General features: G+C 64.9%; 55 protein-coding genes, 1 tRNA gene and 1 pseudogene (1 of these 57 running past the window's edge). 11 read left to right on the forward strand and 46 right to left on the reverse strand.

The annotated features are described in order from the left end of the window. Positions 1-506, reverse strand: partial view of an NAD(P)/FAD-dependent oxidoreductase gene (locus tag V3328_RS24730; protein WP_340332407.1) — the start only. Its footprint begins 622 nt before the window's first position; the window shows 506 of its 1,128 coding nt (coding positions 1-506); the start codon lies at positions 504-506; its stop codon lies beyond the left edge, outside the window. 92 nt (positions 507-598) lie between these two features. Beyond that, positions 599-685 (reverse strand) — tRNA-Leu (locus V3328_RS24735). Between the two features lie 228 nt (positions 686-913). On the opposite strand from V3328_RS24735, the gene lipB reads away from it, so the two are divergent. After that, positions 914-1,636, forward strand: a complete 723-nt coding sequence (lipB, locus tag V3328_RS24740; RefSeq protein ID WP_340332408.1) for a lipoyl(octanoyl) transferase LipB — start codon at positions 914-916, stop codon at positions 1,634-1,636. Here the strand turns inward: lipB and V3328_RS24745 are convergent. Beyond that, entirely contained in the window at positions 1,614-1,895 is a 282-nt protein-coding gene (locus V3328_RS24745; protein ID WP_340332409.1) for an acylphosphatase, read from the reverse strand. The two genes, lipB and V3328_RS24745, sit on opposite strands and share 23 nt — an antisense overlap. A 143-nt stretch (positions 1,896-2,038) precedes the next feature. Between V3328_RS24745 and V3328_RS24750 the strand changes: the two genes are divergently transcribed. Further along, the gene (locus V3328_RS24750) at positions 2,039-2,446 is read left to right on the forward strand and encodes a GFA family protein (protein ID WP_340332410.1); all 408 of its coding nucleotides are present in this window, start codon (positions 2,039-2,041) and stop codon (positions 2,444-2,446) included. A 24-nt stretch (positions 2,447-2,470) separates the two neighbouring features. On the opposite strand, the gene V3328_RS24755 is transcribed toward V3328_RS24750, so the two are convergent. The 3 genes from V3328_RS24755 to V3328_RS24765 all read right to left on the reverse strand — a co-directional run bounded on the left by V3328_RS24755 (position 2,471) and on the right by V3328_RS24765 (position 7,225). Next, on the reverse strand, positions 2,471-3,787 hold the full coding sequence (locus V3328_RS24755) for a class I SAM-dependent methyltransferase (protein ID WP_340332411.1): 1,317 nt from the start codon (positions 3,785-3,787) through the stop codon (positions 2,471-2,473). Positions 3,788-3,847: 60 nt separating this feature from the next. Next, the gene (locus V3328_RS24760) at positions 3,848-5,860 is read right to left on the reverse strand and encodes an acetyl-CoA carboxylase biotin carboxylase subunit (RefSeq protein ID WP_340332412.1); all 2,013 of its coding nucleotides are present in this window, start codon (positions 5,858-5,860) and stop codon (positions 3,848-3,850) included. Between the two features lie 84 nt (positions 5,861-5,944). Next, positions 5,945-7,225, reverse strand: coding sequence for an MgtC/SapB family protein (locus V3328_RS24765; RefSeq protein ID WP_340332413.1), 1,281 nt, complete (start codon positions 7,223-7,225; stop codon positions 5,945-5,947). A 235-nt stretch (positions 7,226-7,460) separates the two neighbouring features. Between V3328_RS24765 and V3328_RS24770 the strand changes: the two genes are divergently transcribed. From V3328_RS24770 to fghA, 6 genes are all read left to right on the forward strand, one after another. Next, positions 7,461-9,410, forward strand: coding sequence for a GSCFA domain-containing protein (locus tag V3328_RS24770; RefSeq protein WP_340332414.1), 1,950 nt, complete (start codon positions 7,461-7,463; stop codon positions 9,408-9,410). Between the two features lie 220 nt (positions 9,411-9,630). Then, complete coding sequence (locus V3328_RS24775; RefSeq protein ID WP_340332415.1) at positions 9,631-10,557, forward strand: ring-cleaving dioxygenase; 927 nt, start codon at positions 9,631-9,633, stop codon at positions 10,555-10,557. Between the two features lie 4 nt (positions 10,558-10,561). Beyond that, a complete protein-coding gene (locus V3328_RS24780) occupies positions 10,562-11,185 on the forward strand; it encodes an alpha/beta hydrolase (RefSeq protein WP_340332416.1) in 624 nt (207 codons plus the stop codon). Between the two features lie 33 nt (positions 11,186-11,218). Then, entirely contained in the window at positions 11,219-12,535 is a 1,317-nt protein-coding gene (rimO, locus tag V3328_RS24785; protein ID WP_340332417.1) for a 30S ribosomal protein S12 methylthiotransferase RimO, read from the forward strand. Between the two features lie 40 nt (positions 12,536-12,575). After that, entirely contained in the window at positions 12,576-13,454 is an 879-nt protein-coding gene (locus tag V3328_RS24790; RefSeq protein WP_340332418.1) for an arginase family protein, read from the forward strand. Between the two features lie 52 nt (positions 13,455-13,506). Further along, positions 13,507-14,340 carry an S-formylglutathione hydrolase gene (gene fghA, locus V3328_RS24795; protein WP_340332419.1) on the forward strand — a complete coding sequence of 278 codons (834 nt, stop codon included), beginning with the start codon at positions 13,507-13,509 and terminating at the stop codon, positions 14,338-14,340. Positions 14,341-14,396: 56 nt separating this feature from the next. Here fghA and V3328_RS24800 read toward each other — a convergent pair whose 3' ends face one another. From V3328_RS24800 to V3328_RS24810, 3 genes are all read right to left on the reverse strand, one after another. Beyond that, positions 14,397-15,719, reverse strand: coding sequence for an esterase-like activity of phytase family protein (locus V3328_RS24800; RefSeq protein ID WP_340332420.1), 1,323 nt, complete (start codon positions 15,717-15,719; stop codon positions 14,397-14,399). Between the two features lie 160 nt (positions 15,720-15,879). Beyond that, the gene (locus tag V3328_RS24805; RefSeq protein WP_340332421.1) at positions 15,880-16,251 is read right to left on the reverse strand and encodes a putative quinol monooxygenase; all 372 of its coding nucleotides are present in this window, start codon (positions 16,249-16,251) and stop codon (positions 15,880-15,882) included. Between the two features lie 75 nt (positions 16,252-16,326). Next, positions 16,327-17,859, reverse strand: a complete 1,533-nt coding sequence (locus tag V3328_RS24810; RefSeq protein ID WP_340332422.1) for an acyl-CoA carboxylase subunit beta — start codon at positions 17,857-17,859, stop codon at positions 16,327-16,329. 184 nt (positions 17,860-18,043) lie between these two features. On the opposite strand from V3328_RS24810, the gene V3328_RS24815 reads away from it, so the two are divergent. Further along, positions 18,044-18,454, forward strand: coding sequence for a DUF302 domain-containing protein (locus V3328_RS24815; RefSeq protein WP_340332423.1), 411 nt, complete (start codon positions 18,044-18,046; stop codon positions 18,452-18,454). Here V3328_RS24815 and V3328_RS24820 read toward each other — a convergent pair. The 7 genes from V3328_RS24820 to V3328_RS24850 all read right to left on the reverse strand — a co-directional run bounded on the left by V3328_RS24820 (position 18,451) and on the right by V3328_RS24850 (position 25,430). Further along, the gene (locus tag V3328_RS24820; protein WP_340332424.1) at positions 18,451-19,197 is read right to left on the reverse strand and encodes an ATP12 family chaperone protein; all 747 of its coding nucleotides are present in this window, start codon (positions 19,195-19,197) and stop codon (positions 18,451-18,453) included. The two genes, V3328_RS24815 and V3328_RS24820, sit on opposite strands and share 4 nt — an antisense overlap. After that, entirely contained in the window at positions 19,194-19,880 is a 687-nt protein-coding gene (locus V3328_RS24825; protein WP_340332425.1) for an HAD-IA family hydrolase, read from the reverse strand. Before V3328_RS24825 ends, V3328_RS24820 begins: the two co-directional genes overlap by 4 nt. Positions 19,881-20,126: 246 nt before the next feature. Beyond that, a complete protein-coding gene (locus V3328_RS24830) occupies positions 20,127-21,062 on the reverse strand; it encodes a DMT family transporter (RefSeq protein ID WP_340332426.1) in 936 nt (311 codons plus the stop codon). A 3-nt stretch (positions 21,063-21,065) separates the two neighbouring features. Next, positions 21,066-22,049 carry an RluA family pseudouridine synthase gene (locus V3328_RS24835; RefSeq protein ID WP_340332427.1) on the reverse strand — a complete coding sequence of 328 codons (984 nt, stop codon included), beginning with the start codon at positions 22,047-22,049 and terminating at the stop codon, positions 21,066-21,068. Then, positions 22,046-22,432 (reverse strand): fluoride efflux transporter CrcB, encoded by a 387-nt coding sequence (crcB, locus tag V3328_RS24840; protein WP_340332458.1) that lies wholly within the window; start codon positions 22,430-22,432, stop codon positions 22,046-22,048. The genes V3328_RS24835 and crcB overlap by 4 nt, the downstream gene beginning before the upstream one ends. A 151-nt stretch (positions 22,433-22,583) precedes the next feature. Then, positions 22,584-23,915 (reverse strand): replication-associated recombination protein A, encoded by a 1,332-nt coding sequence (locus V3328_RS24845; RefSeq protein WP_340332428.1) that lies wholly within the window; start codon positions 23,913-23,915, stop codon positions 22,584-22,586. 93 nt (positions 23,916-24,008) lie between these two features. Further along, the gene (locus V3328_RS24850) at positions 24,009-25,430 is read right to left on the reverse strand and encodes a Do family serine endopeptidase (protein WP_340332429.1); all 1,422 of its coding nucleotides are present in this window, start codon (positions 25,428-25,430) and stop codon (positions 24,009-24,011) included. Between the two features lie 236 nt (positions 25,431-25,666). On the opposite strand from V3328_RS24850, the gene V3328_RS24855 reads away from it, so the two are divergent. Together V3328_RS24855 and csgH are read left to right on the forward strand one after the other, a co-directional pair. Further along, on the forward strand, positions 25,667-26,101 hold the full coding sequence (locus V3328_RS24855) for a curlin (RefSeq protein WP_340332430.1): 435 nt from the start codon (positions 25,667-25,669) through the stop codon (positions 26,099-26,101). Between the two features lie 92 nt (positions 26,102-26,193). Next, positions 26,194-26,604: a curli-like amyloid fiber formation chaperone CsgH gene (gene csgH, locus V3328_RS24860; RefSeq protein WP_340332431.1), complete on the forward strand. Its 411-nt coding sequence runs from the start codon at positions 26,194-26,196 to the stop codon at positions 26,602-26,604. Positions 26,605-26,677: 73 nt separating this feature from the next. Here the strand turns inward: csgH and recQ are convergent, their stop codons facing one another. The 30 genes and pseudogenes from recQ to V3328_RS25010 all read right to left on the reverse strand — a co-directional run. After that, positions 26,678-28,486, reverse strand: a complete 1,809-nt coding sequence (gene recQ, locus V3328_RS24865) for a DNA helicase RecQ (protein WP_340332432.1) — start codon at positions 28,484-28,486, stop codon at positions 26,678-26,680. Positions 28,487-28,535: 49 nt separating this feature from the next. Further along, a complete protein-coding gene (locus tag V3328_RS24870; RefSeq protein ID WP_340332433.1) occupies positions 28,536-29,624 on the reverse strand; it encodes a glycoside hydrolase family 5 protein in 1,089 nt (362 codons plus the stop codon). A gap of 175 nt (positions 29,625-29,799) precedes the next feature. Continuing rightward, positions 29,800-30,228: a 50S ribosomal protein L17 gene (gene rplQ, locus V3328_RS24875; protein ID WP_340332434.1), complete on the reverse strand. Its 429-nt coding sequence runs from the start codon at positions 30,226-30,228 to the stop codon at positions 29,800-29,802. Between the two features lie 35 nt (positions 30,229-30,263). Then, positions 30,264-31,298, reverse strand: coding sequence for a DNA-directed RNA polymerase subunit alpha (locus V3328_RS24880; RefSeq protein ID WP_340332459.1), 1,035 nt, complete (start codon positions 31,296-31,298; stop codon positions 30,264-30,266). An 81-nt stretch (positions 31,299-31,379) separates the two neighbouring features. Further along, complete coding sequence (gene rpsK / locus V3328_RS24885) at positions 31,380-31,769, reverse strand: 30S ribosomal protein S11 (protein ID WP_340332435.1); 390 nt, start codon at positions 31,767-31,769, stop codon at positions 31,380-31,382. 39 nt (positions 31,770-31,808) lie between these two features. Beyond that, positions 31,809-32,177 carry a 30S ribosomal protein S13 gene (rpsM, locus tag V3328_RS24890; RefSeq protein WP_340332460.1) on the reverse strand — a complete coding sequence of 123 codons (369 nt, stop codon included), beginning with the start codon at positions 32,175-32,177 and terminating at the stop codon, positions 31,809-31,811. Between the two features lie 222 nt (positions 32,178-32,399). Continuing rightward, the gene (locus V3328_RS24895) at positions 32,400-32,975 is read right to left on the reverse strand and encodes an adenylate kinase (RefSeq protein WP_340332436.1); all 576 of its coding nucleotides are present in this window, start codon (positions 32,973-32,975) and stop codon (positions 32,400-32,402) included. After that, positions 32,972-34,309, reverse strand: coding sequence for a preprotein translocase subunit SecY (gene secY / locus V3328_RS24900; RefSeq protein WP_340332437.1), 1,338 nt, complete (start codon positions 34,307-34,309; stop codon positions 32,972-32,974). Before secY ends, V3328_RS24895 begins: the two co-directional genes overlap by 4 nt. 230 nt (positions 34,310-34,539) lie before the next feature. Continuing rightward, positions 34,540-35,001 (reverse strand): annotated as a pseudogene (gene rplO / locus V3328_RS24905) (50S ribosomal protein L15); the annotation flags it as partial. A 22-nt stretch (positions 35,002-35,023) separates the two neighbouring features. Next, complete coding sequence (rpmD, locus tag V3328_RS24910) at positions 35,024-35,221, reverse strand: 50S ribosomal protein L30 (protein ID WP_340332438.1); 198 nt, start codon at positions 35,219-35,221, stop codon at positions 35,024-35,026. A gap of 30 nt (positions 35,222-35,251) precedes the next feature. After that, positions 35,252-35,794, reverse strand: coding sequence for a 30S ribosomal protein S5 (gene rpsE / locus V3328_RS24915; RefSeq protein ID WP_340332439.1), 543 nt, complete (start codon positions 35,792-35,794; stop codon positions 35,252-35,254). Positions 35,795-35,840: 46 nt separating this feature from the next. Beyond that, positions 35,841-36,203, reverse strand: a complete 363-nt coding sequence (rplR, locus tag V3328_RS24920; RefSeq protein ID WP_340332440.1) for a 50S ribosomal protein L18 — start codon at positions 36,201-36,203, stop codon at positions 35,841-35,843. Between the two features lie 11 nt (positions 36,204-36,214). Continuing rightward, positions 36,215-36,748, reverse strand: coding sequence for a 50S ribosomal protein L6 (rplF, locus tag V3328_RS24925; protein ID WP_340332441.1), 534 nt, complete (start codon positions 36,746-36,748; stop codon positions 36,215-36,217). 34 nt (positions 36,749-36,782) lie between these two features. Continuing rightward, the gene (gene rpsH / locus V3328_RS24930; RefSeq protein ID WP_340332442.1) at positions 36,783-37,181 is read right to left on the reverse strand and encodes a 30S ribosomal protein S8; all 399 of its coding nucleotides are present in this window, start codon (positions 37,179-37,181) and stop codon (positions 36,783-36,785) included. Positions 37,182-37,192: 11 nt separating this feature from the next. Continuing rightward, the gene (gene rpsN, locus V3328_RS24935; protein ID WP_340332443.1) at positions 37,193-37,498 is read right to left on the reverse strand and encodes a 30S ribosomal protein S14; all 306 of its coding nucleotides are present in this window, start codon (positions 37,496-37,498) and stop codon (positions 37,193-37,195) included. Positions 37,499-37,530: 32 nt separating this feature from the next. Beyond that, positions 37,531-38,088 (reverse strand): 50S ribosomal protein L5, encoded by a 558-nt coding sequence (gene rplE, locus V3328_RS24940; RefSeq protein WP_340332444.1) that lies wholly within the window; start codon positions 38,086-38,088, stop codon positions 37,531-37,533. Further along, positions 38,081-38,395, reverse strand: coding sequence for a 50S ribosomal protein L24 (gene rplX / locus V3328_RS24945; protein ID WP_340332461.1), 315 nt, complete (start codon positions 38,393-38,395; stop codon positions 38,081-38,083). Before rplX ends, rplE begins: the two co-directional genes overlap by 8 nt. 5 nt (positions 38,396-38,400) lie before the next feature. Further along, a complete protein-coding gene (gene rplN / locus V3328_RS24950) occupies positions 38,401-38,769 on the reverse strand; it encodes a 50S ribosomal protein L14 (RefSeq protein WP_340332445.1) in 369 nt (122 codons plus the stop codon). A gap of 85 nt (positions 38,770-38,854) precedes the next feature. Next, entirely contained in the window at positions 38,855-39,085 is a 231-nt protein-coding gene (gene rpsQ / locus V3328_RS24955; protein WP_340332446.1) for a 30S ribosomal protein S17, read from the reverse strand. Between the two features lie 10 nt (positions 39,086-39,095). Then, positions 39,096-39,296 carry a 50S ribosomal protein L29 gene (gene rpmC, locus V3328_RS24960; RefSeq protein ID WP_340332462.1) on the reverse strand — a complete coding sequence of 67 codons (201 nt, stop codon included), beginning with the start codon at positions 39,294-39,296 and terminating at the stop codon, positions 39,096-39,098. A gap of 15 nt (positions 39,297-39,311) precedes the next feature. Further along, positions 39,312-39,725, reverse strand: coding sequence for a 50S ribosomal protein L16 (rplP, locus tag V3328_RS24965; RefSeq protein ID WP_340332447.1), 414 nt, complete (start codon positions 39,723-39,725; stop codon positions 39,312-39,314). A 28-nt stretch (positions 39,726-39,753) separates the two neighbouring features. Beyond that, positions 39,754-40,464: a 30S ribosomal protein S3 gene (gene rpsC, locus V3328_RS24970; RefSeq protein WP_340332448.1), complete on the reverse strand. Its 711-nt coding sequence runs from the start codon at positions 40,462-40,464 to the stop codon at positions 39,754-39,756. Then, complete coding sequence (gene rplV / locus V3328_RS24975) at positions 40,464-40,844, reverse strand: 50S ribosomal protein L22 (RefSeq protein WP_340332449.1); 381 nt, start codon at positions 40,842-40,844, stop codon at positions 40,464-40,466. The genes rpsC and rplV overlap by 1 nt, the downstream gene beginning before the upstream one ends. Before the next feature lie 3 nt (positions 40,845-40,847). Next, on the reverse strand, positions 40,848-41,126 hold the full coding sequence (gene rpsS, locus V3328_RS24980; protein WP_340332450.1) for a 30S ribosomal protein S19: 279 nt from the start codon (positions 41,124-41,126) through the stop codon (positions 40,848-40,850). A 10-nt stretch (positions 41,127-41,136) separates the two neighbouring features. Continuing rightward, positions 41,137-41,970 carry a 50S ribosomal protein L2 gene (gene rplB, locus V3328_RS24985; RefSeq protein ID WP_340332451.1) on the reverse strand — a complete coding sequence of 278 codons (834 nt, stop codon included), beginning with the start codon at positions 41,968-41,970 and terminating at the stop codon, positions 41,137-41,139. Positions 41,971-41,995: 25 nt separating this feature from the next. Next, positions 41,996-42,289 (reverse strand): 50S ribosomal protein L23, encoded by a 294-nt coding sequence (locus V3328_RS24990; RefSeq protein WP_340332452.1) that lies wholly within the window; start codon positions 42,287-42,289, stop codon positions 41,996-41,998. Then, positions 42,286-42,906 carry a 50S ribosomal protein L4 gene (rplD, locus tag V3328_RS24995; protein WP_340332453.1) on the reverse strand — a complete coding sequence of 207 codons (621 nt, stop codon included), beginning with the start codon at positions 42,904-42,906 and terminating at the stop codon, positions 42,286-42,288. The genes V3328_RS24990 and rplD overlap by 4 nt, the downstream gene beginning before the upstream one ends. A gap of 3 nt (positions 42,907-42,909) precedes the next feature. Beyond that, positions 42,910-43,689, reverse strand: a complete 780-nt coding sequence (rplC, locus tag V3328_RS25000; protein ID WP_340332454.1) for a 50S ribosomal protein L3 — start codon at positions 43,687-43,689, stop codon at positions 42,910-42,912. A gap of 24 nt (positions 43,690-43,713) precedes the next feature. Further along, the gene (gene rpsJ, locus V3328_RS25005; RefSeq protein ID WP_261618100.1) at positions 43,714-44,022 is read right to left on the reverse strand and encodes a 30S ribosomal protein S10; all 309 of its coding nucleotides are present in this window, start codon (positions 44,020-44,022) and stop codon (positions 43,714-43,716) included. A 57-nt stretch (positions 44,023-44,079) separates the two neighbouring features. After that, positions 44,080-44,388, reverse strand: a 309-nt coding sequence (locus tag V3328_RS25010) for an EF-Tu C-terminal domain-related protein (protein WP_479691313.1), incomplete at its 5' end; no start/stop codon positions are given.

Below are 44,388 nucleotides of genomic sequence, written 5' to 3' on the forward strand. Positions count from 1 at the left end.
GCTCCGCCGGCATCCTCCAGATCGCCCTGCAGCGCCAGCATGTAGGCATGACTGTCGATCGTGCCCGTCGACGGCGACAGAAGCGCCTCCTCCACCTTGAGAGCCGGTTCCAGACGCAGCGCCGCCGATCTTCCCAACAGTTCCAGATCGCCGACACCGTTGGCCTCGGCGCGGGCCTTGAGTTCACCCAGACGCGGCACCTGATCCTTGTCTGACGCGACGATCAGCTTGCCCAGACGCTTGTGGGGAATGCCGTTCGCGGCGCAATAGTCGTAGAGGGCGAGCTTTCCCGCGACGCAGAGTTCGGCCTTCAGGCTGCCCGGCGGATAGTAGATGCCGGCATGGATGACCTCGCTGTTGCGGCTGGACGTCGCCGTGCCGATCGCCGACTGGCCTTCGAGGACAATCACCTCGCGACCCGAGAGGGCCAGCGCGCGGGCCACCGCAAGACCGACGACACCTGCACCGACCACGACGCAATCGACGCGTTCCGTCTCCGCCTGCATCAGGCCGCGACCGACCCTGGCGGCAAGCTATCGGGAGTGATTTGCCTCGAGCGCCCGCCGTCCTTCCGGACGGGGCATTCGAGGATCTTGGATGGTGCGGTCGAGAAGACTCGAACTTCCACGGGTTTTACCCCACAGCGACCTCAACGCTGCGCGTCTACCAATTCCGCCACGACCGCAGTATCCGCGCCGGCGCGACGGCCGACGTGTTGCGCGGTGATGTAGCAAACGCCGTGGGCGCTCACAAGGGGCGAAGGCGTCATGTACTTTTGACGAACCGATTGCCCTTGGAAACGAAGGCATCATATCAGGGGATCACAGCGACCCGCGCCGGGAGTGGACATGCGGCGCCCTGCGTTCTCCTATCTGCTCCGGTGCCGGCTCGTGCCGGCAATCGCGGTGGGCAAATGACTGGTATCGAGGTTCAGGTTCCCGAGATCTCCGCGGCATCCCGTGCCGAGGAGGTCGCCCCTGTCGAGTGGCGTATCAGCGACGGACTGGTGAGCTACGTCGACGCGGTCGCCGCAATGGAGGCGCGGGTCGCCGCGATTGCAGCCGGCGAGGCCTCCGAACTCGTCTGGCTCGTCGAGCACCCTCCCCTCTACACGGCCGGCACCAGCGCCGACGATGCGGAACTGCTGCAAGCCGCCCGCTTCCCGGTTCACAGGACCGGCCGGGGCGGCCGCTGGACCTATCACGGCCCCGGCCAGCGCGTCGTCTACGTGATGCTCGATCTCACCCGCCGCGGCCGGGATGTCCGCCGCTTCGTCGAAGACCTGGAGGCATGGGTGATTCGAACGTTGGCGGAGTTCAACGTCGACGGCGAGATCCGCGACGGCCGGATCGGCGTGTGGGTGCGACGGCCGGACAAGGGGCCGGCTATCGAAGACAAGATCGCGGCGATCGGCATCCGGGTGCGACGGTGGGTGTCTTTCCACGGCATTGCCATCAACGTGGAGCCGGATCTGGAGCATTTTGGCGGCATCGTTCCGTGCGGCATCGCCGGTTACGGCGTCACCAGCCTTGCCGACCTTGGCCGCGTCGTGACGATGCCGGAGGTCGACATGGCGCTGAAGTCGACGTTTGAAGACGTATTCGCGCGGACTGTCAGAGCGTCGGCCGAACGCTGAAGCCATCCGGCGCGGCGCCTCCCTCGGAAACAATCCGCACCGAAGTCACCACTGCGTCGCGCGGTCCGTCTTCACAAAGGCCGAGCATGGTCGCGACGGCCTCCTGGTCGCCGGAAAACACCGCCTCGACATCGCCGTCACGGCGGTTCTGGACCCAGCCGTTCAAGTTGAGCCTGCGGGCGTTCTCGACTGTCCAGGCGCGAAAATAGACACCCTGCACCCGCCCCTCTATGCGCACGTGCACAGTTTGCTGTTTCATCGGATCCTGCCGATCCTCAATATGCCGCGCGGAGACAATAGGAAACGCGGTTCGTGATTGGAACCGGCCTACGCAGACCGGATGCCGCACAGGTCACACGACCTCGACGGCAGCCGCGACGGGACGATGAGGGAGATCACTGCATGACCGCACGCTATAGCGGCTCCTGCCTGTGCGGAGCCGTGAGCTTCGAATTCGACGGAGAGTTCGAGCGATTCTTTCTCTGCCACTGCCAACGCTGCCGCAAGGGTTCGGGCACGGCACACGCCGCCAACCTGTTCCTGTCGCCGGAGCGGTTCGAATGGTTGGCGGGTGCGGACGAGGTGAAAGCCTACCGGGTTCCGGAAAGCCGCCGCGTTTCGTGTTTCTGTTCCATATGCGGGTCGCCGGTGCCGACCCTGAACGAAGAACATGGAATCGTGAAGGTCCCGGCGGGCTGCCTCGACAGTCCGGTGCCGAAGCGCCCGGATGCCCACATCTTCATGGCGAGCAAGGCGGATTGGGATTTCGACCTCGCCGACGTCCCGATGTTGGACGAACTTCCAGACTAAGTCTCGGTGCGCCAGGCGCGTTCCCTACTCCGCTTTCTTGCGTGCGCGGGGGCTTTTCGGCGCGGTCCTGGTGGCAGTTTTCGGCTTCACCTTCGGTTGCCGTTTCGCCGCCGACTTCGGAGCGGGCGTCAGCATTGCCCGCTCGTCGTCCACGATGAAGTCCCTGATGATCGGCACGGCGTCGCGCTCGCGCGACAAGAGGAGCTGGAACACCATGTTCGAGCCGTGCAGGAAGCCGAGTTCCACCGCCGAGAGATAGAACTCCCACATCCTGCAGAAGCGCTCGTCGTAGAGCTCGATCGCCTTGTCCCGGTTGGCGGCGAAGCGCTCCCGCCAGTGCCTGATCGTATAGTAGTAGTGCAGCCGCAGGATCTCGTTGTCGGCCGCCCACAGCCCGACGCGCTCCAGCGATGCGAAAACCTCCGACAGCGCCGGCACGTAGCCGCCTGGAAAGATGTACTTGCGGATGAACGGCCCGGTCGTGCCCGGCGGCGTCATGCGGCCGATGGCGTGGATCATCGCGAAGCCGTCGTCGGTCAGAAGATCCCGGACCTTGCCGAAATATTCGTCGAAATGTCGGACACCGACGTGCTCCATCATTCCGACGGAGACGACCCGGTCAAACTTGCCGTCGAGCTCCCGGTAGTCGCGCTCGAAGAACGTCACCCTGTCGGCGACACCGGCCTCCTCCACACGCTGACGGGAGATCTTCAACTGCTCAGGCGAAACATTGATGGCCGTTACCTGCGCGCCGCACCGCGCCAGCTGGATCGCCAGCGAGCCCCAGCCCGAGCCGATCTCGGCGACCGTCATGCCCGGTTCCAGACGCAGCTTGGCGGCGATGTGCACGAGCTTGGCGACCTGGGCCTCCTCCAGCGTGTCCTTCTCCGGGTCGCGGAAGTAGGCGCAGGAATAGTTCAGCCCCTCGTCGAGAAACAGCCGGTAGAGGTCGGTCGACAGGTCGTAGTGATGGCGGACGTTCTTCGCCGCGACGCCCAGCGGGTTCGCCTGCTGCCACCGCTTCAGGCCGCGCCAGGCCCGGCGCAGCAGCTTCTGCGAGCCGGCCGAAGCGAGGCCGGACCGATTGACGGAGAACAGCGTCAGGAAATCGTGGACGCTGGAGCCATCCTCGAAGGTCAGCGTGCCGTCCATGTAGGCTTCGGCGGCCACCAGTTCCGGATTGAGCGCAAGTTTCCTGTGCAGGGCGGCGTCGTGCAGCCGCACCGTGACTGTGGGGCCGTTCTCGCCGGAGCCGAATTCGTGCAGGGTCCCGCCGGCGTCGTAGAGGCGCATGCGGCCGTTGCGGACGAATTTTTTCAACAGCCCAGACAACATGCGCATATCAGTTTCCTTCCCCCCGGATCCGGGGAGTCGACGTGGTGAGACCCGGCGCGATCGGCCCTACTCGAATTCCATGATCACGGCATCGACCGCGAGGCTCGCGCCAGGCTGAGCGTGGATCCTGGAGACGACACCGTCGCGCTCGGCGCGCAGCACGTTTTCCATCTTCATTGCCTCGACAACGGCAAGCGTCTCGCCGGCCTTCACCTCCTGGCCCTCCTCGACCGCGATCGAGACGACCAGCCCGGGCATCGGGCAAAGCAGCATCCTGGAGGTGTCCGGCGGAGTCTTCTCGGGCATCAGTGCGGCGAGTTCCGCCTCGCGCTCCGTAAACACGTCTGCCTTGAGCGCAACCCCGCGGTGAGCGAGCGAATATCCGGTCAGCGTTGGCCGCACCTGGACCGACACCTGCTCGCCATCGATCGTCCCGGCCCACACCGCCATACCCGGCACCCAGTGCGAGTGCACGCGGACGGCGGACCCGTCCTCATCGGCCGCAAACGCGACCGAAAAGTCGGGGAACTCGCCGGAGACCGACAGCATCACCTCGCGGCCGTCGAGGCGCACGACGCGCCGGCTCGGGAACCGGTAGCCGCCGACCGTCATCTGGCCGGTGATCGAACGGCGGCGCGAGTTCTGAAGGTGGTCGACGCATGCCGCCACCGCGCAGATCACACGTTCGGCCTGGCGGTCCGGATCGCGCGGATGGAACCCGTCGGGGTACTCTTCCGAGATGAAGCCGGTCGACAGGTTGCCGGCGATCCAGCGCGGGTGGTCCATCAGCGCCGACAGGAACGGAATGTTCTGCTGGATGCCATCGATGTAATAGCTGTCGAGCGCCTTGCTCATGTGACGGATCGCCGACTCCCTGTCCGGGCCGTGCGTCACGAGCTTGGCGATCATCGGATCGTAGAACATCGAGATCTCGCCACCCTCCTGCACGCCGGTATCGACGCGCACCGTCAGGCCCTCATCGTCGGTCCCCTCCTGAGGCGCCTGCAACCGCACCAGCCGGCCGATGGAAGGGAGGAAGTTGCGATAGGGATCTTCTGCATAGACGCGGGATTCGATTGCCCAGCCATCGAGCACGATATCGTCCTGCGCAAACGGCAGCGGCTCGCCCGCCGCCACCCGGATCATCTGCTCGACGAGGTCGATCCCGGTAACCAGTTCGGTGACCGGATGCTCGACCTGGAGGCGAGTGTTCATTTCCAGGAAGTAGAACGACTTGTCCTGTCCCGCGACGAACTCGACCGTGCCGGCGGAGAAATACCCGACCGCCTTGGCGAGCGCCACGGACTGCTCCCCCATGGCCTTGCGCGTTGCGGGATCGAGCAGCGGCGACGGCGCCTCCTCGACGACCTTCTGGTTGCGGCGCTGGATCGAGCATTCCCGTTCGCCGAGATAGACGACGTTGCCGTGCTTGTCGCCGAGCACCTGGATCTCGACGTGTCTCGGGTTCTCGATGAACTTCTCCACGAACACCCGATCATCGCCGAACGAGGACCTGGCTTCCGACTTCGACCGGGTGAACCCCTCCGTCACCTCCTTCGCATCGTAGGCGACGCGCATTCCCTTGCCGCCGCCGCCGGCGGACGCCTTGATCATGACGGGATAGCCGATGTCCTCGGCGATCCTCACTGCCTGTTCGGAGTCCTCGATCACACCGAGATATCCCGGCACCGTCGAGACGCCGGCGGCGTCGGCTACCTTCTTGGATTCGATCTTGTCGCCCATCGCCTCGATGGCGTTGGTCGGCGGCCCGATGAATGCGATGCCGGCAGCATCCAGCGCTTCGGCGAACTTCGCGTTCTCCGACAGGAAGCCATATCCCGGGTGGACCGCCTCGGCACTGGTCTCCCGGCAAGCCTCGATGATCCGATCGATCAGCAGATAGGATTCAGCAACCGGCGGGGGGCCGATACGCACGGCCTCGTCGGCCATCTCCACGTGCAGCGCATCCTTGTCGGCATCCGAGTAGACTGCAACCGTGGCAATGCCCATCTTCCTCGCCGTCCTGATGACGCGGCAGGCGATTTCGCCACGATTGGCGATCAGTATTTTGGAGAACATCGGCGCGGGACGTCCTTGTTGTTCTGGGATCGGCCTGGACAGGCATGGTCTTTTAGTCGTGCCGGCCCCGCCCGTAAATGCTTCCTAAGGCAATTCCACGCCGGGATCGATCGGCAGGAGCCAGACCAACGCCGCCGCGACCATTACTGCGGCGACCATGACCGCGCCGAACCTGACCGCGAAAGCGAAACTGCCGGCAATCCCGCCGATTGCGGCCTTCGACAGCGAGTTCGACATAGCCACCACCACGATCGCCGTCACCGCCGTCGACGAAGGCACGTCGCCACCTGCGAGCCGGGCCATCGACAGCGTGACAGCGTCGACGTCGGCCAGCCCCGCGGCGGCCGCCAGCCAGACCGCGCTTTCCGGTCCGAACCAGGCCCGCAGCATGGACGCCGCCAGCATGACGGCCCCCAGCAGCGCCGCGAAGCGGAACACGACCACAAGATCGAACGGATTGCCGAGGTGCGGTGCTCCTCTATCGGATTGCTTGTCCCTGCCCGCCATGGCGAGAGCCAGTCCGAGTCCGCCCGAAGTCACGGCTGCCCCGCCGAGCGGAACCGACAGGGCGCCGAACAGATCCGGATCGACGACGGTCGCCACCGCCAGAACGCGCAGGAACATCACGCCGCCTGCCACTGCCGCACCGCCGGCGAGAACGCCGGCGTGACCGCCAGCCGCCGATCGGCGGGCCAGGTCGAGCGTCGCGGCGGTGGACGCGACGAGGCCGCCCGCGGCGCCCGCGATCAAGACACCGAGCCGCTCGCCGGCGACGCGGATGAAGACGTAACCGGCGAAGGACACCCCCGCGATCAGCACCGCCATCAGCCAGATCTCGTAGGGATTGATCGCCGAGTAGGGACCGTATCCCTTGTCCGGCAGGATCGGCAGCGCAACGAAGGTCATCGCAGCGAGTACGATCGCCGACCTGATCTCCGGCCAGGTCAGCCTGCGAAGCCAGGCGTGGAGAACGGACTTGAACGCAAGCAGGGCCACCGCCGTGACGCCTGCCGCCGCGGCGACGCGCATCTCGCCGAGCACCGAGTAGGCGCCGAGCATGAAGACCACCATCGCGGCCACAATGGCGGTGACGCTGTAGTCGTTGTCGTGTCTGGCCTCGCGCCACTTGAAGGCCGTGAAGATGGACGAGAACGCTAGAAAGGCTGCGCCGAATGCCAAGCCGCCCACCGCCTGACCGACAAGACCGGAAATGCCGCCGAGCAGCCCGGTCAAGGCGAACGTGCGCAGCCCCGCCGTTCGGGCCCCCTCCGCCTCGCCCCGCTCCCGCCAGCCGCGCTCGACACCGACCAGGAAGCCGATGGCAAGCGCCAGGCCGAGCCGCTGAAAGAGCTCCAGAACATCCATCGCGGTGAACTGCCGGACAACAGGAACGCACAGCGCACATACTATCGACTTGCGATCGGAAGGCGATGCGCTCGATCATGCTCCCGCAACTTTCCGATCGACGATATTCAGGCGGATCGATTGCTGGTATTGGGGGCCTTTCCCGGCGGAATTTCGATGCAGCGTCGACTGGTCGGCCGAGACGCTGGAGGTTCCACGCGGCGCGGTATCCGGGAAGCCTCAGGGAGGGACGTCGGTGACGATACTGCTGGTGGGCCACTGTCAGGCCCGGCCGATGCAGGAGTGCCTATCCGCCATGACCGGTCTCGATGTCGAGCCGGTCAACCTGCAGCAATCACGGTGGCCGGGGGTGGATCAGAACGAATGGTTCGCCGATCTCGCATCGAGGGCCGCTGCCGCCGATCAGATCTATGTCCTGAACGTTATCTGGAACCTCGTCAGTCGTTTCCTGCCGATCGAGAAGGTGACGCTGATTCCCACGATTCGCTGCGACGCATACCACCCGGACGCGACCTTCGTGACCGTCGGCAAGACCCGCATCCCAAGCGTGGCGAATCTGGACCATTCGAAGCTTGCCGTCTTCGCATGGTGCCAGGGGCTCAGTGCAGGGGATACGGTGCGGCTGTTCACGCCGGACACGTTCAGGCGGATCGGCTACACGGACGCCTGGCGCCATACGTCGGCATACGCGAAGTCGCAGGAGGAACGCACCGGCTGGCCGATGGTCAGACAGTACGAGGCCTGGCGGCGCGGCCCGGCGTTCATGCTGAACCGGATGCATCCGAAGTTGTTCGCTCATGCCCAGATGTGCCGCATGCTGGCGGCGCGGCTGGGCCTGAGGACCGTCTTCGATACACCCGAGAACTATCTCGCTGACCCGCACGGTCCGCTCGTCGGCTGGCCGGTCTATCCGGGAGTCGCCGAAACGTTCGGTCTCGAGGGCAACTTCCAGTTCTTCGTGCCGGAAACCTTCAGGGCCGACCTCGGCCTGACCGTTCCGGCCCTGGATCTGGAGGGCTATATCGAACGCTGCTTCGAAGGCTACGCAAGATTTGACCGCGCAGAACTGGCGGCAAATGTGGGGAAGTGGCCGGAGTTCGCGGACTTCGACACCCGGCGGTCCAGACCGGGGCAGACTGCGGCTTCTCCGGTCAGGGACAAGGATCGTCATCCCTATACCGACATCCCCGATCACCAGCACTTCCACCGCGCGCTCGCCGGCATCGACATGTCGGAGCTAGACCCCGTCGTCAGCACCAGGTTCAGCATCAATGCTCAGGACAAGGTCGCGACCGCCGGCAGCTGCTTCGCCCAGCACATATCGGCAGCCCTCACCGCGGAGGGGCTGGCCTTCCTCAATGCCGAACCGGCGCCACCGGACATGGCCGAAGACGACGCGCGGGCGCATCAGTACGGCATCTATTCGGCCCGCTACGGCAACATCTATTCGCCCCGCCAGTTGCTGCAGTTGTTCGACCGTGCTTTCGGCCGCATTGCGGAGGACGAGGAGGTATGGCAGCGGCCGGATGGCCGCTATGCGGATCCGTTCCGGCCCACGGTCGAGCCGGGCGGCTTCGAGAATCCGGATGACGTCCTGAAGGCTCGCCGCTCGCACCTGTCGGCGGTTCGGGCGATGTTCGAACAGCTCGAAATCTTCCTGTTCACGCTCGGCATCACAGAAGCCTGGAGGCGCAAGGCCGACGGCGCCGTCTATCCCGTCGCCCCCGGTGTGGCGGCGGGCCGGTACGACCCTTCCGTTCACGAGTTCGTGAACTTCACGCTGGACGACGTCGTGGCCGACTTGGAAGCCTTCTTCCAGCGGCTGCGAGACGTCAATCCGAAGGCGCGGCTGATTCTGACCGTATCCCCGGTCTCGCCGGTCGCGACCTATGAGACGAAGCATATCATCAGGGCGGCCACCGGCATGAAATCGGTGCTGCGGGTGGCCGCGGACATCATGGCCGCGCGTCATGAGGACTGCGACTATTTCCCGGGCTACGAGGTGGTCGCCCACCCTGCGAGCCGCGGAACCTATGTGGCGAACGACCTGCGCACGGTGACGCCGGAAGGTGCCGCCCATGTCGCCCGGCTGTTCCTCAAGCACTACGCGGGCAGTGGTTCCGGGCGGAGCGCGGCCCGCGATGACGACGAGCCGGTCATCTGCGATGACGAACTGTTGCTGTAGGTGCCGGCCGGGACCCGCTTGCGGTCCGGCAGGAGAGTTCCCGGATGGCCGCGTCCGACGATAGCGGCGCCCTATACTGTGCGGAGCGCCTTCCGGCCTTTCGATTGTTGCGTTCGGCGCGACAAGCCGTTGTCCTCGGGGGCGTTGTATCGCCGACATTGCGAACGACATGAGAGGCCAACATCCTCCAGACATCGTTATCGGCACAAAGAGGCACGCCATGACTAGCGTTGGCATTCACCACGTCACCGCCGGCGCCACCAGCGCACGCGGCAACGTCCGATTCTACACGAAGGAACTCGGCCTGCGGCTGGTCAAGCGCACGGTCAATTTCGACGACCCCACCACCTGGCACCTGTACTACGGCGATGCGACCGGGCAGCCCGGCAGCGTTCTGACATTCTTTCCCTGGGAAGGAATGCCTCGCGGCCGGCACGGAACGGGCCAGGCGGAGGAAATCGGCTTTGCCGTGCCCAAGGGTTCGATTGCCTGGTGGGCCGAGCGGCTCAGCGCCCGCAACATCCAGCACGACCTCCCCAAGAAGCGCTTCGACGAATCCTTCATTGCCCTGAAGGACCCCGACGGCATGCTCATCGAGATCGTCGGCACCGACTGGGCGGGCGCCCTGCCCGGCCATGACAACGGTGACATCCCGCCCGAGCATGCCGTGCGGGGCTTTTCGGGAGTCTCGCTGTGGCTCGCCGACACCGAGGCGACGGCGGCCGTGCTGACCGACGTGCTCGGATTCAAGCCGGCCGGCGAGGCAGACGGACGTCAGCGGTTCGTTGCCGGCGACGGAGGACTCGGTGCCGTCGTCGACCTTCGCAGGGTCGACTGGCAGCGCGGCGCATTCGCGGGCGGCATAGTCCATCATGTCGCCTTCCGCGCCGAAGACGACGCTGCCCAGGAGGAGATGGCGAAATCGCTGCGCAGCAAGGGGATCGGAACGACGGAGCAGAAGGACCGCAACTACTTCCGTTCGGTCTATTTTCGCGAGCCCGGCGGCGTCCTCTTCGAGATCGCAACCGACGATCCCGGTTTCGCGATCGACGAGCCGGTCGAGTCTCTCGGGCAGGAACTGCGCCTGCCGGAATGGCTCGAGCCGAAGCGCCAGCAGATCGCGGCCGCGCTGCCGCCATTGGAGTGATGCCATGAGCACGAAAGACCTCGGTTTCGTCCACCGCTTCGAACGCGGAGAGAACGGCGCCCCGACGCTGCTGCTGCTGCACGGCACCGGCGGCGACGAGACCGATCTCATCCCGCTGGCCCGGCACGTCACCGACGGGGCGACGATCCTGTCGCCCCGCGGAAAGGTGTCCGAGAACGGCATGCCACGCTTCTTCAGGCGCTTTGCCGAAGGCCAGTTCGACCTGGAAGACGTCGCGGTCAGGGCGGACGAACTGGCCGACTTCGTCGCTGCGGCGCGGGAGAGCTACGGCCTTCCCGCGCCCGTCGCGGTCGGCTTCTCGAACGGCGCCAACATCGCTGCGGTGACGATGCTTCGCCGCGCCGGAGTCCTTGCCGGCGCCGCGCTGCTGCGCGCGCAGCCGGTGCTGGTGCCAAAGGAGCCCGTGGACCTGGCCGGAATGCCGGTGCTTATCCTGTCGGGCGACCGGGACCCAATCGTCTCCGACTACGACAGCGCCGGCCTCGCAGCGGTGCTGGAGGCGGCCGGGGCAGACATACGCCACGAAACCGTTTCCGCCGGCCACAGTCTGACGCAGACGGACGTCGATCTGCTGAAGGGCTGGCTCGCGGGCCTGTCTTTGGTGTAGGGAAGCCGCTCCCGGCCACAAGAGTAGCAGTTCATGTCGCACGACGCCCCGACAGTCGGTATCGTCAGCCTCGGTTGCCCCAAGGCACTGGTCGATTCCGAACGCATCCTGACGAAGCTGCGATCGCAGGGCTATGCCGTGTCGCCTGACTACGACGGCGCGGACGTGGTGATCGTAAACACCTGCGGTTTCCTCGATTCCGCCAAGCAGGAGTCACTGGAAGCGATCGGCGAAGCGATCGCCGAGAACGGCCGCGTCGTCGTCACCGGCTGCATGGGCGTCGAGGAAGGCCGAATCCGCGCTGCCTTCCCCGATGTCCTGGCCGTCACGGGCCCGCACCAGTACGAAGCCGTGGTCGGCGCCGTGAATGAAGCGGCACCACCAATCCACGATCCGTTCGTGCATCTGGTGCCGCCGGACGGTCTGCGGCTGACGCCGCGCCACTACGCCTACCTGAAAATTTCCGAAGGCTGCAACAACCGCTGCTCGTTCTGCATCATCCCGCAGCTTCGCGGCGACCTCGTCTCGCGACCGATCAATCGGGTGCTGATGGAGGCGGAAAAGCTGGCTAAGGCCGGCGTGAAGGAACTATTGGTGATCAGCCAGGACACGTCGGCCTATGGCGTCGACTTGAAGTATGCCGAGAGCGATTTCCGCGGACGGCTTGTAAGGTCAAAGTTTTTCGATCTGGCGAACGAACTGGGAAACCTGGGCATCTGGGTCCGGCTGCACTACGTCTACCCCTATCCCCACGTCGACCAGGTGATCCCGCTGATGGCCGACGGCAAGATCCTCCCCTACCTCGACATCCCTTTCCAGCACGCCAGTCCGCACGTTCTGAAGGCAATGCGCCGTCCGGCCCATGCCGAGAAGACGCTGGAGCGCATACGGCGGTGGCGCGACGTCTGTCCCGACCTCGCCATCCGTTCGACCTTCATCGTCGGATTCCCCGGCGAGACGGATGAGGATTTCGAGGCTCTGCTCGACTTCGTGGAAGAGTCCGACATCGACCGCGTCGGCTGCTTCCGATACGAGCCGGTGCAAGGCGCGCCATCGAACGACCTGCCGGGTGCCGTGCCCGCGCACGTCATGGAAGAGCGGTGGAACGCACTGATGGAGACCGCCCAGGCGGTCAGTGCGGCACGCCTGCAGACCAGGGTCGGGCGCGAAATCGATGTGATCATCGACAGCGTCGATGGCGACGGTGCCACCGGGCGCTCCGTCTGGGACGCTCCGGAAATCGACGGAGGCGTGTTCATCCCGCACGAGGACGACCTCAGCCCCGGAGACATCGTCCGGGTGCGGGTCGCCAAGGCGAGCGAATACGACCTCGAAGCAGATCTGGTGTGACGCCGGCCGGCGACGCCCGCACGTTTCACAGGAGGCCGGCATGGCAGACAGCATCGTCCTGATATCGGTACCCTACGATTCCGGTCACCGCATGAAGCGCCTGGGGCGGGGATCGGCGCAATTGATCGATAGCGGCCTTGCAGAACGCATCCGCCAGGAGGGCCGCGATGTCACGGTCACGACGCTCGAAAGCGCCCTCGCCTTGCCGACGGAAAACTCCGTGGCTTTCGAAATGCACGACCTTGTCGCGCAGGAAGTCCGGAAGGCACGCACCGGGGGCACCTTCCCGCTGATCCTCAGCGGCAACTGCAACTACGCGGCGATCGGAGCGGTGACGGGACTTGGTACGGAAGACACCGCCGTACTCTGGTTCGACGCGCACGGGGAGAGCGAGACGCCCGAGACGAGCGAAAGCGCGTTCCTGGACGGCATGGGAATGGCGATCCTGGTGGGCCAGTGCTGGAGGCGCCGCGCGGCCGGCGTGCCGGGCTTCGTTCCGCTGGATCCACGGCGCGCGGTGATGATCGGGGCGCGCGACCTGTCGTCCGTAGAACGCGCGTTGTTTCCCCGTCTGGGCATTGGCCAGGTGCCGGTGGAGGCGGTACGCAGCGACCGGGGGAACGCCCTCATCCCCGAACTCGACCGCCTGCGCGGCCTTGGCGTCCGGCGGCTTTACGTACACATCGACGCCGACGTCTACGATCCCGACGCGGTTGGCCACGCCAACCTGTATTCGGCGTCCGCGGGACCCGGGCTGCTGGCGCAGGATCTGATCGACTGCCTCTCGGTCATCGGCGCCACCATCCCGATAGATGCCGCCGCCGTCACAGCCTACGACCCGGAGTTCGATCCACATGGCCGAATGCAGGACACGCTGACAGAACTGTCCCGGCATCTCGCGGACCTGGGAAGCGCCTGACGGCCGGATCGGTTACGGTTCGCCCGATATTGCAACGAAAAGGCCAGTGCCAATGGAGACCATTTCGACCAACCGGGCCTTCGAGGGAATCCAGGGGGTCTATCGACACCAATCGGAAAGCTGCCGCTGCCCGATGACCTTCGCCGTCTACGTGCCCCCGCAGGCCCAAAACCGCCCCTGCCCCGTGTTGTGGTATCTCTCCGGCCTGACATGCACGCACGCCAACGTGATGGAAAAAGGCGAGTATCGCCGGGCCGCCGCCGAGGCGGGGATCATCATCGTCTGCCCGGATACCTCTCCACGCGGCGACGACATCGCCGACGACGACGGCTACGACCTCGGCCAGGGGGCGGGCTTCTATCTGGATGCCACGCAAGCGCCGTGGGCGCCAAACTTCAACATGTACAGCTACGTCAACGAGGAACTGCCCCCTCTGATTGCCCGGAAGTTTCCCGCGGACATGTCCCGGCAGGCCATCTTCGGGCATTCGATGGGCGGCCATGGCGCGCTGACGATCGCATTGAAGAACCCGGACACCTATCGCTCGGTTTCGGCCTTTGCGCCGATCACCAATCCCATTGCCGTGCCGTGGGGGCAGAAGGCGCTTCCGGCCTACCTCGGCGACGATCGGTCGGCCTGGCGCGGCTACGACGCCACCGCGCTGATCGAAGACGGACGGAAGGTGCCGGAGATTCTCATCGATCAGGGTGGCGCAGACAACTTCCTGCCGGAACAGCTCGACGCAAAGGCGTTCGTCGCGGCCTGCGAGAGGGCGGGCATCGACCTGACCTTCAATCTGCGGCCTGGTTACGACCACTCCTACTACTTCATCTCGACTTTCATGGCCGATCACGTCGCCTGGCACGCAGCGAGGCTTGCGGACTGACGAGAACGGCCCGCCGATCACCGGCGGGCCGTCGCGCAATTCGATCCGGTTCGCGCTTACTTCGCTTTCAGGAACTCGCCTACTTCCAGCGTGACGAACTCGTTGTTGTCGAGTTCGCTCGCCGAACGACCCTTGGAAAAGGGATAGTTGTTGTCGTTTGCGACGATGATGTGGGTCTCGTCGATCCGGTCCACGTCCTCGATCGTCACGAACGGAAAGGTGAACCGGCCGTCCTCGCGCTTGCCGATTCGGGCGATCCCGTCGGGATCCTGGATGTTGAGAAGATCGATGTAGCCGACCTTCTTCACCGGCTCGCCATCGGCGACGCCATCCATGTTGATCAGGTAGACACGCTTCAGTTTGGCCGGGCTGGTGAAGCAACCATCCGTCGCGCCATCCTTGCAGGCGAGTTCGGCATCGCCCTGCCCGTTGTCCCGCTCGATGACCAGGCCACGGGTTTCGTCGATCATGTTGAAGTCGCCGATGGCGTTGCCGTCAGCCTCGAGCGGATAGAGCCACGAGCGGCCGGTGAACTTGCGGCCGGCCACGTCGAACTCGAGAATGCGAAGCGCCTCGGTGCCGTCGACCTTCTCGTAGGACTTGGAGTCGGCATCCCAGATCGGGCCTTCCAGTAGGGGATAGAGCGTCTTTCCATCGACGGACGCGGCGAAGCCCTCGTAGCCGCGCGACCGCTTCAGGTTCACGGCCGGTGCATCGGCATGCGGGTCGGACAGGCGGAATTCGTAGTGATCGGGCGACTGCACCTTCTTGTCGCCGAGGAAGGTCTCGAAGAATTCCTCGACCCTGCCGGTCTCGCGATCGACGACGATGATGTAGGGGCCGAACTCGTCGCCGATGAAGATCTTGTCGCCGACCGGCTGGAATCCCTCGATGTCGAAGTCCCAGCCCGTGAGATAGCGCTTGTCGCTGGCTTCGCCGGCGATCAGGAACGGCACCACCTTGTCGGGATCGTTCAGGAAGGTGGTCTTGAGGATCTCGACCTCGCCGGTCTCGAAGTCCGGCGTGACGTGATGGAACATCAGCATGGCGTCGGGTGAATTGAGCTTGGCACCGAATCCGTTGTCGGTGAGCACCAGGAAGGTGCCGTCGTCGAGCTTCCTGATGCCCGAGAAGCCCTGAACCGGCTGGCCGTTCAGCGGCAGCGAAGGTCCGTCACCTGGGGCATCGGCGGCCCGGACGGGCGTCTTCCCGGCGAATTTGCCCGACGTCTTCACCGACTCAGGCGCATCGGCGGGTGCGGGTACGAGGGTGTCGGCGGGAAGCACCGCATGGCCGGTCAGAGTGGCCGTGAATTCCTGTTGCGCCGCGGCGGGAAGGACGGCCGCTGCGAAAAAGCCGATTGCGACGAGGATGCGCATCGCTTTTGTCCCTTTCGTTGGATTTTCCGAGGAACCCGGCGCGCTCGCGGCGACTCGCTGGCTTGCCGGATGGAAAATGCGGATTAACGAGGGACTGTGACGGCCGTTTCTCGCTTCGATGTCGATTCGATTGCGGGCTCGTGGCGCACCGGTATCGCGTCTATTCCGGCCCGATGGCGATGTTGCTGGCGCCAGCGCCGGCGGGCCAGGACATGTCGACCAGCACTTCGTTGACCGAGGTTTCGGGTTCCCCGTCGAAATAACGACCGACCTGTTGCATCACCTCGGAAAACCGGTTGCCCCGGATGAAGCTGTTGTAGGAATCGACCGATCGCCAGATTGCGACGATCGTCGCGACGCTGTTGGCGCGATCCGCCAGGAAGAGCGCGTTCACCCAGTCGTGCTCCAGCTCGATGAGGGAGGCATTCGTGGCGCGGAACAGGGCGGCGCATTCATCGAGCTTGCCGGGCTTCACCTTGACCCGTGTAACAACCGCGAAAATCGACGCCTCCCGTGTTTCCAGCCGGTCCAAAGTCCTGAAAACGTCGCACGACCGTTGTGCAGTGTCGAGACAAACCGTCCGGAGGCCGCGGGCGGGAATTCCTCCTCACAGCGGAATGTTGTCGTGCTTCTTCCAGGGATTCTCGAGATGCTTGTTGCGCAGCATGTCCAACGCCCGGGCCACCCGTGCCCGCGTCCCGTGCGGTGTGATCACCTCGTCGATGTAGCCGCGCTCGGCGGCGACGAACGGGTTGGCGAAGCGGTCGGTGTACTCGTCGATGCGCCTGGCGATCTTCTCGGGGTCGCCCAGTTCGGATCGATAGAGGATCTCGGCGGCGCCTTTCGGCCCCATCACCGCGATCTCGGCGGTCGGCCAGGCGTAGTTGACGTCGCCGCGCAGGTGCTTGGAGGCCATGACGTCGTAGGCACCGCCATAGGCCTTGCGGGTGATCACGGTCACCTTCGGCACCGTCGCCTCGGCATAGGCGAACAGCAGCTTGGCCCCGTGCTTGATGAGGCCGCCATATTCCTGGCTGGTGCCGGGCAGGAAGCCGGGCACGTCGACAAAGGTGACGATGGGGATCGAGAAGCAGTCGCAGAAGCGCACGAAACGCGCGGCCTTGCGGCTTGCATCGGAATCCAGGACGCCGGCCAGCACCATCGGCTGGTTGGCGACGAAGCCGACGGTGCGGCCTGCGATGCGGCCGAAGCCGGTCACCATGTTCTTGGCGAAGGCTTCCTGGATCTCGAAGAAGTCCGCCTCGTCGGCAACCTTCCGGATCAGCTCCTTGATGTCGTAGGGCTTATTCGGATTGTCGGGGATCAGCGTATCGAGCGACATCTCGACCCTGGTGGGGTCGTCGAAGCTCGGAAGTTCCGGCACACCGGATTCGTTGTTGGCCGGCAGGAAGTCCATCAGCCGGCGCATCTGGATCAGCGCGGCGACATCGTCGTCGTAGGCCCCGTCGGCGATGGACGACTTGGTGGTGTGGATGCTGGCGCCGCCCAGTTCCTCCGCCGTCACCGTCTCGTTGGTAACCGTCTTCACCACGTCGGGACCGGTGACGAACATGTAGCTGGTGTCGCGCACCATGAAGATGAAATCGGTCATCGCGGGCGAATAGACGTCGCCGCCCGCGCACGGTCCCATGATCACCGAGATCTGCGGGATGACGCCGGACGCCAGCACGTTGCGCTGGAACACTTCGCCGTAGCCGCCCAGCGCGGCCACCCCCTCCTGGATGCGCGCGCCGCCCGCATCGAACAGGCCGATGATCGGTGCCCGGTTGCGCAGCGCCATGTCCTGGATCTTGATGATCTTCTGAGCGTGGGTCTCCGACAGCGAACCGCCGAACACTGTGAAGTCCTTGGCGAAAACGTAGACCGTGCGGCCGTTGATCGTCCCCCAGCCAGTCACCACGCCGTCCCCGAGGAATTTCGTGTCGGACATGCCGAAGTCGGTGCAGCGATGCTCGACGAACATGTCGAACTCCTCGAACGAACCTTCGTCGAGAAGCAGGTCGATGCGTTCGCGGGCGGTGAGCTTGCCGCGCGCGTGCTGCGCGGCAATGCGCTTTTCGCCGCCGCCCAGCCGGGCCTCCGCACGGCGGGCTTCGAGCTGTCCGAGAATTTCCTTCATGACCGGTCGTTTCCCTCGCTGATGGCGCCGCGTGCATAGCATGCGTTCGCCGGCACGGGGAGTCGGCACAGCCGGTTCGCCCCGGCGCGCCATTCGGTACGACCGGCGTTGTCTTCGGCGGGGCGGCGACAAATATATTCGAAATATTGAATGTGAATAGATCGCCGCACCCAAGGAGGCCCTGATGTCCGAGTATCACTTCTCCCGCACCGTCGACCTGTCTTTCGACGACGCAGTCGCCGCTACGACCGCTTCCCTTGCCCGTCATGGATTCGGTGTGCTGACCGAGATCGACGTCACCGCAACGCTGAAGAAGAAGCTCGACGTCGACTTCAAGCCCTACCGGATCCTCGGCGCCTGCAGCCCGGGCCACGCCTACAAGGCGCTTCAGGCGGAGGACAAGATCGGCACGATGCTGCCATGCAACGTCATCGTCCAGCAGCACCCTGACGGGACCGTGGAAGTTTCGGCGATCGACCCGGTCGCGTCGATGCAGTCAGTGGAGAACTCCGCCCTCGGCGATGTCGCGGTCGAAGTGCAGCAGAAGCTGCGCGAAGCGATTGACGACTTGGAGGCTGGCGCCAATGCGTCCTAATCGGTCGTCCCGGCGATGCGGGCGGCCGCCTGCATCTCGAGCCATTTGGCCCGGCGCCGGCGCATCGCCTCGGCGTCCTCGCCCCACTGGCCGATCTGCCAGTCCTCGTCGACCAGAGAGGCGGCCCATGCCTCTTCGGCCCCCAGCCTGCCGTGCAGGACCGCCAAGGCGAGGACGACCGATCCGGTCAGCGAGGTCATGACGTGCACACCTGTCAGACAGACATGGTCGAGATCGCCAAGCAGCTGCCGGACGCGCTCGAGCGTCTCCGGCGGCTGCGCAACATGCATGACGCCGCCGGCCAGGTTGAAGCTCAGTCCCAGATTGTCCCGTGCCCAGGCAAGAATCGGGTCCCAGGTTTCGTTCTGCCTGGCCACCAGGCCTTCGGGATCCTCGGCCCGATAGCACAGCAGGTCGGTCTCGGCGAAGCGCGCCGCGTCCTCGACCACCGCCTCCATCGAAGGAGCCACGCCGTCAATCGCAGTGTTGCAGAGCCGCGTGAGAGGCATTTGCGCAGGATCGACCACGGTTTCCTGCGCCTGCCACTCCGCGGCGATGTCCTCGGCCAATGCGCGTGATGCGACACTGAGCGGCTTTCGGCCCGGTGTGCGCACCGGACGCCCGTCGAGTGCAACGCCCCAGGCGCCCTGGTCCCCGACCGCCTCCGCAGTCTTGTAGAACCGCTTCGGGAGCGCCGGGCGATCCGTCGCCTGTGCGCCCCCCTTGGGGGTTGCCTCGCTCATGCCGCGGTCTCACGCCAGCGCCGGTCGAGCAGCGGCAGCAATTCGTCGAACGATACGAGGACCGTCTCCGCGCCCGCGCCGGGAAGGGATGCGGCCGGGTGATATCCCCATCCAACGCCGATCGCTCCGGCACCGGCGGAGCGCGCCATGGCCATGTCGAAGGTCGTATCTCCGACGACGACAGTATCTTTCGGCTCCACGCCGGTCGCCGACATCGCCTGAATCACCATTCCCGGATGCGGCTTGGACGGAGCATCGTCCGCCGTCTGGATGGTGACGAAGTGCTTGAGCAGGTCGTGGTGGCCGAGCACCGCATCGACGCCTCGGCGCGACTTGCCTGTAGCAACGCCCAGCAGGACCTCACGCCTGCCGGCAAGCGTGAGCACCGCATCCAGCGCGCCCGGATAGAGCGGTTCGACCGGCCCGCTCGCCCTGTACTGCCGGAAGTGCGCCTTGTAGCTCTCCGCGAGTGCCGCCACACCACGCAGCCCGGTGCCGTGCAGCAGTCGCTCGAAGGCTTCCGGCAGCGACAGACCCACGATGTCGAGGATCTGCTCGCGGCGCGGCGCCTCGATGCCGTGTTCGGTGAAGGCCGATGTCATGCAGGTGACGATCACGTGCTGGCTGTCCACCAGCGTGCCGTCGCAGTCGAACAGGACCAGTCGCGGACGAATTGAGTTCATGCCGGGAGGCAATGCCCCCGATCGCGGAGCCGGTCAAGGTTCAACCGGAACGCGGCGGCGCCGGTCTTCTGCCCCGCCGCAGGGATAGGCACGGCCTGTGCCGCCTGCGCGGCGATGTACGGACCCTTGCTGGCAGGCGCCTCATATGGCGCCGAAGTCTTCTCCGGTCCGTCCTGCTCGAGACGGCATGGCGCGAACCGGAAACCGCCACCCAGCAGAGACAGCCCTACCCGGGCGACGGTCTGCCTAGCTCGGAGGCTGAATGATCGCTTGCGGCCTGTTCACCAGATAGATTCCGAGGGCGACCAGGACAAGAGCCAGCAGCAGGCGCCAGCTCACCGGTTCACCGAGCAGCAGGCCGCCGAACATCACCCCGAAAACTGGCGTGAGAAAGGTGAACGACGTCAGCCGCGACGCCGGGTAGTGGCGGACAAGCCAGAACCAGATGAGGAACGTCACCGCAACGACGAAAAGCACCTGGAAACTGAAGGCGGCGATGACAACGGGCGTGACGTCGCGAATGAACGGCCCGAACAGGGGAGATGCGGGCAACAGGACGATAGCGGCGACGACGAGCTGGTACAGCAGCACCTTCTCCGGCTTTGTGGTCCGCAACGACGTGGTCTTGATGACGATCGTCGTGGCGCCCCAAAGGACCGCGGCGATCAGACAGAGGAAGTCTCCAAAAAGCGCTTCGGGCCCGGGCAGGCTGAGCTTGTCGGAGAACACGATGATGACGCCGCAGAACGCCAGCGCGAGACCGAAGAAGCCGATCGCGTTCATTCGCTCGCCGGGGATCAGGAAGTGGGCGCCGAGCGCCACCACGAACGGCATGGTGTAGACGAACACGACGCCGCGCGACGCAGTCGTATAGTCGAGACCGAAGGTGATGAACCCGAACTCGACGCCGAACAGCACGCCGACGGCGATGCCGGGCAAGAGAGTGCCGTCGCGCTCGAAGAGCCTGATCCTCCGGAACATGCACCAGCCGAAAACGAGGATCGCCCCGAGCGCGAACCGCACCCCCGACTGAAACACCGGCTGCAGGCCCTGGTTCGCTACCTTGATCGATACGTGATTGAGCCCCCACGCGAGGCACAGGAACACCAGGGTCCCGCCCGCCAGCAGGTCCAGGCGACTTCGTATTCCGTCCGAATCCACGGTTGCCGCGCCTATAGCCATTGTTCAGCCCTCCCCTGCCGTCCCGTCGGTTCTCACCTCGAATCCCAGCACCGAGAAGCTGGTCTTCATATGCGCCGGCAGGGGCGCGGTGACGTCGATCTGCTTGCCGGTCGAAGGATGCTTGAAAGTGATGCGCCGCGCATGCAGGTGAAGCCGTGGCTCGATGGCCTCCGGCAACTCGGCCTCCGACCTGTACTTCTGATCGCCGACGATCGGATGCCCGATGATCGCCATGTGGGCGCGCAGCTGGTGCTGCCGTCCGGTGACGGGCTTCAGCGACATCCAGGCGAATTTCTGGGCCGCGTGATCGACCACCGAATAGTGCGTCACTGCGGACTGGGCCTCTTCCTGTTCGCCGGCTCGCGCGGCGCGGACCCGCTCGCCTTCGGGGCTCTGCGCCTTGACCAGTGCCGCATCCACCTTGCCCTGCGGGGGCCGTGGCACACCGGTGACGAGCGCCCAGTAGATCTTGCGCACCGAGCGCGTCTGGAACAGCTTGCCCATCCTGGCAGCCATCGAGCGCCGTTTGGCCACGACGAGGACGCCGGACGTATCCCGGTCGAGACGGTGCACGAGCCGCGGCCGGTCGTCGGCGCCGGTGGCAAGTCCGGCGAGAAGTCCGTCGATGTGACGTTGGGTCCTTGTGCCGCCCTGCACCGCGATCCCCGAGGGCTTGTTGAGGATCAGCAGTTCGCCATCCTCATACAGCACCATCGAGTGAAGGAACCGGCGATCGCTCTCCGACAGGGCCTGCGGCCGGGGAGCTGGTCGTTCGTCATCTTCAGCAATGGGCGGAACGCGGATCGACTGGCCGGCAGACAGCCGGTCTGCAGCCTTTGCCCGAGCGCCGTCGATCCGGACTTGCCCCGTACGCAGCAACTTCTGCAGACGCCCTTGCGTGACCTGCGGAAATCGCTGCCGGAACCACCGGTCGAGGCGCATTCCCGCCTCCTCCGGACCGACGTCCAGGTGTCGGACACCGCTCACGACGTGAGCCATCGCATGAGCCAGAGCCCCACGAACACTGCCATGATGGAAGCGACAACCGTCGCAACGGCGTAGCCAATCGCGGTGAGAACGGCGCCGCGCTCCCAGATCACGGCGAAATCCAGTGAGAATGCCGAGAAAGTCGTGAACCCTCCGAGCAGACCGGTTGCCAGGAACAGCCGGGCGGTTTGCGAGGAGCCGAGTGGCATCCAGCGGATCAGCCCGCCGATCATCAGTCCCATCACCAGGCAGCCGACAACGTTGACGATGAACGTGCCCCAGGGAAACCCCGGTCCCAGCAGCCGCAGTGCCGCCAGATTGACCAGGTGGCGTCCGCCGGCGCCGATTGCTCCGCCGCCGGCAACGACCAGAAAATGCACCAGGGCTGTGGACATCTCGGCGTCGAACGATCCTCGGTGGCGAGTGTGAACAGGCAGGCCGGCTTGGCCCGAACCGGGCGCGGGGTCAAGATCCGAACTTTACGGTATTCTGCCGTTCTTGAACGGTGAACGGCGGCGAGCGCTCCATTTCCGCTCATTCGCCGGTATTTTCGTCGCGGCTGCTGCGGTGCGCGCCGCGCCGTTTCGACCAGTAGTCGAGCCGCTTGCGAATCTCCCGCTCGAAACCGCGGTCCGGCGGATCGTAGAAGGTCTGCCGTTGCATCCCGTCGGGAAAGTAGTTCTGGCCCGAGAATGCGTCTTCCGTATCGTGATCGTACTCGTAACCGGCGCCGTACCCTTCCGATTTCATCAGTTTCGTCGGTGCGTTCAGAATGTGCTTGGGCGGCACGAGCGAACCGAACTCGCGCGCCGCGCGGCCGGCGGCGCCGAAGGCGACATAGGAGGCGTTCGATTTCGGCGCGGTAGCCATGTAGAGGACTGCTTCGGCGATCGCGAGTTCGCCCTCGGGGCTTCCGAGGAAGTCGTAGGCGTCCTTGGCCGCGTTCGCGATCAGGAGCGCCTGGGGATCGGCAAGCCCGATGTCCTCGACACTCATGCGGACGACGCGGCGGGAGATGTAGAGCGGGTTCTCTCCGGCGGCGAACATGCGCGCCAGATAGTAGAGAGCCGCATCCGGATCCGACCCCCGCACGGATTTGTGCAGGGCCGAAATCAGGTTGTAGTGCCCGTCCTGCCCCTTGTCGTAGATCGGCGCGCGCCGCTGCACCACGTCGCTGAGACCGGCCACATCGAATTCCTCGCCCTCCCGCGACGCGCGATAAAGGTCTTCCACGAGCGTCAGCGCCGCGCGTCCGTCGCCGTCGGCCATGCCGATCAGCGTCTCGCGCGCGTCCGGAGTGAGCGGAAGCGGCCGGCCCTCGGCCGCCTCGGCGCGTTCCAGCAGGTCCTCGATAGCTGCCGTATCTAGTCTGCGGAAGACGAGCACCTGTGCCCGCGACAGCAATGCGGCGTTGAGCTCGAAGGAAGGATTTTCGGTCGTCGCTCCGATGAGCGAAACCGTGCCGTCTTCCATGACCGGAAGAAAGCTGTCCTGCTGGGCGCGATTGAAGCGATGGATTTCGTCGACGAACAGCAGCGTCCCCTGCCCTGCGGCCCGGCGCTGCCGGGCGGTCTCGAAAACCTTCTTGAGATCCTGCACACCCGAAAAGACCGCCGAAAGCTGTTCGAAGGCGAGTGACGTCGTCCCCGCCAGCAGTCGGGCGACCGTCGTCTTCCCCGTGCCCGGCGGGCCCCAGAGAATGAGCGAGCCGAGACTGCCGGAGGCAAGCATCCGCGTCAGCGCTCCGTCCGGCCCGACGAGATGGTCCTGACCCACCACCTCGCCGAGGGTCTTCGGTCGCAGGCGGTCGGCTAGCGGCCGGGGAACATCCCTGTCCATGCCTGCGGCTTCGAACAGCGTGCTCATCGCGATGGCCCGCCGGATCGGCGACCGAAGGAATGTTCAGGCGCCGTCATATCATCGCTTGGGACTGTCGGGATCGGCGCGAAAGCACACACGCTATCCCCCGAACACCGAGGAAATCTGCCGGCCGTCCCGAATAATCGTCACTTTCCATGCCCGCTGCCGGGTGCGGACCAGACCGTCGAGTTCCTCGGTGGAATCGATGACTTCGCCGTTGACCTCGTGCACCGTGTCGCCGGGCCTGAACCCGACGCTCTGTGCGGCAGAAGATTGTTGCACGGAGACAACGACCACACCGGAAGCCTCGGTATCGAGCGACAGTTCGTCCGCCACGGCCGGAGAGATATTGGCGACGCGAGCTCCGGCGAGCGGAGAGGGGCCGTCGAGGTCGCGCAGGTCGCGCGGCGGATCTTCGGGCGGGGCGACGAGCGCTAGCTTGACGTCGCGGTTCTTGCCGCGGCGGACGACGGTCAGCTCGGTTTCCGTGCCCACCTCCCGGGTCGCCAGGCGATATCGGAACGCGTTCGGATCGTAGACCTCGCGACCGGCCACGGCCGTTACCACGTCGCCGGTCCTCAGGCCCGCCTCGGCTGCCGGGCCATTGGGGTGAACGTTGCCGACCAGCACACCGACCGGCCGCTCCATGCCGAGGCTCTCGGCGATGTCGGGGGTCACCTCCTGAACGCTGGCGCCGAACCACGGACGCTTCAGTTCGCCGCCATTCTTCGCACCAGCCACCACGAGCCGGACCATATTCGAAGGGATGGCGAAGCCGATGCCCAGCGAACCGCCCGTGCGCGAGTAGATCGCCGAGTTGATGCCGACGACGCGTCCGTGCACGTCCAGCAACGCACCGCCCGAATTCCCCGGATTGATCGCCGCGTCCGTCTGGATGAAGAACCCGTAGTCCGAAATGCCTGTCTGCGTCCGCGCCAGCGCCGAGACGATGCCGCTCGTCACCGTCTGGCCGACGCCGAACGGATTGCCGATCGCCAATACGATGTCCCCCACCTCGAGGCTGTCGGAATCATCGAATTCCAGCGCCGGAAACGGTCCGTCTCCGTCGAGCCGCAGCACGGCAATGTCCGTGCGCTCGTCGCTCAGCACCACTTCGGCAACGAACTCGCGGCGGTCCGACAGAGCGACCTTGATCTCGTCGGCGCCCTGGATGACGTGCGCATTGGTGACGACCAGCCCCTCGGGATCGACGATGACGCCGGAACCCAGCGCGTTCTGGACATGATTGTTGGAGCCGCCCGAGTTCGGGTTTCCGAAGAAGCGGCGGAAGAACGGATCGTCGAATATCGGCGGGAAGTTGGGCCGACTGACCACCCGGCTCGTGTAGACGTTGACCACTGCCGGAGCGGCTTCCTTGACGATCGGAGCGTAGGAATAGGTGACGTCTGCCTGACTGCCGGGCACGACCTTGGTGGGGGCCGGATCGGATTGGGCGTGAGATTGTCCGCTAAAGGACAGTCCAAGCGCGATGGCAGCGGCAAGCAGGGCAGTACGGGGCATGGAGGGCTCGTTCTTTATGGCAGCGTCACCGCGCAGATAAGCAAAAAGAACGGCGATGCCAAGGCGGCACGCTCGCGGAAGAAACGGCGCCCGGATGGGACACCGGAGCCGTCCCACCCCTTCGCGCACCTGAACGGCGGATGAACGCGCGGTTCAGGCTGGGTTCGAGGGACCCCGCGTAGAACCGTCACCGTCAACAGCACGCGGCACGACCCGCACGACCAGGAGACGGAACAATGACCCGCACGTTCTTCATCGCCACCGCCATCGCCACCACCCTCGGCCTGTCCGCGGTGCCCGCCATGGCCAACAGCGTCTACCTCAACCAGTACGGCTGGGGCAACGCCGCCGGCGGCGCCCAGGCCGGCCACAACAACACCATCGGCATCCACCAGAACGGCATCTTCAACGGCGCCGTCAGCCAGCAGCAGGGCAAGAACAACCTCTCGGCGATCGGCCAGAACGGCTTCAACAATTCCGCCGGCACCTGGCAGAAGGGCAAGAACAACGCCGCCGGCATCGGCCAGTTCGGCGCCAACCACAACGCCGTCATCAGCCAGGACGGCAACGGCAACGTCGCCGCCGGCGTGCAGACCGGCAACGGCTGCACCGGCGCCGTCACCCAGGCCGGCAGCGGCAACGTCGCAGCCTTCGTCCAGGCCTGCCCGTAAGCAGCCGCCGTCAACCATCCAGCAATCGGCCGGGCGGGGACCTTCCCCACCCGGCCGCCGACACCTCGCCCTACGACACGAAGGAGACACCCATGACCCGCAATCACAAGCGCTTCGCCGCCCGCATCCTGCCCGTCGTCCTTGGCCTGGGCGTGATAGGCGTCGGCGTCGGCACGGTTCGCACGACGCCCGCCAGCGCGGGATCGGCTCCCGTCAGCTGCGAAATCCAGGCCGCCCGCGCAGGAAGCATGATCGCCCTTTCAGGCGTCGTCCACTCGAGCGCCTCTGTCGAGGGCTCCTACCGGCTCTCCGTCGTCTCCTCCGGCGGCGGTGGTTCCTCCAACATCAACCAGGGAGGCGGCTTCACAATCGGCTCCGACGGCTCGGCAACCCTCGGCCAGGTCACCCTCGGCAATTCCGGTGCCGTCTACGATGCGAGGCTGCAGGTCACCGTTTCGGGCAAGACCTACAGCTGCGACCAGCGCATCGATGGAAACATTTGAGCCAAGACCAACAACACATTGCGCTCAACTCGGGGCTCCCCACGGGAGCCCCGTTTCGTTTGGGGCGCCGGTATCAGCCGTTGAGCGCCTTCAGGAAGGTTCGACCGAACGCATCGAGCTTCGCCGCGCCGACGCCGCGCACCAGCGCCATCTCGTCCAGCGTCGAGGGATGCCTGACGACCATCTCCTCGAGCGTACGATCGGCGAACACGACATATGCCGGCACGCCGCGCTCGGAGGCGATCTCCCGCCGCAGCGCCTTGAGCCTTCCGAGCAGTTCGTCCTGCGCTCCGGACAACGCGGGAGCCGCGACCGCATTGCGACGCTCACGACTCGATTTTCGCGGCTTCTCCAGGCGGATCATGAACGTCTCGCCCCCGTCGAGCAGGCTTTCTGCCCTTTCGGTCAAGCCCACCGTGCCGAATGCACCAGGTTCGGTACGCAGGAACCCCGCCGCAACGAGCTGCCGGACAATCGAACGCCATTCCTGCTTCTTGCGCGTGGCGCCGGCCGCAAACAGCGGCAGGCTGTCGTGGCCTCGCGACAGGACGGCTTCGCTTGCATCGCCGACCAGCAAAGACACGATATAAGCGGCGCCGTATCGCTCACCGGTCAGGCGGATGGCGTCGACGACCAGACGGGCCGCATCCGCCCCGTCGACCAGGTCGGGCGGGTCCAGGCAGACGTCGCAGTTCCCGCAGGGCTTTCCGCTCTCCCCGAAATAGGCGAGCAACGCGACGCGCCGGCAACTCGTCGCCTCGCAGTAGCCGATCATCGAATCGAGACGGTTCGCGTCCACGCGCCTGCGATCCGGTTCGCAGTCCTGCTCGTCGATGAAGCGCCGCCGCGTCCGCACGTCCTCCAGACCGTAGAGCATGAAGGCTTCAGCCGGGGCGCCGTCGCGTCCCGCCCTGCCGATCTCCTGGTAGTAGGCCTCCAGGCTGCCGGGAATGTCGCCGTGCACGACGTAGCGTACGTCGGACTTGTCGATTCCCATCCCGAAGGCGACGGTCGCGACGATCACGATACCGGTCTCCGCCAGGAAGGCTTCCTGGTTGGCAGATCGGTCCTCGGCGCTCATGCCGGCATGGTACGCGAGCGCGCGGACTCCAACGGCGGACAGTGCCGCGGCCGTGTCCTCGACCTTCTTTCGGGAAATCCGGTAGACGATGCCGCTCTGGCCCGGCCGCGCCTTCACGAAGGCTTCGATATCCGCTCCCGCTCGCCGCTTCTCGGCGACCGTCAGCTGGATGTTCGGGCGGTCGAAGCCGGACACGAAGACCTCCGCCTGTCCGCCGAACAGCTTCCCCACGATGTCGTCGCGCGTCGAGCGGTCCGCGGTTGCCGTCAGGGCGATGATAGGGGTCCCCGGAAACGATTCGCGAAGCGCGCCAAGGCTGAGATACTCGGCGCGAAAACTGTGTCCCCATTGCGAGATGCAGTGCGCCTCATCGACTGCGACGAGGCTCGGCGAGAGCTTCTCCAGCGCGGCCAGCATGCGCGGCGTCATCAGCCGCTCCGGCGACATGTACAGAAGCCGCACGTCGCCTCGCGCGACCCGCCGCCAGATCTCGACATTGTCCTCCCGCGACTTGCCGGAGTGAATCGCTTCAGCAGCCTGGCCGGCCAGCCTCAACGCGGCCACCTGATCGTCCATCAACGCAATCAGCGGGGATACGACGATGGCCACGCCCCCCTTCACGAGCGCCGGCAACTGGTAACACAGGGATTTGCCGGCACCGGTCGGCATCACCGCCAGGACGTTGTGGCCGTTCAGGACGGCGTCGACAACGGGCTCCTGGCCGTCACGGAAGCCGGCAAACCCGAACGCGTCCTTCAGGACGGCGTGCTTGGCGGCTTCGATGTCGGGGTTTCGCACCATCCGCCGTGTATAGGAGGTGGCGATTGATTCGACGACGCGCTGCGAGGCGTCAATTCGTCTGGAAATCGTCGTCCTGGCGGAGCTGCCGGCGGATCCAACGGCCGGACTCTTTCAGATTGCGGGTGCCGGAGTACTGGCCGTCCGGACACGTCCCGGTTTCGAAGGTGGCACCGGAGCGCCAGTCGTCGGAGAAGTTCCAGTACGTCCAGCCGATCTTCTTCCGCTTCATCAGCCGCAGGTACTTCTTTGTCTCCGCCATATCGTTCGGGCCGTCGCCGGTGAATTCCTGCATGCCGAATTCGCTGACGAACATCGGCAGCTTGCTCGCCGCCCGCCGCAGCGCGCTGCGGTACTGCTCCTTGTGCGATCCGGCATAGAAATGGAACGTGTAGACGACGTTCTCGGCATCCACAGGCTCGTCCAGCACTTCCGACTCGCGTGCCCCTTCCGACAGGCCCATCGAGGACCAGGCGCGGGTTCCCAGCAGGATGACGGCATCCTTGTCCTGCCTGCGGATGACCGGAATGATCTCCTCGTGGTAGCTCCGGATCAGATCCCAGGAGACCCCGTTGGGCTCGTTCGCCACCTCGTAGAGGATATTGTTCTTGTCCTTGTTGCGCCTGGCGATGCTACGGAAGAACTGCTTCGCCAGTTCCAGGTTGTAGTACGGATCGCCGGGCGTGAGGACATGCCAGTCGATGATGACGTACAGACCCTTCGCGGTGGCCTCGTCGATCAGTTCGTTGACGAGGTCCCGGTAACGCCTGGGATCCAGTTCGTAACCACCCTCCTGGATATAGACGGCCAGACGGACCACGTCGGCTTTCCAGTCATTGGCAAGGGCGCGCAGGGACTTGCCACGGATGCACTGGGCGTACCATTGAAGTCCGTGCGAACTGATGCCGCGCAATTGGACCGGCTTGCGGTCTTCGTTGCAGAGAAACCTGCCCCTGCACACGCTCAATGCGCCATTGATGTCGACCGGGCTGCCCTGTGGCGCAGACACCGCTGGCCGATCAGCTGCGCGCGACGTGCCGACCGGTCCGCCGGTCCAGATCGCTGCTGCAATAGCCGCCGCATATCCTGCTGCGCGGAAGACTCTGCCCGTCGACATTCTCAAGTTCCAAAAGCGGTTCATCGTCTGAAACGACGCGCCCGGACGCGCCTATAGTCTTTCAATTGGTCGCATGTCTAGAAGCGAAAAGAGGCAGCGACAGATCCCGAAAGGGGCATCACGAAAGTGTGATCATTCGGCTGCCGCAACAAAAAAGGGGCCCTGACGGGCCCCTCAAATCGCCGTCGGCAAGGGCGGCTCAGGCCGCTTCACCCTCGCGGCTTGCTTCGGCTTCGTGCCGGGCACGATCCTCGGCGCCTTTGACGCTCTCGTCGCGATCGACCAGCTCGATCACCGCCACCGGCGCGGCATCGCCGTGACGGAAGCCCGCCTTCAGGACCCGGGTATAGCCGCCAGCCCGGTCCTTGTAACGCGGCGCGAGCGTGTCGAAGAGCTTGGCCACGGCATCGGTGTCGCGAACCTCGCTTATCGCCTGACGGCGCGCGTGAAGGTCGCCCCGCTTGCCGAGCGTGACGAGCTTGTCCACGATCGGCTTCAGCTCCTTCGCCTTAGGCAGCGTGGTAACGATCTGTTCATGGCGGATCAATGAAGCCGCCATGTTCGCGAACAGTGCCTTGCGATGGCTCGCGGTACGGTTCAGCTTGCGGCCGGTCTTGCCGTGGCGCATGGAACTCTCCTTAAAATGCCGGACGCATTGGCGTCTTAGTAGTGGTCCTCGTAACGCTTGGCCAGCTCTTCGATGTTCTCAGGCGGCCAGTTCGTCACTTCCATGCCGAGGTGCAGACCCATCTGGGCAAGCACCTCCTTGATCTCGTTCAGCGACTTGCGCCCGAAGTTCGGGGTGCGAAGCATTTCGGCTTCCGACTTCTGGATCAGATCGCCGATGTAGACGATGTTATCGTTCTTCAGGCAGTTGGCCGAGCGGACCGACAGTTCCAGTTCGTCAACCTTCTTGAGCAGCGCCGGATTGAAGGCGAGTTCGGGAACCATCTCCTCGACGACTTCCGCCTTCGGCTCCTCGAAGTTCACGAAGACGTCGAGCTGGTCCTGCAGGATGCGCGCGGCATAAGCGACCGCATCGTCGGGGCGAACCGAGCCATCGGTCTCCACGACCATCGTCAACTTGTCGTAGTCGAGGATCTGACCCTCGCGGGTGTTCTCTACACGATAGGAAACGCGCCGCACCGGGCTGTAGAGGCTGTCGACCGGGATGAGCCCGATCGGCGCATCCTCGGGCCGGTTCCGGTCGGCAGGCGCGTAACCCTTGCCGGTGTTCACAGTGAACTCGATCCGGATTTCCGCGCCGTCGTCCAGCGTGCAGAGGACGAGTTCGGGATTGAGGACCTGGATGTCGCCGATGGTCTGAATGTCGCCGGCGGTCACCTGACCGGGGCCCTGCTTCTTCAGAACCATGCGCTTGGGGCCCTCGCCCTGCATGGAAATCGACACGTCCTTGATGTTCAGAACGACGTCGGTAACATCCTCGCGGACGCCGGGAATGGACGAGAACTCGTGCAGCACGCCATCGATCTGCACAGATGTCACGGCTGCGCCCTGCAGCGACGACAGCAGCACACGCCGCAGCGCGTTGCCGAGCGTCGTGCCGAACCCCCGCTCGAGCGGCTCGGCCACGACAGTGGCAAAGCGCCGGGCATCGGACCCGGCTGAGACTTCGAGCTTGTTCGGCTTGATCAGCTCTTGCCAGTTCTTCTCAATCACGGTCGAACCTCGTTGGATTGGTCATGATCGCGCGGGCGGATCCGCCACCGCCGCAGCGAGGCCGGCGAGCGGGACAAAACCCCTCGCCGGGATAAAAAGTCAGACCCGGCGGCGCTTGCGCGGCCGGCAACCATTGTGCGGGATCGGCGTAACGTCACGGATAGCAGTGATCGTGAAACCGGCCGCCTGCAACGCCCGAAGCGCGGATTCGCGTCCCGACCCTGGGCCACGCACCTCTACCTCGAGGGTGCGCATGCCGTGCTCGGAAGCCTTCTTGGCCGCGTCTTCGGCTGCCATCTGGGCCGCGAACGGTGTCGACTTGCGCGATCCCTTGAAACCCATCGTGCCCGCCGACGACCAGGAAATCGCATTGCCCTGCGCGTCGGTGATGGTGATCATCGTGTTGTTGAAGGAGGCGCTCACGTGAGCGACGCCGGAGGTTATGTTCTTGCGCTCGCGGCGGCGTACGCGCTGGGTGTCTCTGGCCATTCTATCTGATCCTTGCCTGGGCTTGCGTGTCGCGGCCGACTATTTCTTCTTGCCGGCGATCGCCTTGGCCGGTCCCTTGCGGGTGCGGGCGTTGGTATGGGTACGCTGACCGCGCACCGGCAGCCCGCGACGATGGCGCAGGCCGCGGTAGCAGCCCAGATCCATCAGCCGCTTGATGTTCATCGCGACATCACGGCGCAGGTCACCCTCGACAATGTAGTCGCGGTCGATCGTCTCTCGGATCTGCAACACTTCCGCGTCGGACAATTCGTTGACGCGCCGCTCTGGCGGAATGCTGACCTTCTCGCAGATCTCCCTGGCCTTGGTCGGTCCAATGCCATGGATGTAGCGCAGCGCGATTTCGACGCGCTTGTTCGTCGGGATATTGACGCCTGCAATTCGAGCCACGTTTCTCGCTCCAAACCGGACCGGTCTATCGACCGGGATTTCCACCAATTCACTGACAAACACGCAACGCACGACGCGGGCGCCCCGGTCTCGTTTCAGACCGGCTGACACCCGACGGCTCTATTCCTTGCGGATAGGTGCCGCTGGATATCGTATCGGAACGTGTTTCGTCAACCTCTGCCTGTCATTTACCTTCTGCGAACAGACTCTGTTCCCGAACCTTCAGGCCGGCTCAAGAACAGAAACTATCTGCTCGGTGACATCCTCGATATCGGCCATGCCGTCGACGCTGCGCAGATTGCCCTTCTTCTTGTAGAAGGCGATCAGCGGCGCCGTCTGGGCATGGTAGACATCCAGCCGCTTCTTCAACGCATCGACATTGTCGTCGGCACGCGGTCCGCCGACTGTCTCGCGGGCGCGCTTTTCTATCCGTTCGACCAGGATCTCGTCATCGACAGACAGTTCGACGACACCATCAAGATCCATTCCCTTCTCGTCCAGCAGGTTGTCGAGTGCCTCTGCCTGGGCGACCGTGCGTGGAAATCCGTCGAGGATGAAACCGTTCCTGCAATCCGGCTGATCGATACGCTCGGAGATGATCTGGACGACCACGTCGTCCGGAACAAGATCGCCGCGCGCCATGATGTCCTTGGCTGCCAGACCGACGGGCGTCCCAGCGGCAACCGCGGCGCGAAGCATGTCGCCCGTCGATAGCTGCTGGATGTTGTAGCGCTCCGCCATCAGTGCGGACTGCGTGCCCTTGCCGGCCCCGGGCGGTCCCAGGAATATCAGCCTCATCGGTTCCTGCGCCCCCCTCTCAAACGTGCCTTCTTGACGAGCCCCTCGTACTGATGCGCCAAAAGGTGCCCCTGGACCTGCGCCACCGTGTCCATCGTCACCGAGACCACGATCAGCAACGAGGTTCCCCCGAAGTAGAAGGGTACGTTCCAGGCTGTCACCAGGAACTCGGGCAGCAGGCACACGAGTGTCAGGTAAAGCGCGCCGATCACGGTGATTCGCGTCAGCACGTAGTCGATGTACTCGGCGGTCCGCTCGCCCGGCCGGATGCCCGGGATGAACCCGCCGTGCTTCTTCAGGTTGTCCGCCGTGTCCGCGGGATTGAACACCACCGCGGTATAGAAGAAGGCGAAGAAAATGATCCCGGCGGCGTAGAACAGCATGTAGAGCGGCTGTCCGTGGCCAAGCAGCGCTGTCACCGTCGTCAGCCACCCGGGTCCCTGCCCGCTGGTGAAGTTCGCGACGGTAATCGGCAGCAGCAGCAGCGAGGAGGCGAAGATCGGCGGAATCACCCCGGCGGTATTCAGTTTCAACGGCAGGTGCGATGAGTCGCCCTGGAACATCCGGTTGCCGACCTGGCGCTTGGGATACTGGATCAGCAGCCGCCGCTGGGCACGCTCCATGAACACGATGAACGCGATGACCAGCACGGACATCGCGATGATCGCGAGGATGATGCCAGTCGACATCGCACCGGTGCGGCCCAGTTCCAGCATGCCGGCGATTGCGCCCGGCAGACCGGCGACGATGCCCGCGAAGATGATCAGCGAAATGCCGTTGCCGACGCCGCGCTGGGTGATCTGCTCGCCGAGCCACATCAGAAAGACTGTGCCGCCGGTCAGCGTCACGACCGTCGAGAATCGGAAGAAAAGGCCGGGATCGTTGACCACGTTCCCCGCGCCTTCGAGACCGATGGCGATCCCGTAGGCCTGCAAGGCAGCCAGGAACACGGTTCCGTAGCGGGTGTACTGGTTGATCGTCTTGCGGCCCTGCTCGCCCTCTTTCTTGAGCTGCTCCAGATGCGGAGACACCGCAGTCAGGAGCTGCACGATGATCGAGGCCGAGATGTACGGCATGATGTTCAGGGCGAAGATCGCCATGCGCCCGACGGCGCCGCCGGCGAACATGTTGAACATGCCGAGAATGCCGGTCGACTGCTGCTGGAACAGCTCGGCAACCGCCAGCGGGTTGATGCCCGGCAGCGGAATGTAGGTACCGAGCCGATAAACCAGCAGCGCACCCAGTGTGAACCAGATGCGCTGTTTCAGTTCGGTCGCCTTGGCGAGCGCGCCGAAGTTCAGGTTTGCGGCAAGTTGTTCAGCTGCTGACGCCATGCTTATCTCCGCTGCGCGCGGCCCCTGTCAAAAGGCCGGGCGCCGCTGGCGGCTCCTCAGCCCTGCTCGTCCGTTCCAGCCTCTGCCGACGAATCGGTCGAGGCGTCCTTGGCTGCGGCCTTCTTGGCTGCAGGCTTTTTGGCACCCGAGGCCTTGGCATCGGCCTTGGCCTTCTTCGGCCCGGCCTTCTTCGAATCTACCTTCTCGCCTTCCGGCTTCGCCGCCTTGGGAGCGAGCGCCTCGATCTCGACGCTGCCACCGGCCTTCTCGATCGCTTCGACCGCGCTCTTCGAGGCGCCCTGAACCTTGAAGGCCACCTTGGCCTTCAGTTCGCCGCCGCCGAGAAGACGCACACCGTCCCTGGTGCGCCGCGCAATGCCTGCCGCAATCAGCGCGTCGGTGGTCACCGGCTGCTTTGCGTCCAGCTTGCCCGTGTCAAGTCCGACCTGGATGCGGTCCAGATTGACGACTGCGAACGACTTGGCAGAGATATTGGTGAACCCGCGCTTCGGCAAGCGCCGGTACAGCGGCATCTGGCCGCCCTCAAATCCCTTGATGGCAACGCCGGTCCGCGACTTCTGGCCCTTGTGACCCCGTCCTGCCGTCTTGCCCAGCCCCGAACCGGGCCCGCGCCCAACGCGCTTGCGCGCCTGGCGGGCGCCGGGGCGATCGGCGATCTCATTGAGCTTCATTTGTCCCGCTCTCCGTAGCCGTTCAATTTTCCTCGACCACGCGCACGAGGTGACCGACCTTGCCGATCATCCCGCGCACGGCCGGGGTATCTTCCAACGTCCGCCGCCGGTGCATCTTGTTCAGCCCGAGGCCGATCAGCGTCGCGCGCTGGTCTCCTGGACGGCGGATCGGCGAACCGATCTGCTCGACCGTAATCGTCTTGTCGCTCTTCTTGGCCATCAGACCGTCTCCCGGATTCTATCCTGAGCCTCAGGCCTCGGCAGCCGCGTCGGCGACCGCATCGCGGCGCCGCGACTGCAGAGCGGAAACTTTCAGGCCGCGCCGCGCTGCAACAGAGCGGGGGCTATCCTCACCCTTCAGCGCCTCGAAAGTGGCCCGAACCATGTTGTAGGGGTTCGACGAGCCGAGCGACTTGGCGACGACGTCGTGAACGCCCAGCGTCTCGAACACGGCGCGCATCGGCCCGCCGGCGATTATGCCCGTGCCGGGAGGAGCGGCGCGAAGAACCACCTTGCCCGCTCCCCAGCGCCCGGCGACGTCGTGGTGCAGCGTGCGGCCCTCGCGCAGCGGAACGCGCATCATCGAGCGCTTCGCCGACTCCGTCGCCTTGCGGATCGCTTCCGGCACCTCGCGCGCCTTGCCATGACCGAACCCGACACGGCCCTTCTGGTCACCGACGACGACCAGGGCGGCGAAACCGAACCGGCGACCGCCCTTCACCACCTTGGCGACGCGATTGATGTGCACGAGCTTGTCAACGAATTCGCTGTCGCGCTCGCGATCTTCTCTCATCCGACCTGCCACGTCGTACTTCCTTTTCCTGTCGCGTCCGGCCGCCTCAGAATTCGAGGCCGCCCTCGCGCGCTGCTTCGGCGAGTGCCTTGACCCGCCCGTGATAGAGATAACCGCCCCGGTCGAAGACGACTTCCTTGACGCCCGCCTTCGTCGCGCGCTCGGCGATCAGCTTGCCGATCTCCGAAGCAGCGCTCTGGTCCGCGCCGGTTTTCAGCTTGCCGCGCAGATCCTTTTCCAACGTCGACGCAGCGGCCAGCGTCCGGCCGTCAGCGTCGTCGATGACCTGCGCGTAGATGTTCTTCGACGAGCGGAAGATGCTCAACCGTGGCCGGCCGTTCGCCGCGCGACGAATCGACCGCCGCACACGCAGCGTCCGCTTCTCGCGATTTGTCAGTCCCTTGCTCATAGCCGATCTCGCTACTTCTTCTTGCCTTCCTTGCGGAAGACGTACTCGCCCTCGTACCGGACGCCCTTGCCCTTGTAGGGCTCCGGCGGACGGAAACGCCTTATCTCTGAGGCAACCTGGCCGACGCGCTGCTTGTCGATGCCGGAGATGACGACCTCGGTGGGCTTCGGACAGGCAATCTCGATCCCTTCGGGGATCGGGTAATTGACGTCATGGCTGAAGCCCAGCGCGAGCTGCAGGTTCTTGCCCTGCACCTGGGCGCGATAACCGACGCCCTGGATCTCGAGCTTGCGAGTATATCCCTCGCTCACCCCCACCACGATGTTGGACACCAGCGTCCGCGACAGGCCCCACATCGACCGGGCGCGCTTGGAATCGTCGCGCGGATCGACCTGGATACCATCGTCGGTCATCTCGACCTTCACTTCGTCGTTCAGCACTACCGAGAGCGCACCCTTCGGGCCCTTTGTGGACACCGTCTGGCCCTCGATCGTGGCCGTTACACCGCCAGGGACGGCTACCGGCTTCTTCCCGATACGCGACATCGAATCGTCTCCGATCGTTTTCTGTCGGCCTACGTCAGAAGACGCGGCACAATACCTCGCCGCCGACGTTCTCTTCGCGCGCCTTCCAATCGGACATCACGCCCTTCGGAGTCGACACGATGGACACGCCGAGACCGTTGTTGACCGTGGGGAGCGTCTTCACCGAGGCGTACACCCGACGACCGGGCTTCGACACCCGCTCGATCGTCTGAATCACGGGCGCCCCGTCGAAATACTTGAGCTCGATCTCGAACTCCGACTTTCCGCCGTCATAGTCAACCTGCGCATAGCCGCGGATGTAACCCTCGGCCTGCAGCACATCGAGCACACGACGGCGAAGCGACGAGGCCGGCGTCGTAACCTTTGATTTCCGCCGCATCTGCGCATTGCGGATGCGGGTCAGCATGTCACCGAGAGGATCGGACATGGACATTTTCTAATACCTCACCAGCTCGACTTGACCATGCCGGGGATCAGGCCCTTGGAGCCGAGTTCCCGAAGCGCGATTCGCGACAGCTTGAGCTTGCGGTAGAAACCGCGCGGCCTGCCGGAGACTTCGCAGCGATTGCGAATTCGCGACGGCGCCGAGTTGCGCGGCAGTTCGGCAAGCTTGAGACGCGCCTGGAAGCGCTCTTCCGTCGACAGGTTCGCGTCGTCGGCGATCGCCTTCAGCCGCTCGCGCTTGCCAGCATATTTCTTGGCAAGCTGCGCACGGTGCCGATTCTTCTCGATCGCGCTTTTCTTGGCCATTGATAACCTCCTGAGAACTTCCGCCGGGCCGATCAGGCGCGGAAGGGGAAATTGAAGGCCTTGAGCAGGGCCCGGGCCTCGTCGTCTGACTTCGCCGTAGTGCATACGACGACATCCATGCCCATCACCTGGTCCACCTTGTCGTAATCGATCTCCGGGAACACGATGTGTTCCTTGATACCGGTCGCGTAGTTGCCGCGCCCGTCGAAGCTCTTCGGATTCAGCCCGCGGAAATCGCGCACGCGGGGCAGCGCAATGTTCACGAACCGGTCGAGGAACTCGAACATCTGCGCCTTGCGCAGCGTCACCTTGGCACCGATCGCCATGCCCTCGCGCAGCTTGAACGTCGCAATCGACGTGCGCGCCTTGGTGACGACGGCCCTCTGGCCGGCGATCAGGCTCAGATCCTCGGCGGCGGAACGGGCACGCTTCTGGTCGCCTACCGCTTCGCCCACACCGATATTGAGCACGATCTTGTCGAGCTTCGGCACCTGCATTTCGTTGGTGTAGCCGAACTCTTCCTTGAGCTGCGGGCGCACAACGTCACGATAGTGGGTCCGGAGCCTCGGCTCATATGCTGCTTCAGCCATCGATCTCTTCTCCCGATCGCTTGGCGAAACGCACCTTGCGACCGTCCTTCAAAGTCTTGAATCCGACCCGCGAAGGCTTGCCGTCCTTCGGGTCCGTCAGCGCCAGGTTCGACAGGTGGATCGGAGCTTCCTTCTGGCGGATGCCCCCTTCCTCCGAAGCCGTCTGCTTCTGATGGCGGGTCACCATGTTGACACCCTGCACGATCGCCCGGTTTTCCTTGGGCATCATCTGCAGAACGTCGCCGCTGCGGCCCTTGTCGCGCCCGCTGAGCACGACGACGCGGTCGCCCTTCCTGATCTTCGCCATCGACATCACAACACCTCCGGGGCGAGCGAAACGATCTTCATGTGCTTCTTCGCCCTCAGCTCACGCGGAACCGGCCCGAAGATACGGGTGCCGATCGGCTCTTCCTGGTTGTTCACCAGGACGGCGGCATTGCGGTCGAAGCGAATCACGCTGCCGTCCGGACGGCGGATATCCTTCGCGGTGCGCACGACGACGGCACGCATGACGTCGCCCTTCTTCACGCGGCCGCGCGGGATTGCCTCCTTCACCGACACCACGATGATGTCGCCGACATGGGCATACTTGCGCTTCGACCCGCCCAGCACCTTGATGCACTGCACCCGGCGCGCACCGGAATTGTCGGCGACATCGAGATTGGTCTGCATCTGGATCATGGCCGGCCTCTTGTCCTTTTCTTCCCGCGCTCCGGACGACGTCGAGACGTCCGTCCGTCACGCGAACCCTTGTTCCAACCGTTCCCTACTCGGCCAGCGCTACCCAGCGCTTCTGGCGCGAGATCGGGGCACATTCCTCGATCCTGACCATGTCGCCGACCTTGTACTTATTGTCGGCGTCATGGGCGTGATACTTCTTGCTCGTGCGGACCGTCTTCTTCAGCAGCGGATGGGTGTAGCGGCGCTCCACCTGAACGACGATGGTCTTGTCGTTCTTGTCGCTGACGACGGTGCCATGCAGAATTCTTTTCGGCATCTTATGAACCTCAAGCCTTTGCCGAGCGGGCCTTGCCGGCCAGCACGGTGCGCACACGCGCGATATCGCGACGGACCTGACGCACGCGCGCAGTATTCTCGAGCTGCCCGGTGGCCTGCTGGAAGCGCAGGTTGAACTGCTCCTTCTTCAGGTTCCCGAGTTCGCTGCGCAGCTCGTCTTCGGTCTTCGACCAGGCATCGCTCGCCTTCATCTCGATCACTCCGACTTACTCGCCCAGACGCGCAACAAAGCGCGTCTTGATCGGCAGTTTGGCAGCCCCGAGCCGCAGCGCCTCGCGCGCGATATCGGCCGGCACACCGTCGATTTCGAACATGATCCGGCCGGGCTTCACCTTGGCCGCCCAGAATTCCGGCGCACCCTTGCCCTTGCCCATGCGCACCTCGGTCGGCTTCTTCGACACCGGAACGTCAGGGAAGATGCGGATCCAGACGCGGCCGGCACGCTTCATGTGACGCGTGATGGCGCGACGCGCGGCCTCGATCTGGCGCGCGGTGACCCGCTCCGGTTCCAGGGCCTTGATCCCGTAGGAACCGAAGTTCAGCTGGTTGCCGCTCGACGCAACGCCGCGGATGCGGCCTTTGTGCTGCTTGCGGAACTTGGTGCGCTTGGGTTGCAGCATGATTCTTCTCGCTTAAGCTCCTGTCGCCTCAGCCGGCCTGCTGTTCGCGGCGGCTGGGACGGTTGCCTTCCGCGGCCTCTGTCGCGCGACGCTCGGATGCCATCGGATCGTGTTCGAGGATCTCGCCCTTGAAGATCCACACCTTGACGCCGCAGGTGCCGTACGCGGTGACCGCGGTCGCCTCGCCGAAATCGATGTCGGCGCGCAGCGTGTGCAGCGGCACCCGGCCCTCGCGGTACCATTCCATCCGGGCGATTTCGGCGCCGCCCAACCGGCCGCCGCAATTGATCCGGATACCGCCGGCGCCAAGCCGCATGGCCGACTGAACCGCCCGCTTCATGGCACGACGGAACGAGACTCGGCGCTCGAGCTGCTGGGCGATCGAGTCGGCGACCAGGGTCGCGTCGATCTCCGGCTTGCGCACCTCGACGATGTTGAGATGCACTTCGGAATCCGTCATCGCGCTGATCTTGCGACGCAGCTTCTCGATGTCGGCGCCCTTCTTGCCGATGACGATGCCGGGGCGAGCCGTATGGATCGTGACGCGGCACTTGCGGTGCGGGCGCTCGATGACGATCTTCGAAACGGCGGCCTGCTTGAGATCCTTCTTCAGCATCTCCCGGATGCGGATGTCCTCGTGCAGCAGCGAGCCGTAGTCGCGCTGGCTGGCGAACCAGCGGGAATCCCAGGTCCGGTTGATGCCCAGCCGCAGGCCGATCGGATTGACTTTCTGGCCCATCAGGCTGTCTCCTCGACTTGACGAACGACGATGGTGAGGTTGGCGAACGGCTTCTGGATGCGCCCGACGCGGCCACGCGCCCGCGGCGTCCACCGCTTCATCACCAGCGCCTTGCCCACGTGTGCCTCGGCGACGACCAGATCGTCGACGTCGAGATCGTGGTTGTTCTCGGCGTTGGCGATCGCCGACTCCAGCGTCTTCTTGACGTCACGGGCGATCCGCTTCCTCGAGAAGGTCAGGTCGGCAAGCGCCGAAGCCACCTTCTTGCCGCGGATGGCGGCGGCCACGAGATTGAGCTTCTGGGGGCTGACGCGAATGTTGCGCGTCACCGCCTTGGCTTCGTTCTCGGACAGAGTGCGTTCGCGAGCGGGCTTGCCCATCGCTTACTTCCTCTTCGCCTTCTTGTCGGCCGTGTGGCCGTAATAGTTGCGGGACGGCGAGAACTCGCCGAACTTGTGGCCGACCATGTCTTCGCTGACCTGCACCGGAATGTGCTTCTGGCCGTTGTAGACGCCGAAGGTCAGACCGACGAACTGCGGCAGGATCGTCGAGCGCCGGCTCCAGATCTTGACGATCTCGTTGCGGCCCGACTGCCGCGAGGCCTCCGCTTTCTTCAACAGATAGCCGTCAACGAACGGCCCCTTCCGGATGGAACGCGTCATCGGTTGAGCCCTACTTCTTTCTCTGGTGCCGCGAGCGCAGGATGAACTTCTGCGTCGCCTTGTTGCGTCGTGTCTTCTTGCCCTTGGTGGGCTTGCCCCACGGAGTCACCGGATGACGGCCGCCCGAAGTACGACCCTCGCCGCCGCCGTGAGGATGGTCGACCGGGTTCATGACGACACCGCGGACGGAGGGCCGTTTGCCGCGCCAGCGCGAGCGTCCGGCCTTGCCGTCGTTGATGTTGGAGTGGTCCGGATTGGACACCGCTCCGACCGTCGCCATGCACTGGCCGTGGACGAGCCGCTGCTCGCCGGAATTCAGCCGCAGGATCGCGTAGCCGCCGTCACGGCCGACGAGCTGGACATACGTTCCCGCCGACCGCGCAATCTGGCCGCCCTTGCCCGGCTTCATCTCCACGTTGTGGACGATGGTGCCGATCGGCACGGAGGCCAGCGGCATGGCGTTGCCCGGCTTGACGTCGGCGTGCTTGCTGGCGACGACCGAGTCGCCGACCGCAAGACGCTGCGGCGCCAGGATATAGCTGAGCTCGCCGTCCTCGTACTTGATCAGCGCGATGAACGCCGACCGGTTGGGGTCATACTCGATTCGCTCGACCTTGGCCGGCACATCGAACTTCGTCCGGCGAAAATCGACCTGACGGTACAGTCGCTTGTGGCCGCCGCCGCGCCGGCGCGCGGTGATCCGGCCCGCATTGTTGCGGCCGCCCTTCTTGGTCAGGCCTTCGGTCAGCTTCTTGACCGGCTCGCCCTTCCAGAGGCTCGAACGATCGACGATGACCAGCTGTCGCTGGCTCGGCGTCGTCGGGTTGTAGCTCTTGAGTGCCATGGTTCCTGCCCTCGTCTTCCGCGCCTTACAGGCCCGTCGTGACGTCGATGGTCTGGCCCTCTTCGAGGGTCACGACCGCCTTCTTGACGTCGCTCTGCTTGCCCTTGATGCCGCGGAAGCGCTTGGTCTTGCCCTTCTTCACGAGCGTGTTGACGGCCTTCACCTTCACCGAGAACAGCGCCTCGACGGCAGCCTTGATCTCGGGCTTCGTGGCATTCGGCGCCACCTTGAAGACGACCTGGTTCTGCTCGGAAGCCAGCGTCGACTTTTCGGTAATGATCGGTGCGACGACGACGTCGTAGTGCTTGAGACTGGTCATTTGAACCGCTCCTCCAGCGCCTCGACGGCGGCTTTCGTGAGTACCAGCTTGTCGCGCCGCAGGATGTCGTAGACGTTGATGCCCTGAACCGGCAGCACGTCGACATGCGGCAGATTGCGCGATGCCAGCCTGAAGTTGGCGTCGATCTCGCTGCCGTCGACGATCAGGGCCGATGCCAGCCCCAACTTGCCGAATTGCGCGGCGAGCGCCTTGGTCTTCGCCGTCTCGGGGGCGGCGCTGTCCAGCACGATCAGAGCGTCCGACTTGGCCTTCGACGACAGCGCATGCTTGAGCGCCAGCGCCCGCATCCGCTTCGGCAGGTCGTGTGCGTGGCTGCGCACGACCGGGCCGAAGGCCTTGCCGCCGCCGCGGAACTGCGGCGCCGAGCGCGCGCCGTGACGCGCACGGCCGGTGCCCTTCTGCTTGAACATCTTGGCGCCGGTCGCCTGGACCTCGGACCGACCTTTTGTCTTGTGCGTGCCGGCCTGGCGCGACGCAAGCTGCCATCGCACCATGCGCTGCAGGATATCGCTGCGCGGATCGAGACCGAAAATCTCGTCGCTCAGCTCCAGCGAGCCCGCCTTCTTGCCGTCCAGGGCTATTACATCAAGTTTCATGGCTCAGTTCTCCGCCCCGGTCGCAGGGCCAGTCTCCGCCTCGGGCGCGGCCGCAGCTTCGCTCGCCGCGGCGGCCTCGCCTGCCTGCTTGCCGTCCTCGGCGGCCCCGTTCTTGCGAACGCCCCCCGGGAAAGGCACGCCTTCCGGCAGTTGGCTCTTGACCGCATCGCGCATCAGAACCCAGCCGCCCTTCGCGCCAGGAACCGCACCACGCAGCATGATCAGGCCACGCTCCAGGTCGGTCGTCACGACCTCGAGGTTCTGCGTCGTGACGCGGGTGCTGCCCATGTGGCCGGCCATCTTCTTGCCCTTGAAGACCTTGCCGGGATCCTGGTTCTGACCCGTCGAGCCATGTGCGCGGTGGCTGATCGACACGCCGTGCGATGCACGCAGGCCGCCGAAGTTGTGCCGCTTCATGGCGCCGGCGAAGCCCTTGCCGATCGAGGTCCCCGTGACATCGACCAGCTGTCCGGGCACGAAGTGCTCGGCGGTCAGCTCGGAGCCGACCTCGATGACGTTCTCCGGGCTCACCCGGAATTCCGCAAGCTTCCGGCGAGGCTCGACCTTGGCGACGGCGAAATGTCCGCGCATGGCGCGCGGCGTATTCTTTGCCTTGGCGAGGCCCGCACCGAGCTGCAGCGCGGTGTAGCCATTCTTCTCGTCGGTGCGGAGCGCGACGACCTGGCAGCCGTCCACCTTCAACACGGTGACGGGGATCTGTTCCCCTGTCTCCGTGAAGATGCGTGTCATCCCCACCTTCTGAGCGATCAGTCCAGAGCGCATGACCGTGTCGCTTTCCTTTAGACCTTACAGCTTGATCTCGACGTCGACGCCGGCGGCGAGATCGAGCTTCATCAGGGCGTCCACCGTCTGCGGCGTCGGCTCGACGATGTCGAGCAGCCGCTTGTGCGTCCGCATCTCGAACTGCTCGCGGCTCTTCTTGTCGATGTGCGGCGAGCGGTTGACGGTGAACTTCTCGATCCGCGTCGGCAGCGGAATCGGACCGCGCACGCGCGCGCCCGTCCGCTTGGCGGTGTTCACGATCTCACGCGTCGAGGCGTCGAGGACCCGATGGTCGAACGCCTTGAGCCGGATGCGGATGTTCTGCCCGTTCATGTTTATTGTCCCGATAGCGGCCGGCGCTGTCCCGTCGGGAGCGCCGGCGCTGTTTCCTTACTCGATGATCTGGGAGACGACGCCGGCGCCGACGGTGCGGCCGCCCTCGCGGATGGCGAAGCGCAGGCCGTCCTCCATGGCGATCGGCACGATCAGTTCCACCGTGATCGCGATGTTGTCGCCCGGCATCACCATCTCCGTGCCCTCCGGCAGGTGCACCACACCCGTCACGTCGGTCGTCCGGAAGTAGAACTGCGGACGGTAGTTGGTGAAGAACGGCGTGTGGCGGCCGCCCTCCTCCTTCGTCAGGATGTAGGCCTCCGCCTTGAACTTCGTGTGCGGCGTCACCGAGCCCGGCTTGCACAG

Origin of the sequence: Microbaculum marinum, assembly GCF_037855135.1 — a bacterium.
Taxonomy (GTDB): Bacteria; Pseudomonadota; Alphaproteobacteria; order Rhizobiales; family Tepidamorphaceae; genus Microbaculum; species Microbaculum marinum.

Excerpts from the sequence above, each read along its gene's own strand:
- rpmD (WP_340332438.1), bottom strand. The coding sequence starts at position 35,221 with ATGGCCAAGAAGAGCGACAAGACGATTACGGTCGAGCAGATCGGTTCG.
- V3328_RS24780 (WP_340332416.1), top strand. The coding sequence starts at position 10,562 with ATGAGCACGAAAGACCTCGGTTTCGTCCACCGCTTCGAACGCGGAGAG.
- V3328_RS24760 (WP_340332412.1), bottom strand. The coding sequence starts at position 5,860 with ATGTTCTCCAAAATACTGATCGCCAATCGTGGCGAAATCGCCTGCCGC.
- lipB (WP_340332408.1), top strand. The coding sequence starts at position 914 with ATGACTGGTATCGAGGTTCAGGTTCCCGAGATCTCCGCGGCATCCCGT.
- rplF (WP_340332441.1), bottom strand. The coding sequence starts at position 36,748 with ATGTCGCGTATCGGGAAGAAGCCGGTAGCCGTCCCTGGCGGTGTAACG.
- rpsC (WP_340332448.1), bottom strand. The coding sequence starts at position 40,464 with ATGGGCCAGAAAGTCAATCCGATCGGCCTGCGGCTGGGCATCAACCGG.
- V3328_RS24825 (WP_340332425.1), bottom strand. The coding sequence starts at position 19,880 with ATGAACTCAATTCGTCCGCGACTGGTCCTGTTCGACTGCGACGGCACG.
- V3328_RS24870 (WP_340332433.1), bottom strand. The coding sequence starts at position 29,624 with ATGAACCGCTTTTGGAACTTGAGAATGTCGACGGGCAGAGTCTTCCGC.
- rplV (WP_340332449.1), bottom strand. The coding sequence starts at position 40,844 with ATGGGCAAGCCCGCTCGCGAACGCACTCTGTCCGAGAACGAAGCCAAG.
- V3328_RS24790 (WP_340332418.1), top strand. The coding sequence starts at position 12,576 with ATGGCAGACAGCATCGTCCTGATATCGGTACCCTACGATTCCGGTCAC.
- rpsH (WP_340332442.1), bottom strand. The coding sequence starts at position 37,181 with ATGTCCATGTCCGATCCTCTCGGTGACATGCTGACCCGCATCCGCAAT.
- V3328_RS24850 (WP_340332429.1), bottom strand. The coding sequence starts at position 25,430 with ATGCCCCGTACTGCCCTGCTTGCCGCTGCCATCGCGCTTGGACTGTCC.
- rimO (WP_340332417.1), top strand. The coding sequence starts at position 11,219 with ATGTCGCACGACGCCCCGACAGTCGGTATCGTCAGCCTCGGTTGCCCC.
- rplX (WP_340332461.1), bottom strand. The coding sequence starts at position 38,395 with ATGGCGAAGATCAGGAAGGGCGACCGCGTCGTCGTGCTCAGCGGGCGC.
- recQ (WP_340332432.1), bottom strand. The coding sequence starts at position 28,486 with ATGGTGCGAAACCCCGACATCGAAGCCGCCAAGCACGCCGTCCTGAAG.
- rplB (WP_340332451.1), bottom strand. The coding sequence starts at position 41,970 with ATGGCACTCAAGAGCTACAACCCGACGACGCCGAGCCAGCGACAGCTG.
- rplP (WP_340332447.1), bottom strand. The coding sequence starts at position 39,725 with ATGCTGCAACCCAAGCGCACCAAGTTCCGCAAGCAGCACAAAGGCCGC.
- V3328_RS24775 (WP_340332415.1), top strand. The coding sequence starts at position 9,631 with ATGACTAGCGTTGGCATTCACCACGTCACCGCCGGCGCCACCAGCGCA.
- secY (WP_340332437.1), bottom strand. The coding sequence starts at position 34,309 with ATGGCGTCAGCAGCTGAACAACTTGCCGCAAACCTGAACTTCGGCGCG.
- rplR (WP_340332440.1), bottom strand. The coding sequence starts at position 36,203 with ATGAGCAAGGGACTGACAAATCGCGAGAAGCGGACGCTGCGTGTGCGG.
- V3328_RS24810 (WP_340332422.1), bottom strand. The coding sequence starts at position 17,859 with ATGAAGGAAATTCTCGGACAGCTCGAAGCCCGCCGTGCGGAGGCCCGG.
- rpsQ (WP_340332446.1), bottom strand. The coding sequence starts at position 39,085 with ATGCCGAAAAGAATTCTGCATGGCACCGTCGTCAGCGACAAGAACGAC.
- rpsN (WP_340332443.1), bottom strand. The coding sequence starts at position 37,498 with ATGGCCAAGAAAAGCGCGATCGAGAAGAATCGGCACCGTGCGCAGCTT.
- csgH (WP_340332431.1), top strand. The coding sequence starts at position 26,194 with ATGACCCGCAATCACAAGCGCTTCGCCGCCCGCATCCTGCCCGTCGTC.
- rplE (WP_340332444.1), bottom strand. The coding sequence starts at position 38,088 with ATGGCTGAAGCAGCATATGAGCCGAGGCTCCGGACCCACTATCGTGAC.
- rplD (WP_340332453.1), bottom strand. The coding sequence starts at position 42,906 with ATGAAACTTGATGTAATAGCCCTGGACGGCAAGAAGGCGGGCTCGCTG.
- V3328_RS24830 (WP_340332426.1), bottom strand. The coding sequence starts at position 21,062 with ATGGCTATAGGCGCGGCAACCGTGGATTCGGACGGAATACGAAGTCGC.
- fghA (WP_340332419.1), top strand. The coding sequence starts at position 13,507 with ATGGAGACCATTTCGACCAACCGGGCCTTCGAGGGAATCCAGGGGGTC.
- V3328_RS24990 (WP_340332452.1), bottom strand. The coding sequence starts at position 42,289 with ATGACCAGTCTCAAGCACTACGACGTCGTCGTCGCACCGATCATTACC.
- rplN (WP_340332445.1), bottom strand. The coding sequence starts at position 38,769 with ATGATCCAGATGCAGACCAATCTCGATGTCGCCGACAATTCCGGTGCG.
- rpsK (WP_340332435.1), bottom strand. The coding sequence starts at position 31,769 with ATGGCCAGAGACACCCAGCGCGTACGCCGCCGCGAGCGCAAGAACATA.
- V3328_RS24755 (WP_340332411.1), bottom strand. The coding sequence starts at position 3,787 with ATGCGCATGTTGTCTGGGCTGTTGAAAAAATTCGTCCGCAACGGCCGC.
- rplQ (WP_340332434.1), bottom strand. The coding sequence starts at position 30,228 with ATGCGCCACGGCAAGACCGGCCGCAAGCTGAACCGTACCGCGAGCCAT.
- rplC (WP_340332454.1), bottom strand. The coding sequence starts at position 43,689 with ATGCGCTCTGGACTGATCGCTCAGAAGGTGGGGATGACACGCATCTTC.
- V3328_RS24745 (WP_340332409.1), bottom strand. The coding sequence starts at position 1,895 with ATGAAACAGCAAACTGTGCACGTGCGCATAGAGGGGCGGGTGCAGGGT.
- V3328_RS24815 (WP_340332423.1), top strand. The coding sequence starts at position 18,044 with ATGTCCGAGTATCACTTCTCCCGCACCGTCGACCTGTCTTTCGACGAC.
- rpsS (WP_340332450.1), bottom strand. The coding sequence starts at position 41,126 with ATGACGCGTTCCATCCGGAAGGGGCCGTTCGTTGACGGCTATCTGTTG.
- V3328_RS24820 (WP_340332424.1), bottom strand. The coding sequence starts at position 19,197 with ATGAGCGAGGCAACCCCCAAGGGGGGCGCACAGGCGACGGATCGCCCG.
- V3328_RS24765 (WP_340332413.1), bottom strand. The coding sequence starts at position 7,225 with ATGGATGTTCTGGAGCTCTTTCAGCGGCTCGGCCTGGCGCTTGCCATC.
- rpsE (WP_340332439.1), bottom strand. The coding sequence starts at position 35,794 with ATGAGAGAAGATCGCGAGCGCGACAGCGAATTCGTTGACAAGCTCGTG.
- V3328_RS24800 (WP_340332420.1), bottom strand. The coding sequence starts at position 15,719 with ATGCGCATCCTCGTCGCAATCGGCTTTTTCGCAGCGGCCGTCCTTCCC.
- V3328_RS24845 (WP_340332428.1), bottom strand. The coding sequence starts at position 23,915 with ATGAGCACGCTGTTCGAAGCCGCAGGCATGGACAGGGATGTTCCCCGG.
- V3328_RS24750 (WP_340332410.1), top strand. The coding sequence starts at position 2,039 with ATGACCGCACGCTATAGCGGCTCCTGCCTGTGCGGAGCCGTGAGCTTC.
- rpsJ (WP_261618100.1), bottom strand. The coding sequence starts at position 44,022 with ATGAACGGGCAGAACATCCGCATCCGGCTCAAGGCGTTCGACCATCGG.
- V3328_RS24895 (WP_340332436.1), bottom strand. The coding sequence starts at position 32,975 with ATGAGGCTGATATTCCTGGGACCGCCCGGGGCCGGCAAGGGCACGCAG.
- rpmC (WP_340332462.1), bottom strand. The coding sequence starts at position 39,296 with ATGAAGGCGAGCGATGCCTGGTCGAAGACCGAAGACGAGCTGCGCAGC.
- V3328_RS24855 (WP_340332430.1), top strand. The coding sequence starts at position 25,667 with ATGACCCGCACGTTCTTCATCGCCACCGCCATCGCCACCACCCTCGGC.